General features: G+C 28.5%; 44 protein-coding genes, 2 tRNA genes, 1 rRNA gene and 1 pseudogene (1 of these 48 running past the window's edge). 31 read left to right on the top strand and 17 right to left on the bottom strand.

The features are described 5' to 3' along the window. From FJM08_RS07065 to rsmD, 9 genes are all read right to left on the bottom strand, one after another. Window positions 1–948 carry the 5' portion of a S41 family peptidase gene (locus FJM08_RS07065; RefSeq protein ID WP_140031216.1) on the bottom strand. It extends 729 nt beyond the left edge of the window, so the window shows 948 of its 1,677 coding nt (coding positions 1–948); its start codon is at window positions 946–948; its stop codon lies off the left edge, out of view. A 79-nt stretch (window positions 949–1,027) separates the two neighbouring features. Then, window positions 1,028–2,818, bottom strand: coding sequence for a molecular chaperone DnaK (gene dnaK / locus FJM08_RS00235; RefSeq protein WP_140031215.1), 1,791 nt, complete (start codon window positions 2,816–2,818; stop codon window positions 1,028–1,030). A 238-nt stretch (window positions 2,819–3,056) separates the two neighbouring features. After that, window positions 3,057–3,497, bottom strand: coding sequence for a hypothetical protein (locus FJM08_RS00230; protein ID WP_140031214.1), 441 nt, complete (start codon window positions 3,495–3,497; stop codon window positions 3,057–3,059). 506 nt (window positions 3,498–4,003) lie between these two features. After that, complete coding sequence (locus FJM08_RS00225) at window positions 4,004–4,657, bottom strand: ribulose-phosphate 3-epimerase (RefSeq protein WP_140031213.1); 654 nt, start codon at window positions 4,655–4,657, stop codon at window positions 4,004–4,006. Window positions 4,658–4,670: 13 nt separating this feature from the next. After that, window positions 4,671–5,519 (bottom strand): ribosome small subunit-dependent GTPase A, encoded by an 849-nt coding sequence (rsgA, locus tag FJM08_RS00220; protein ID WP_140031212.1) that lies wholly within the window; start codon window positions 5,517–5,519, stop codon window positions 4,671–4,673. Then, complete coding sequence (locus tag FJM08_RS00215) at window positions 5,519–6,520, bottom strand: serine/threonine-protein kinase (protein ID WP_241863509.1); 1,002 nt, start codon at window positions 6,518–6,520, stop codon at window positions 5,519–5,521. Before FJM08_RS00215 ends, rsgA begins: the two co-directional genes overlap by 1 nt. Window position 6,521: 1 nt before the next feature. After that, window positions 6,522–7,277, bottom strand: coding sequence for a PP2C family protein-serine/threonine phosphatase (locus FJM08_RS07060; RefSeq protein ID WP_211331328.1), 756 nt, complete (start codon window positions 7,275–7,277; stop codon window positions 6,522–6,524). An 8-nt stretch (window positions 7,278–7,285) separates the two neighbouring features. Beyond that, window positions 7,286–7,909, bottom strand: coding sequence for a guanylate kinase (gene gmk / locus FJM08_RS00205; RefSeq protein ID WP_140031209.1), 624 nt, complete (start codon window positions 7,907–7,909; stop codon window positions 7,286–7,288). Between the two features lie 27 nt (window positions 7,910–7,936). Next, window positions 7,937–8,485 carry a 16S rRNA (guanine(966)-N(2))-methyltransferase RsmD gene (rsmD, locus tag FJM08_RS00200; RefSeq protein ID WP_140031208.1) on the bottom strand — a complete coding sequence of 183 codons (549 nt, stop codon included), beginning with the start codon at window positions 8,483–8,485 and terminating at the stop codon, window positions 7,937–7,939. A 59-nt stretch (window positions 8,486–8,544) separates the two neighbouring features. Between rsmD and FJM08_RS07055 the strand changes: the two genes are divergently transcribed. Next, window positions 8,545–10,542, top strand: a complete 1,998-nt coding sequence (locus tag FJM08_RS07055) for an MYPU_1760 family metalloprotease (RefSeq protein ID WP_140031207.1) — start codon at window positions 8,545–8,547, stop codon at window positions 10,540–10,542. Between the two features lie 74 nt (window positions 10,543–10,616). Here FJM08_RS07055 and FJM08_RS07050 read toward each other — a convergent pair whose 3' ends face one another. The 3 genes from FJM08_RS07050 to FJM08_RS07040 form a co-directional block, all read right to left on the bottom strand. Then, complete coding sequence (locus FJM08_RS07050; protein ID WP_170177174.1) at window positions 10,617–14,852, bottom strand: SGNH/GDSL hydrolase family protein; 4,236 nt, start codon at window positions 14,850–14,852, stop codon at window positions 10,617–10,619. Between the two features lie 155 nt (window positions 14,853–15,007). Continuing rightward, window positions 15,008–16,630, bottom strand: a complete 1,623-nt coding sequence (locus FJM08_RS07045) for an MATE family efflux transporter (protein WP_140031205.1) — start codon at window positions 16,628–16,630, stop codon at window positions 15,008–15,010. Between the two features lie 106 nt (window positions 16,631–16,736). Then, on the bottom strand, window positions 16,737–17,654 hold the full coding sequence (locus FJM08_RS07040) for a hypothetical protein (RefSeq protein ID WP_140031204.1): 918 nt from the start codon (window positions 17,652–17,654) through the stop codon (window positions 16,737–16,739). Between the two features lie 141 nt (window positions 17,655–17,795). Here FJM08_RS07040 and ftsY point away from each other — a divergent pair, with 141 nt between their 5' ends. The 15 genes and pseudogenes from ftsY to FJM08_RS00105 all read left to right on the top strand — a co-directional run bounded on the left by ftsY (window position 17,796) and on the right by FJM08_RS00105 (window position 36,669). Further along, window positions 17,796–18,851: a signal recognition particle-docking protein FtsY gene (ftsY, locus tag FJM08_RS00175; protein WP_140031203.1), complete on the top strand. Its 1,056-nt coding sequence runs from the start codon at window positions 17,796–17,798 to the stop codon at window positions 18,849–18,851. Further along, window positions 18,851–19,072, top strand: coding sequence for a sigma factor-like helix-turn-helix DNA-binding protein (locus FJM08_RS00170; RefSeq protein ID WP_140031202.1), 222 nt, complete (start codon window positions 18,851–18,853; stop codon window positions 19,070–19,072). Before ftsY ends, FJM08_RS00170 begins: the two co-directional genes overlap by 1 nt. A gap of 230 nt (window positions 19,073–19,302) precedes the next feature. Then, a complete protein-coding gene (pyrH, locus tag FJM08_RS00165; protein WP_140031201.1) occupies window positions 19,303–20,028 on the top strand; it encodes a UMP kinase in 726 nt (241 codons plus the stop codon). Window positions 20,029–20,039: 11 nt separating this feature from the next. Continuing rightward, a complete protein-coding gene (locus tag FJM08_RS00160; protein ID WP_140031200.1) occupies window positions 20,040–20,591 on the top strand; it encodes a ribosome-recycling factor in 552 nt (183 codons plus the stop codon). 128 nt (window positions 20,592–20,719) lie between these two features. Then, complete coding sequence (locus FJM08_RS00155) at window positions 20,720–21,685, top strand: phosphatidate cytidylyltransferase (protein WP_140031199.1); 966 nt, start codon at window positions 20,720–20,722, stop codon at window positions 21,683–21,685. Window positions 21,686–21,703: 18 nt separating this feature from the next. Next, window positions 21,704–26,017 carry a PolC-type DNA polymerase III gene (locus tag FJM08_RS07035; RefSeq protein ID WP_140031198.1) on the top strand — a complete coding sequence of 1,438 codons (4,314 nt, stop codon included), beginning with the start codon at window positions 21,704–21,706 and terminating at the stop codon, window positions 26,015–26,017. Between the two features lie 97 nt (window positions 26,018–26,114). Continuing rightward, window positions 26,115–26,633 carry a hypothetical protein gene (locus tag FJM08_RS07030; RefSeq protein WP_211331327.1) on the top strand — a complete coding sequence of 173 codons (519 nt, stop codon included), beginning with the start codon at window positions 26,115–26,117 and terminating at the stop codon, window positions 26,631–26,633. Between the two features lie 54 nt (window positions 26,634–26,687). Then, window positions 26,688–27,944, top strand: a complete 1,257-nt coding sequence (gene glyA / locus FJM08_RS00140) for a serine hydroxymethyltransferase (RefSeq protein ID WP_140031197.1) — start codon at window positions 26,688–26,690, stop codon at window positions 27,942–27,944. Between the two features lie 14 nt (window positions 27,945–27,958). Then, window positions 27,959–28,255: a hypothetical protein gene (locus tag FJM08_RS00135; protein WP_140031196.1), complete on the top strand. Its 297-nt coding sequence runs from the start codon at window positions 27,959–27,961 to the stop codon at window positions 28,253–28,255. Window position 28,256: 1 nt separating this feature from the next. Then, the gene (locus tag FJM08_RS00130) at window positions 28,257–29,879 is read left to right on the top strand and encodes a DAK2 domain-containing protein (RefSeq protein WP_140031195.1); all 1,623 of its coding nucleotides are present in this window, start codon (window positions 28,257–28,259) and stop codon (window positions 29,877–29,879) included. Between the two features lie 8 nt (window positions 29,880–29,887). Next, window positions 29,888–30,901 carry a phosphate acyltransferase PlsX gene (gene plsX / locus FJM08_RS00125; protein ID WP_140031194.1) on the top strand — a complete coding sequence of 338 codons (1,014 nt, stop codon included), beginning with the start codon at window positions 29,888–29,890 and terminating at the stop codon, window positions 30,899–30,901. Then, complete coding sequence (rnc, locus tag FJM08_RS00120) at window positions 30,894–31,586, top strand: ribonuclease III (protein ID WP_140031193.1); 693 nt, start codon at window positions 30,894–30,896, stop codon at window positions 31,584–31,586. The genes plsX and rnc overlap by 8 nt, the downstream gene beginning before the upstream one ends. Window positions 31,587–31,595: 9 nt before the next feature. Next, window positions 31,596–32,957: an AEC family transporter gene (locus FJM08_RS07025; RefSeq protein WP_140031192.1), complete on the top strand. Its 1,362-nt coding sequence runs from the start codon at window positions 31,596–31,598 to the stop codon at window positions 32,955–32,957. Between the two features lie 485 nt (window positions 32,958–33,442). After that, window positions 33,443–36,364: pseudogene (locus tag FJM08_RS08425) on the top strand (SMC hinge domain-related protein). Between the two features lie 23 nt (window positions 36,365–36,387). Beyond that, on the top strand, window positions 36,388–36,669 hold the full coding sequence (locus FJM08_RS00105; protein ID WP_140031191.1) for a hypothetical protein: 282 nt from the start codon (window positions 36,388–36,390) through the stop codon (window positions 36,667–36,669). 61 nt (window positions 36,670–36,730) lie between these two features. Here FJM08_RS00105 and FJM08_RS00100 read toward each other — a convergent pair. Further along, window positions 36,731–36,820, bottom strand: a tRNA-Ser gene (locus FJM08_RS00100). A gap of 1,084 nt (window positions 36,821–37,904) precedes the next feature. On the opposite strand from FJM08_RS00100, the gene FJM08_RS07020 reads away from it, so the two are divergent. Continuing rightward, window positions 37,905–38,219 (top strand): virulence protein, encoded by a 315-nt coding sequence (locus FJM08_RS07020; protein WP_140031190.1) that lies wholly within the window; start codon window positions 37,905–37,907, stop codon window positions 38,217–38,219. Between the two features lie 38 nt (window positions 38,220–38,257). Here the strand turns inward: FJM08_RS07020 and FJM08_RS00090 are convergent, their stop codons facing one another. Next, window positions 38,258–39,166 carry a leucine-rich repeat domain-containing protein gene (locus tag FJM08_RS00090; RefSeq protein WP_140031189.1) on the bottom strand — a complete coding sequence of 303 codons (909 nt, stop codon included), beginning with the start codon at window positions 39,164–39,166 and terminating at the stop codon, window positions 38,258–38,260. Between the two features lie 100 nt (window positions 39,167–39,266). Here FJM08_RS00090 and uvrB point away from each other — a divergent pair, with 100 nt between their 5' ends. The 9 genes from uvrB (at window position 39,267) to FJM08_RS00045 (ending at window position 51,451) form a co-directional block, all read left to right on the top strand. Next, window positions 39,267–41,228, top strand: coding sequence for an excinuclease ABC subunit UvrB (gene uvrB / locus FJM08_RS07015; protein ID WP_140031188.1), 1,962 nt, complete (start codon window positions 39,267–39,269; stop codon window positions 41,226–41,228). A gap of 40 nt (window positions 41,229–41,268) precedes the next feature. Next, complete coding sequence (locus tag FJM08_RS07010; RefSeq protein WP_140031187.1) at window positions 41,269–42,735, top strand: endonuclease/exonuclease/phosphatase family protein; 1,467 nt, start codon at window positions 41,269–41,271, stop codon at window positions 42,733–42,735. A gap of 308 nt (window positions 42,736–43,043) precedes the next feature. Next, entirely contained in the window at window positions 43,044–44,231 is a 1,188-nt protein-coding gene (locus FJM08_RS00075) for an acetate/propionate family kinase (protein WP_140031186.1), read from the top strand. A gap of 51 nt (window positions 44,232–44,282) precedes the next feature. Continuing rightward, window positions 44,283–46,085, top strand: a complete 1,803-nt coding sequence (locus tag FJM08_RS07005) for an ABC transporter ATP-binding protein (protein WP_140031185.1) — start codon at window positions 44,283–44,285, stop codon at window positions 46,083–46,085. Continuing rightward, window positions 46,078–47,943 carry an ABC transporter ATP-binding protein gene (locus FJM08_RS07000; RefSeq protein WP_140031184.1) on the top strand — a complete coding sequence of 622 codons (1,866 nt, stop codon included), beginning with the start codon at window positions 46,078–46,080 and terminating at the stop codon, window positions 47,941–47,943. Before FJM08_RS07005 ends, FJM08_RS07000 begins: the two co-directional genes overlap by 8 nt. A 143-nt stretch (window positions 47,944–48,086) precedes the next feature. Then, window positions 48,087–49,886 carry a translation elongation factor 4 gene (gene lepA / locus FJM08_RS00060; RefSeq protein ID WP_140031183.1) on the top strand — a complete coding sequence of 600 codons (1,800 nt, stop codon included), beginning with the start codon at window positions 48,087–48,089 and terminating at the stop codon, window positions 49,884–49,886. 23 nt (window positions 49,887–49,909) lie between these two features. Continuing rightward, complete coding sequence (locus tag FJM08_RS06995) at window positions 49,910–50,806, top strand: MSC_0882 family membrane protein (protein WP_140031182.1); 897 nt, start codon at window positions 49,910–49,912, stop codon at window positions 50,804–50,806. A gap of 1 nt (window position 50,807) precedes the next feature. Continuing rightward, on the top strand, window positions 50,808–51,032 hold the full coding sequence (locus FJM08_RS00050; protein WP_140031181.1) for a YneF family protein: 225 nt from the start codon (window positions 50,808–50,810) through the stop codon (window positions 51,030–51,032). A 221-nt stretch (window positions 51,033–51,253) separates the two neighbouring features. Then, window positions 51,254–51,451: a hypothetical protein gene (locus tag FJM08_RS00045; RefSeq protein ID WP_140031180.1), complete on the top strand. Its 198-nt coding sequence runs from the start codon at window positions 51,254–51,256 to the stop codon at window positions 51,449–51,451. A 9-nt stretch (window positions 51,452–51,460) separates the two neighbouring features. On the opposite strand, the gene FJM08_RS00040 is transcribed toward FJM08_RS00045, so the two are convergent. Continuing rightward, window positions 51,461–51,534: transfer RNA gene (locus FJM08_RS00040), tRNA-Arg, on the bottom strand. Between the two features lie 238 nt (window positions 51,535–51,772). Here FJM08_RS00040 and lysS point away from each other — a divergent pair. Continuing rightward, a complete protein-coding gene (gene lysS / locus FJM08_RS00035; protein ID WP_140031179.1) occupies window positions 51,773–53,266 on the top strand; it encodes a lysine--tRNA ligase in 1,494 nt (497 codons plus the stop codon). A gap of 58 nt (window positions 53,267–53,324) precedes the next feature. Here lysS and thiI read toward each other — a convergent pair whose 3' ends face one another. Together thiI and FJM08_RS06990 are read right to left on the bottom strand one after the other, a co-directional pair. Then, the gene (thiI, locus tag FJM08_RS00030) at window positions 53,325–54,470 is read right to left on the bottom strand and encodes a tRNA uracil 4-sulfurtransferase ThiI (protein WP_140031178.1); all 1,146 of its coding nucleotides are present in this window, start codon (window positions 54,468–54,470) and stop codon (window positions 53,325–53,327) included. 11 nt (window positions 54,471–54,481) lie between these two features. After that, entirely contained in the window at window positions 54,482–56,122 is a 1,641-nt protein-coding gene (locus FJM08_RS06990) for a hypothetical protein (protein WP_140031177.1), read from the bottom strand. Between the two features lie 108 nt (window positions 56,123–56,230). On the opposite strand from FJM08_RS06990, the gene rpmG reads away from it, so the two are divergent. The 4 genes from rpmG to FJM08_RS00005 all read left to right on the top strand — a co-directional run. Next, window positions 56,231–56,377, top strand: coding sequence for a 50S ribosomal protein L33 (gene rpmG, locus FJM08_RS00020; protein WP_140031176.1), 147 nt, complete (start codon window positions 56,231–56,233; stop codon window positions 56,375–56,377). Further along, a complete protein-coding gene (secE, locus tag FJM08_RS06985) occupies window positions 56,377–56,649 on the top strand; it encodes a preprotein translocase subunit SecE (protein ID WP_140031175.1) in 273 nt (90 codons plus the stop codon). Before rpmG ends, secE begins: the two co-directional genes overlap by 1 nt. Window positions 56,650–56,660: 11 nt before the next feature. Then, on the top strand, window positions 56,661–57,248 hold the full coding sequence (gene nusG / locus FJM08_RS06980) for a transcription termination/antitermination protein NusG (protein WP_140031174.1): 588 nt from the start codon (window positions 56,661–56,663) through the stop codon (window positions 57,246–57,248). A gap of 330 nt (window positions 57,249–57,578) precedes the next feature. Further along, a 16S ribosomal RNA gene (locus FJM08_RS00005) occupies window positions 57,579–57,671 on the top strand; the annotation flags it as partial.

Genomic DNA, 57,671 nt, shown 5'->3' with positions numbered 1-57,671 from the left:
TACAATTGTATCATTAGCTTTATTAAAAAATGAAGGCATTGAAACTCTAGTGTGCAATTCATCTAAATTGCGATGAAAAAACTCAGCATAATTACGATTAAAGAAATATTGATTATCACTTAGTAAATCTTTTTTTCTTGAATCATTTATTCACTTTGAAAAGTTTCGATATTTATTTTTTACTCTTAAACCATAAAAATTATCCATTATAAAATTAATATGTTTGTATGTCATTTCACGAATATCTTTAGGCGCCTTAGTATCATTTCATTTTGATTTTCTTATAGTTTCTAAATTATTCATTCCATCAATTAAAGCGTAATCTGTGGCTATCAAGGCTTCGCCATTATAGTATAAATTGAAATAATTTTGGCTAAAGAATAAAGTATTAAATACTACTAGCGGCATCAAAATTTTTCCGTCTTTTTTGTAAATATCGATACCGTATTCATTAAAATTAATTGTCGTTTTTTTTAAGCTTCTATTTTCCAAACTTGACGAAACAACCTTTAAGTGGCGCGAATAATTTGTGATGTTATTTGGTTTAACAAAATTATAAAAGTAATAATCACGAAAAGATAGCGTATTCTTATTTGTATCAATATAAAACGGTGTTGAATAAAAATTATCCGAAAGCGGTAAAAATTTTATTTCTGAAGAAAACAAGTTTTTTGAGATTGAAAAATTTGAAGTATCAAAAAAGCCACCGAATTTATAAAAAGTATCAACAACACTAACATAAGGCACATTTCCATTGTTTATAAAATATAAGTCAACAAAATTTTCATCAATATTGTAAACATTAGATAAATTAAAAAGCAAAGTTTTTTTCCTGTCTACTTTTATATTCTTATCTTCCTTTATTTTTAAATCACATGATGTTACAACAGCGGGCAAAATAGTTGCTGCAACACCACCTAAAATTCATAATTTCCTGTTTAAATGCATATTTTCCTTTTATTAATTATATTAAATAAAAAAGCGTCTTACATAAGAAGGCGCCATTTATCGTTATTGAGATATATAGTTAATTAGTTTGTGAAGAGTCATCTTTTTTATTAAGATCTTCAGGATTTACTCCTTGTTTTTTAAGTATTTCCATAGCTTGCGCCATTTTTTGTTCGAATTCATTTATTTTGGTTTCTAAAGTATCAAAATCTTTCTTTTCTAAAAGTGATTTTAATTCATCAACTTGTTTTTTAAGTTCTTCTTTTTGCACATCTTGCATTTTTTCGGCTTCTTTTGATTCTAACGCTTTATTTAAATCATTAATTAATTGTTCAGCTCTAACAGTTACTTCAATTTCGTGACGTTTCTTTTTGTCGGCTTCACGATTGGTTTCAGCTTCTTTTACCATTTTTTCAACTTCATCTTTTGATAGTGATGATGTATTTTGAATTGTAATGGTTTGTTCTTTGTTTGTTTTTTTATCCTTTGCAGTAACTTTTGTAATTCCATTAACGTCAATAGAAAAACTTACTTCTATTTGCGGAACACCACGAGGAGCAGGATCTATACCCTCTAAATTAAATTGACCAAGAATTTTATTATCTCTTGCAAATTCACGTTCACCTTGAGTAACAGCAATTGTTACTGCTTCTTGATTATCTGTTGCAGTTGAGAATACTTGACTTTTTGTTACAGGAATGGTTGTATTTCTAGGTATTAATGGAGCAACTAAATCACCTTCAACTACAATCCCTAATGTTAATGGTGTAACATCTAAAAGTAAAACATCTTGAATTTCTCCTGCTAAGATAGCTCCTTGAATTGCAGCACCAACACTTACTACTTCATCAGGGTTAATTGAACTATTCAATTTTTTGCCTGTAATATCACTTACTAATTTTTGAACAGCTGGCATTCTAGTTGAACCACCAACCATTAAAACTTCATTAATTTCTGATCAAGATAACTTAGCTTCTGCTAGTGCGTCCATTAACGGTTTTTTGGTTCTTTCTAATAGTTCGGATGTCATAGATTCAAATTCTGATCTTTTTAGTTCAAGTTCAACGTTAACTGGTCCATTTGCGTTCATTGCTAAAAATGGTAGTGAAATGTTAGCAACTAATGATTGAGAAAGCGTAATTTTTGCTCTTTCAGCTTCCTCTTTTAATCTAGCCATTGCCATTTTGTCATTTTTAGGATTAAAATCATATTTTTTAGTAATTTCTTGTGACATTCATTCAACAATTTTATTGTCTCAGTCATCACCACCAAGCACATTATCTCCTGATGTAGAAAGCACTTCAAATGTACCGTTTTCCATTTCTAATATTGAAACGTCAAATGTACCTCCACCTAAGTCAAATACTAAAATTTTATTGTTTTTTTCCTTGTCTTTATCAAGACCAAATGCTAATGCAGCAGCAGTAGGTTCATTAATGATTCTAACAACATCAAGACCAGCAACTGAACCTGCGTTTTTTGTTGCTTCACGTTGTGCATTATCAAAATATGCTGGCACAGTAATAACAGCTTTTTTAATTGGTTGCCCAATTTTCTTTTCAGCATATTCTTTCATATATGAAAGAATTAATGCACTAATTTCTTCTGGTTTGTAATTTTTATTGTTTGCATGAACAGTTTTTGAAGTTCCCATTAATCTTTTTATTGATGCAATTGCATCCGGGTTAGTTTCAAGTTGTCTTTTAGCGGCCTCGCCTACTATTGTTTCACCATTTTTAAATGCTACAACAGACGCAGTGGTTCTTTTACCATTAGGATTTTCTAAAACCTTAGAATTTCCGTTTTCAATAATTGAAACTACAGAGTTTGTTGTTCCAAGGTCAATGCCTAAAATTATTTCTTTTGCCATAATAATCTCCTTAAAAATAAATATATTTTGTTAAATATTTTTTTATAAATCTATTTCTGAATATCTACAAGTTATATTTTAGCACTCTTTTTATTAAAGTGCTAAAAAAATATGATTTATTTCGCCGGAAGAAAACCTTTTACTATTGTATATTAAAATAACATTATTTTGTTGGGAAGCTTATTTCGCGTATTTTGACTTAAAAAATATTAAAAAAAGTAGCATAAAGCTACCTTGATTAAATTTCCGCAGTTGGTTTTGAATCGTTATTGTCTAAATTAGAATTAGTATTATTGTTTTGTGAAACTACTATATTTTTCTTATCTTCTCTTAATCACAATATCGATGCAACTAAAGATATTATGGTACTAATAAACATGCCCAATAAAAATAGGACAAATAAATTGGTTTTTCCTTCTTTAAAAGTTTTAATAGCTGCTATTATGTTGCATACGAATGCACCAATTGATGTAACTAATAATGCTAGTCCAAAAAATATAATTGGCGCAATAAGTCCTGTATATTGTTTTACGATATACAATAATCTATCATGAAAATTGCCACTAATTAATAAATGCACAGTTGCTGCATATACCCCAATAAATGCTATAACGTATATTACTCTAAAAATTAAAAGTGATAAATTAAATCTAAACGTTGTTTTTTTAATATTTTGCATTTTTCTCCTTGCTAAATTGATTAATATAACTAATAAAATTATAACTTTTAAGAATTTAAATTTTGAAAAGTTTTTAGCCCATTAAAAAATTAATTAAATTTTGGGTTCAAAATCATAATAATCCTTATTATTGGTTTACTATATTTATCATAATTGTCATTTTCTGTTTTTGAATTTGCTTTTTTCAATGCTAAACAACATCCAATAAACGACAATATAAATATAAATGCACCAAGCGAAAATATAGGATTTAAAACTTTGATCGTTTAGTCGATATGCAAAGTTTGCACATTACGCTGAAAATGCAACTTTTGCAATAAAAATAGCAATTCAAACATAGGGAATTCATAACACATTTTGTAGGGTTTCAACGAAATTCTTTGATTTACTTAATACAATTCCAATAGCACTAAAAATAAATATCCCATACCCTCAAATAAAAGCAATAAAAATAATTAGAAAAACCTTGTTTAATTATTGGTTTTTGCTTTGATATTTTCATTTTTTTACCTCTCAGTTAATTTATTAATAGTTTTTTCTGAGAAATTTTTAACTAAATAAGAACCAACAACAGCCATATCCACACCAAATTTAAAACAATTTTTTATATTGTCACCATTAATCCCGCCATCAATTTGAATCAAAATATTTTTCAAATTATTTTTAGTTAAATATTGTTTTAATTCACTAACTTTATTTAAACTATTTTCAATGAATTTTTGCCCGCCGAAACCTGGTTCAACACTCATTATTAAAACTAATGAGAAATTTTTTATTAATGGAATAATTTCTCTTACTTTAGTTTTAGGTTTAATTGAGATCCCTAATTTTACATTATCTTTTTTAGCTATTTCTATTAATTGTAAAATTTCGCCTTCAGTTAATGCTTCATAGTGAAAAGTTATAATGTCGCCAACATTTTTATACATTTCATAATAACCAAAAACATCTTTAACCATTAAGTGAATATCCATTATGTGTTTCGGGCAATTTTCCTTAATGCTTTTTACTTCAGCATATTGTAATGCAACATTTGGCACGAAAATATTATCCATTATGTCATAATGAACGTTATTAACACCTCACTTAGTCAATTGTGTTACATAATTAATTAAATTATCTTTTGGAACATCTAATATTGATGGGCTAATTTTTTTCATTGTAACTCCTTTATTAAAATTTAGGATCGATTAAACGTTTTAAGAAACTAATGTAGTTATCATAACGTTCTTGTTTTATTGTGCCTTGTTCTACTAATTGTTTAACTTTGCAATCACTAACATTTTCAAGGTAATGTTTGCAAGTTCGATATTTACAAAAAACCGATGCTTCTCTAAACGCTTTAAAAGCCGTTGGTAATTCATTAATTGTTAAGTCAAATTCGATTGAAGAAAATCCTGGCGTGTCAATTATTTCACCACCATTGAAGTCAATTAAACTAACTTCGCGAGTCGTATGCTTGCCACGATTTAGAGCTTTTGAAATGGCTTGCGTTTCGAAAGTAGTGTTTGCTAAGTGGTTTATCAACGTTGTTTTACCAACTCCCGTTTGGCCAACAAAAAAACTAGTCTTGTGTCTAAAAATTTCCCTTAAACCTTCAAAGCCTTCATTTGTTGCGTAATTAATTTCAAAAACTTGATACCCCTGTTCTTTATAAAAATTTATTTTTGAAGCACTTGTTAAATCTTTTTTTGTTAAAACAATAATTGGCTTTACATTTTTGTTTTCGATAATAATCAAAAATTTATCAACAAGTAAAGAACTAAATTCTGGTTCAACTAATGACATAACTACAATTGCTTGGTCTACGTTTGCTATCTTTGGTCTTATAAAGAAATTTTGGCGTCCCAAAATGCGATGAATTAGTTCGCCTTTTTCGAATTCAACATTGTCTCCGACAATAGGTTTCATATCAAGTAAGCGTAATTTGCCACTACCGCGAACACGATAAATTTTATGATCAGTAAAACTTTTAACATCATAAAACCCAGCGACAGATTTAACTATTTTTCCTTGTTCCATTAAAATATACCCCCAGCATGAAGCCCAATTAATAAAATAGCAACTAAGATTAAAATTCCACCAAGAGTGAAATATAAAATTGCAAAAGTTTTACTCTTAAAAAATTTTTTGGCTTTAGCAACTTTCTTATTCACATTAAGTTCAAGTCTTGGCTCTGATGCTCGATCTGGTTTTAAACAACTTAATAAGTCCAAATATAATTGACTACAATTTTCATAGCGTTGTTCTGGATTTTTTGCTGTACATCTAATGATTATATTTTCCAAAGGTTGAGGAATAATGATATTAACACCTTCAATTTTAGGGAGAGGCTCATTAATTTGCATCAACATTATTTGCTGTGGATCTTGCGAAGTGAATGGTACTTTTCCTACTAACATCTCATATAAAATTATACCTAGTGCATAAATGTCACTTTTTAAAGTCGCATCCGACGAACGCGTTAATATTTCCGGAGCAATATATTGAATTGATCCAACGGTTTTATTAGTTGAAGTTACTCGTTTAGAAGTTTCATCAAGTGAAATGCCAAAGTCAATTAGTTTAATTGTGTTAGACTTACTATCAATCAAAATGTTGCTTGGTTTTAAATCGCGATGTACTACGCCCATTTTATGAATTTCAATAAGACCTTGACAAATTTCTTTAGCATATGAAACAGCAGTTTCTGGTAAAAGTTTTTTATTTTTTAGAATAATATTTTTTAGTCCGTTTCCGTTGATTAATTCCATAGCATAATAAGCCTCATTATCGGAAACAAAATGGCCAAAAAAACCAACAACATATGGGCTTTTGATTTTAGCTAAAAGCTTACATTCATTTTCAAAACGTAATTTGGCGGTTTCCGGCCTATCAGGGCTATTTAGTAAAACTTTAATAGCATAACGTTTTCCGGATTTTTTATAAGTTCCTGAATAAACCTCCCCAAATCCACCACGCCCAATTAAAACAAAATCTTCAAAATTTTTATTTAAATTTGGGTATCCTATTAATTCTTTCATACTACTCATTTTCCAACTCCACAATTTCGATTGATATGTTATCTTGAGATGAATTTCGAATCGCAAATTCGACTAGTTTTTGTGCTTTCGCTTCTAAATTCAATTTTTTATTTTGTAATATTTGTTCAATTGCGGGTTTTTCTACATAATCATGTAATCCATCTGATGTTAGAATAACATATTTGACATTTGCATCACTATTTATTAAAAAACCATCACATTTCATTATCATTCTTGGTCCAATGCAACTAACTAACTTATTAGCATCAGGGTGTTTTTTGGCTTCTTCAAATGATAAAATATCGTTAGAAACTAATTGATTTAAAAAGTTTTGATCTTGTGTGGTTTGATATAAAAGTCCGTTATATACATAAGTTCGAGAATCACCAACATTAAAAATATATATTGTCCCATTTGAATTAAAAATAAGGGCAGCAGTTAATGTTGTCCCCATACTTTCAAAATGAAAATTTTCCTCGATAAATTTATCTAAGGTTTTTTTAATTTGGCTTAATGCATTATTAAATCATTTATTAATATTACGTTTATCATTGAATTTTAAATTATCGGGAAATGTTTGCAAAAAATAGTTTTTTAATGTTTCGATAGTTAATTCAGCACATTTAGCACCACCAAAATGCCCGCCCATTCCATCACATAACATTGCTAGAGTTCAATTACTTAAAAACGCAATATCTGCGCGGTCTTGATTTTCTTTTCTTACTCTACCTATATCTGATTTAATGCAATATTTCATGATAATAATTAAGCCTTTCTCCCTTCTTCAATAATTTTTGTTCCGGCGATTACTTCTTTAAAATTATCATTAATTATTTTTGAAATTCTTTTCGCTGTTGTTTCGACACTATCATTAATTACAACATGTTGAAAAATTTCTGAAATTTTAATTTCTTCTTCTGCTTTTTTTAATCTTTGAGCAATAACTTCAGGAGTTTCAGTGTTTCTACCTTCAATACGTTTTTCTAGTTCATTAAACGAAGGCGGCATTAAGAAAATTGAACAAATTTCATTTTCTTTATTATTTTTCTTATAAAAATCAATTATTTGTTTAGCGCCATTAGTTTCAATTTCTAAAAACGGAATTTTGCCTTGTTCACAAATTCTATCGATTTCAGAATATAAAGTTCCATAATAATTATCAAAGTGTAGCGAATATTCAATTAGTTTATGTTCTTTTAAACATGCAGTAAATGTTTCTTTTGATACAAAATAGTAGTGAACACCATCAACTTCACCTTCGCGTGGAGAACGCGTTGTCATAGAAACAGATAATTTTAATTTTAATTTAGGATTGTCAAACAAAACTTTTTCGACAGTCCCTTTGCCAACGCCACTTGGGCCAGTAAAAATGATTAATTTTTTAGGCATTATTCTCCTCTCTTTAAATTTTTTAATTTAAAAATGTTTTTGTATGTAGTAGATATAAATTTTACCATATTTTTTGTTCCTGTTTATGCGATAGTTATTATGCTCGTATTCAAAATTGTTTCAATCTGTTTCAATAATTGCCATTCCATTCTCATTTAGCATTTCGTTTTCGCAAATAAAATCTAAACAATTTATTAATAATTCTTTTTTTGCAAATGGCGGATCTAAATAAATATAATCAAATTTTGAAGTTAAATTTTTCTTTAAAAAATCTAAAGCGTCAGTATTTATGACTGATAAATTTGTTTCATTTAATGTCTTTTTATTTTCTAAAATTATTTTATAGGCGTTAATATCTCGCTCAATGCAAATGGCATTTTTTGCTCCTCGCGAAAGAGCTTCTAAGCAAAACGCACCGCTACCAGAAAATAGATCTAAAAATTGTTTATCTTTAAGTGCGAATTGAATAGATGAAAAAATAGCCTCTCTAGCTCTATCGATTGTAGGACGCGTTGTTTGGGCGCTTGGTTGTTTTAGTAATCTTGAACGATATTTTCCAGCAATAATTCTTAACATAATATAAAATTATATAATTAATTTATAATTGTTAAATCGCTAATGAAAGAAGATGAAAAATGAAAGATAATTTAAATTCAAACCAATCACAGATACCTTCAAATAAATCTGCCAAAAAACCAAAAGGTCATGGCGGTCTTTCATTTTTTCTTACTTTACTTTCGCTTGGATGTGCTGCTGGTATTGGCTATGGCGTTTATCGTTATGTAAAAAATACAATAAATAATTTTAGCAATAACCAAATCAAACCAATCAATCCAAATGACTTTAAAATAAACGGCAAAAATGGCTATTTAAATTCGTCAATAAAATCATTTAATTCTAAATTAGAAAAAGACCTTAAAATAAACGATAGATTTGAATATGGTCATCTTTCAATCATCGAATACCCTATTGGCATCGACAAAAACGAAGAGCCTGTTTATTTCTTAGGAGAGGAAGGCAGAAAAAAATTAGATGAACTATTTCAAAACCGTGCTGTTTTTGGGCCAGAAATAAACGCTTTGCGCAATGTTTACATTAACAGAAAATATTCTGGAGAACTAAATAAGGAAGTTAATGGTTTTTATTTACCTGGTGTATTTGACATCTATCTTTTTTCAAATTCGATTTTTGAAGGCGACACAATAAATTATCAAATTTTAAATTGGGATGCTGAAAAACGAGCCGAAATGATTTTAAGTGTTTTGGTTCATGAATACACACACCATATTGATAATATTTATAACCGTAGTATTAAAAATAATGATTCATTAGCCAATAATGAATTAGAATATAAATTATCAAATAAGCAAATTGTTAAAGAAAATAATGCAAATAACAAAAAATTCTTACATGAATTTAGGGAAAATTTATCATATTATTTGCCTTTGGGTCAATCTAACGCTTATTTTCTAAAAAACCCAACAGCGTTTAAATATAAATTAATTAATCAAAATCCTGTATTTCAAAATCTTTCTAGTTATGATTTATTTAAATTTGCTAACCTTAATTTAACAGCAACTGAAATAATGAAATTTAAAAACCAATTTAGTAAAAATTTATATTTTAATAATTCAAATCTAAATGGCATCAATTTTATTAATGCTACTACAGAAGACCAAGTGAAATATTTATATTCATTTGAGGAACTTGTTCCAAGAGAATTGCTCAAAATGTCATTCACTTCTAATTCTAAGTTTTATAATCCACAAGAAAAAATTTATCGTGGCTATTTATATTTTGATAAACCAGATAAAAAAAGCACATATCTTTCAGCAATTGGCGACGATATTTTAAAAATGTATGTTCATGATAATAAAGAAATATTCTCCACAAATTGAGTTTTTGATAATGAATTAAAGGGATTTCGAAACGCAGAAGATGAATTAATTTTTAAAAATATTGCAAAAGATTTACGTTTGAAAGGACTATTTAAAGCTTACATTGATTTAATGGGTTATGGTCAAGCAATTAGTTATATAGGTGCCGATAATTGAAAATGGCAGTTCGATGATAAAAATAGTACCATTCAAAGAGATCACGCAAATCTTAATTTTGGTGGCTATTTAAAACTGGATAAAAATTATGTTAATAAAAAGATGGCGCTTTTGTTAACTAATCAAAATAAAGCAAGTGATTACCAAAAAATTGCAATTCATAAATCTAATTTCAATTTTGTTGCTAAAAAGGCATGAAATAGCGACATATCTGCTACTTACAATGTTGATTGAATATATCCCTTTTCTAGCCAAGAAAAAGATAAATATACTTATTTTTCATATTTTAGCGATTCAATTGATATCGAAACATTAAATAAATATTCATTGGGTAAAAAACTGGATATAAAACTTTGAATTGACGAAAATAGCGATAATAAAATGAGCGATAACGAAATTAAAGATTTTCTAAATGATGCTAATAACAACTATTTTGATGTTCAAGAACGAAGCAAACGGCGTGTTACTTCTTTTAGAAAATATATGGACCATTCATTAGGTTTATGAACGCAAGAATATTCTTATCAATTGAATATTAAAAAAGGTGCAAAAACCTATTTTGAATGAGATAAATACTAAATTATAAATAATGATTTGTATTTAATTTATCTATGATTTTGACAAAAAAACATGGCAAAATCGCCATGTTAATTTTATTTTTTAATTTCGTGAGGTAAGTAACCATTTACTAAAGCATCTTTTAGCACTTCAACGCCATATTTTTTATGATGTTTGTCATCGTTTTTATCAGGATTTTGGACGTAAGCTAAAATAGTATCCACTCCGTAATTGCTAAAGTTTTTTAGGTCATTTTCAGTAAATGTTTGATCTTTTGTATAGCCGCTAAATAATATATGTGAAACTAAAGTTGTGTCTTTTTCTTCGCTAATGCTTACATAAGGTGCATTTGTTCCATATTTCTGTTTTAATTCTTCTAAAATTTTTTGATTCTTTTCAAAATATAAATTCGCAACTCTTCCAATAGATCCAGACATTAAAGAAAATGCTATGGGTAAAAATACGGATAGACTATCAGGAATGTTAGAGAATGTTTGCATTAATAATGTAACATATATTCTATATATAGCTTTGTAACTATCAAGTTGTTTAACTTTAAGTATATCGGTTTCATTGTATTTTGATTTATTTATATCTAAAATGAATTGCTTAATTAAAGGTGCAAATATTGCTTGTACCATACCAACTCCACTAATAAGTTTTGTTGGATCGCTAGGCATTTCAATTTCAAATTTTAACTGTGAGGAATTAGGATTATCTTTTGGTTTTTCTGCAACTTTTTCTAGTGAAACAGAATCTTTTATATGTTTGGTAGCGGGTTCCACATATTTTCCACCAAATAAAGTGGTGTAAAGGCCAGAATTCAATGAGAAATTAGAAACTTCAAATATTAAATTAATAACTTTAACAAAATATTCCGAATTCATATTATCGAAAATTTTGTAAATTTTACCGCCTTTGTTTTTGTTTTCAGTTGAGCTCTCGGATTCAATTGCAAGAATTTTTTCAATCGAAATTTTTCCAGGCGCAGAACCTTGTACAAATTTCAACGCACCTAAAATAATTGTGTTTCTTAATTTTACAGCGTGATCAATTTTTTCATCTTTTTCCAATTTAACATTTTTTAAAGCATCAAATATGTTATTAATAATTTCTGAAAAAATAGTTTCTTCCTTGTTTATGGCCGAGTTTAATAAATCAGCAACGAAATTTGCTATTGTTCCTCTATTTTTTTCTATAACTTCCAGTTTATATAATTTGTTATTTGATTTTCATGATGAATATAGCAAATTTTCAACTTGTTTTCCAAAAATATGACCATGCTTTTCAAACACAAATTTTATGACATTTTTTAATGAGGTTTTTAATTTATCAATGTTTGGTAACGCAAATATTTTTGCAATAACTTCTATTCAATTTTGAGCATCTTCAAACACATTTTTGCTTTCTGCTACTATTTCAAATATGTGATTTAATGTATCTTCTAGGTATTTATTTGAGGCTAAATCTGAAATTAAATTAGCAAAATCAGTCGTATTTTCATCGCCGCCTAATAGTTTACTTAAGCCTAAGGTTTCTAGCAATTTAGCAAGCGTATCTTTGTTTCCTAAATTATTTTTTAGGATATCTTGAACAATTTTTACAAATAATAATTTATTTTCTTTAAAGAATTTATTGTTTAGCAATCCGCCAACGAATTTGACACTTGTAAATTTGTCATAGACAGCTCCGCCAGGTTTTAGCAATTTAGAAATTCCTTGGTTTGTGAAATCTTGTGATTTGAAGAAAGCAATTATTTCCTCAAAAATAAATTCATGCATTTTATGATCTTCTAAAAGCGAACTTATTAATTTTGTGAAATTTTCTTTAGTTACATATTGGGAAATGTAATTTTCAAGTTTGTTTCAAATTAATGTTGCAGCATCTTGTTCTTTAAATACTTTTAAAATATTTGCAAAGAATTTTTTAACTAGTTCTGAATGTTCTTTCAATTGTTCGTTTTTTGAAAATTTCTCAACGATTAACAATAATTTTTTGCCATCTTCAGCAAGTAAAGAATTGCTCATTGATTTAACAACTGAAAAAATTGTTTGTTCCAATTTTAAGTCTTTTCCGTGTTCTTTAATTTCATTAATTAATGAATCTAAAAATAGTTTAGAAATTTTTAATTCATTTTCAATTTGTGAAAAGACACTAACAAAATTTTCTAAAATTATCCTTTGATCTTTTTCAACCATACCACTAAATAGAGTTGGATATTCATTTGATATAAATGTTAATGAACTAGAAATTAATAACTCTTGAATATCTTTATCATTTACTAATTCACTAAACATTTTTTGAATAGAATCAATTACGTTAGAACTTTTTTCTTGGGTTAAAAGCAATTTAATTAAATCGTTAAAATTATTAACTTTGTCTAATTCTGATTTTTGTCCAATTTCAAAAATTGCTAAAATAGAATTTTTAGTAATTTCAGGAATATGACTTGAATTTAGAATTTTGCTTATGAATTTTTCATAATTTTCAAGTGTAAATAATTTTTGTACACTTGGATATGTTTTTTTAGCTAAAAATGAAATAACAGATTTTACTTTTTCGTTTTTTAAACTTGATTTTAAAAAATTAGATAATGCATTAGCGAATTTATCTTTGAAATCTTTAGAAAAATCGCTTTTTGTAAATTCCTTAATTAATTCAACTAAATTTTCTTCTTTTAGAAATGTTTTTGAAAATATTTCAATTATGTATTCCTTATTAAGGAAATCAACACCAGGATTGCCGTCTTTATCTCAATCTGTTTCATGCGCAAGCTTTTGTGCTTCATTAAATTGCTTAATAAATCAATTTGAAGACTTGAATCATTTTATTAAAGCTTTAATGGCTGCGTAATCATTGTCTGCAAAGAATTTCTTAAGATTTTCATCGGGGTCTAATTGTTTCATATAATCAGAAGTGAAAACTTTAGTTACAAGTGCAATAGCAATTTCTTGCATAGTTGCTTCTGGGAAACCTAGAATCTTCTTAGCAAAATTATCTGAATTTAGCAAAGGTTTGATTTCTTTATATAATTCATCTTCCTCAAGTAATTTATTAAATGCTTCTTGTGGATTTGCACCAAAAAGTTCTTTATATAAATTTTCAACTTTTGGCGAGTTTAATTCTACTGTGTGATAATGTGTGCTTTCAGAGTTAAGAATAAAATTATTACTTCAGCCCAAACTTTGTAGTGTTTTGCCTTCAATTTTCGCATTTGTTAACTTAACAAATGCATCAAATGCCATCTTTTTATATCCTAAAGGTGATGGGTGGATATCAAATACTATTGAAGCTAAATGACGTTGATTCTTAGTTCAATATTCGGCATCATATACATCTAAATAACCAATATTTTCATAAGATTTAGTTGTATCACGAATCGCATCGTTTAATGGGCTTACCAACATGCTATTTAGATTAGCGTCCTTAAGTTGTTTTTTAGCGTTTTCTGGCAAGAATTCTATTAGTGATGAAACAAATCTTAACACTGGTGATGGATAAGAAATTATTTCGATGTTAGCGTTAGGATTAATTTCGGTTAATTTTTTAAATAACTCGTTCAAACGATCTGAAATTTCATCTTGCGCAATTTTTGCAAAGTTTTTAAAATATTCTAAAAAGCTATTTAAATCAAAATTTTTACCTTCAATTATTGAAGTAATAATTTTGTCAATGCCAGAAGCTTTTAAAATTGATGAAAATGAACGTAAAAAGTCATTTGCACCTAGTGATAAAGTGATTAAGTTAGCATTTTTAATTTCATTAACTAAATCACTTTTTAATTTATCAATATCGTTAAAACGATAGAATGTATTTTTGTATAGACTATCATTTATATCGAAAATATTAGGTTTTTTAGTTTGATATTTAACACCCAATAAATCAAGTCATTCAACTATTGTGGCATTTGATGTTGCAAAGTTTTTAAAACTTTCAAGTCGATTTGGAGTTTTCCGGTTTAAAAGATAGGCTAAATACGCAGCAAATGACATTCCTGTTACTTTGCCATCTTTTAATTCACCATGATGGTCTTCTTCTAATCAGCCAGTAAATCCTGCTGATATTGAATCTCCTATAGAAAGATATTTAATTTTCTGATCTTTTAAAATTAGATTCTTAGAAACTTTGGTTTCAATGCTTTTTTTAATTTCGGGAACAGGTTTATCTGGTTTTGGTTTATCAGGAGTAGGTGTATCTGGTTTTGGCAGATCTTCATTTTTTTTCATTTTTCTTGTATCTTTACATGATGCCGCAATTGCTGCTGTTGAAATTGGAGCTGCAACCACTGCGCCTAAAATAACAAATAATTTTTTTCGATTTAATGTTTTCATTTTTCCTCTCATCGTTATCTAAACTTTTTTAGATTAAGAAAATATATAAATTTAAAAAATATTTTAGTTGGAAATAGATTAATAAGCAACAAAAAAACACAAAAAATTTCTCTTTTCGTGTTTCGTTTTGCATATTTTAACATTTGTATGTGTAATTATAATTTTTTAGCATATTTAATTCAAGTTTTGCTATTTCAACGTAAACCAAATAAAATTGTTCGGAAAATTGCGTCAAGCAAAGTAGCTGCAGACAGTAGCAACATAAAGTTAGTGTGCGACATTGCGTAAATAGAACTGCTAGTTTGGTGAATAACTGCAACTAAGTAAACTGCGCTTAATTGAACACCAATCATCGTTACTATCGCTACTAAATTTGGTATTCAGACATCATTAGCGCCCCATAAAGCTCGTAGTGTTGTTAAATTTCCGATATCAAAAATAGCTCTTAGCATTAAAATTGCAGTTATAGAATATCCGAAATCTCTAATTAATTTTGGATCAGTTGAATAAATGGCTAGCATTGGATAAGTTAAGATCACACCAATTAGCGACATAATAACTTGTGCATAGAAACCTAATTTTAAAGAATTTCTACCTAGCAAGTGCGCTCTTTCAAAGTCTTGTTTACCAATTTCAATTGCAACAATAACACTAGTTACATAACTTAGTGCTAGAACAAATGATGAAAAAATGTCATAAGTATTATTTAACGCACGCCATATTCCAATAAATTGATCGGGAGCACCGCTATAAGGAATGGCGGCAGCAATAAAATATTGAGAAATATATCAAATTCCGCTTTCGATTGCAATTGGCAGCCCTAGACGAACAATTTCTTTTATATATTTATTATTTCATGAACCTGAAAATTTAAATTTATATTTTTTAAATATAAAACGTTGCACAAAAATATAAGCAATAAATAATTGAATAATTCCGCCCAAAATTGTTTCCAGAGAAATTAATATTGTAATTTCACTTTCGTTTTTTGCAAATAATGTTGGTACGAAAAATATTGCATATGTTCAGCAAGTACGTAGAAATATGGATAAAATTACACCAATAATAGCAAATTTATTTTTCTTAATAGCTTGCAAAACGGAAGTTAGTATTGCTGCTATGGAAGCAAAGAAAATATCGATAGTTGTTATTCTTAAAAATTTTTTTGTAAAGGATAATTCGTTATTTATATACTGAATTGCATTAGTGTTTGCAAAATTAATTGATTTAAATATTCCACCATTTACTAATGTATCTAGCGGTACATTAACCAAATTATTATTTTTTACTATATTTAAATTATTTTTATAAATTTCATAATCTAATTTGTTTTTTCATGCGTAAATAGGAGCATCTTTAGCGCCCGATTTAGCTAAAATTATTCCTGAAAAACCAAACATAATTAAATAGCAGCAAACATTAATAATAATTGATATGTAAATTGATGAACTAATAACTTTTGGAATGTCTTTTTCTCTTTTTTGTCCAAAAAGATTAGAAACAACAACTAAAACACCTAATTGATAAATTATAGGCACAAAAGTAAGAATTTTATAAACACTCAATATTTTTGCAATTGTATAAAAGTAATAGCCATTGAATGAACCATCAATGTGATAAACACGTAAATATAATGTAGATGCAAGCGAACCTAAAATTGAAACTATAGCAAAAAACAACGTTTGCACAAAAATTGGCAACGTTAATTTAAAAATATATTTAAAATCTCTTATTTTAAGTAGATTTATTATTCTAGTTTTAATAGAATCATTTTGCATACAAACAATTTTACTAAAATATTGAAAACAAAATTTTGTTATTTTGAAAAATTTCAATGATGTTGAAAGTAATAAAAAAAGAAACGCGATTGCGTCTCTAGGTAAATTAAGCTACTAATGATAAAAATAATTCGGCTACTAAATCCAATCTTATTTCTAAAGAAAGATCAATTATTTTATCGAATGCACCTTTTAATGGGACAGCAATTTTTGCAAATACAACCTTAGCAAAGTCTCTATAAAATTTATAGTTAGCCACTTCTTTTTCGTTTTTCTTTTCAGGAAAACAAGCATCAATTATACTATCTTTTGAATCATAAAATTTCCCTACTAGTTTTTTATAATATATAAAAGCGTCTTTCATTCTTTTTTCATCTGATTCATTTTCGTCATGTTTAAATTCTTTTTCAAGTTCAATTTGCATATTTTCTAGAACTTTTGAAAATGATTGATAATCGAAACCGGCAGCAATTTCGTTTCTGAATTTATCGAAACTCTCAAATTTGTAGTCATGTTTTTTAATAACTTCTTGTATCTCTTTGTCTTGTTTAATAAAATTTTCCAAAACCACGGTAGTTTTCAATGCAAATTGTTGTGATTTTTCCATTAATTTTTTAAGATCCAAAAAATCTTCGGGTGATTTTTCAAAGGCTTCTTTTCAAATTTTTTCAATTTCTTTTGTAATATTTAATTCTTTATCAATTTTGAAAACAGCGCCTGCTAGAATATCTATAGATTTATTAATAATATCAATTAATTTTTCTACGTTTAAATCTTTATATTTATCCTTATCTGTTTCGTTTTTAATTTCGTTATTAATTTTATCGGCAAGAAATTTTTTAATAGGCGATAAATCAAAACTTTTCTCAGAATCAGGCGACTTTTTATTATTATCTTTTTGGTTTTCTTTACTTTGATCTTTATTTTTTTGATCTTTAGCCTTAGGGTCGCCACAGCTAATAGCCAATGTAGCGATTGGCAAAACGGTAGTAAACGGAATAGCTAATTTTAAAAATTTTTTCATTTTTTTCTCCTTGTTGTTTGTTTTCTTGGATAGTAGTCTATTATATATCAACGGTTACAAAATAAAATTGAAAATATCTAGTTATTAGTTTAAAATTTATTAAAAATAATAATTTTTAAAATATTGCAAAAGGCGGTTAACATGGGATTTTGAAATAATCTGAAGGAAAAACTTTTTGGAACAAAAGAAGAACGAATTGCAAAAAAACAAGCTAAATTAGAAGCGAAACAACAAAAATTACTTGGAAAAGAATTAAATAAATCAAAAAAAATTGATAACTATATTGCGGGCTTGTCTAAATCCAATTCGTCATTCACGGAAAACGTTAGACAATTGCAAAATAGACACAATAAAATCGATGAAGAATTTTTTGAAGATCTTGAAGAAATTCTAATAATGTCTGACATTTCGATTAAGTTAGTTCAAATTATAATTTATGAATGTAAAAAAGAAGTTAAAAATGAAAACATTACTGATCCAAAATTAATTAGTGAAATTATTGCTGATAAATTATTTACTATTTATACATCAAATTCAATTATTGATACAGCATTAAATATTCAAAAAGGACGTTTAAATGTAATTTTAGTTGTTGGAGTAAATGGTTCTGGTAAAACCACTTCTATTTCTAAAATAGCTAAAAAATTGATTGATGATGGTAATAAAGTCTTAATTGCGGCAGCAGATACATTTAGAGCCGCAGCAGTGGAACAACTAGAAATTTGAGCAAATCGTGTAGGAGCAAGCATTGTCAGACCAAACCAAAATGAAAAGGATCCTGCGGCAGTTGTTTATAGAGCGATTGATCTTGCAAAAAATGAAAATTTTGATGTACTCATTATAGATACAGCTGGTCGTTTACAAAATAAAGTTAATTTGATGTCTGAATTGGCAAAATTGAATAAAGTGCTTTCAACTAAAATTGAAGGCGCTCCCCATGAAAGTTTATTAGTTTTAGATGCCACAACTGGGCAAAATGGAATTTTGCAAGCAAAAGTTTTTGGTGAGGCAACTAATTTAACTGGTATAGTGCTAACGAAAATGGATGGAACTTCGCGTGGCGGAATTGTTTTAACTATCAAAGACGAAATAGGTCTTTCAGTTAAATATGTAGGCTTTGGCGAAAAAGTAGAAGATTTAAATGAATTTGATTTAGATTCTTATATTTATGGACTAATGAAAGGGCTAGTTGAATAATGGAAACCATAAATGAAAGAACAAAAATAATTGAATTATTTGAAAAATATAAAGATCTATTAGCTCAATCGCAAAGACAAGCAATGTATTTGCATTATTTTGAAGATCTGTCATTTTCAGAGATAGCTAACGAATTAGCTATGACTCGTAGCGGCGCATTTGATGCAGTTAAAAAAGCGAAAGCAAAACTAATTGAAATAAATAATAAAATCAACCATTAATTATGAATTAATTAAGGAATGACATTTTAAATTCGCTAGGTCTAGAATCGAATGCGAAGAATATTATTGTGCTTCAGTTACAAAGTAGCGGCGATTTTTATATCGGGCTCAATATTTTGTAATTATTATTTCAATTATCATCTTTATAAATAAGTAAAAAATTCCGTTTTTAAAATAACTAAATTACTATATAATTATAAAAATTAATACAAAACTATCTTTAAGGAGAGTTGATGTCATATAAACGTGTTTTAATTAAATTATCTGGTGAAGGATTGGCTAATAAAGATAAGCGATTAGCAATTGATTATGAATTAGTGGAAAAATTCGCAAAACAACTAAAAGTTATAATTAAAAGAAATATCGAAGTTGCAATCGTTGTTGGTGGCGGAAACTTTTGGCGCGGTACTAGTGCTGCAAAAAACGGTATTCAAAGAGTAAGAGCTGATTATATAGGTATGCTTGCAACAACAATGAATGCGTTAGCTTTGCAATCAGGATTTGAAAATAACAATTTACATTGTAGAGTTTTATCAAGCTTAACAATGGACCCCAAAGTGTGTGAAGTATATATTAACGAAAAGGCAAAAAAATACTTAAAATCAGGCGAAGTTGTCATATTTGCCGGTGGAACAGGAAGACCATTTTTCACAACTGACACAGCATCTACATTATTTGCAAGTGAAATAAATGCCGACGCAATTTTAATGGGAAAGAATAATGTTGATGGCGTTTATGATAGCGACCCTAAATTTAATCCTAACGCAAAAAAATTTGAAAAAATTACTTATGATGAATTGCTAGAAAAAGACTTGCGAATCATTGACACAACAGCTGCATCAATGGCTAAGGAAAATAAAATTGATATTATTATCTTTGACATAAACGAACAAGATTCACTTTTAAGAGCAATAGATAACGAAGTACCAAACACAATCATTACATCTAAAAAATAAAGAGGAATATTATGGAATTAAATTTTTATTTAACACGTTTAAACGAAGAAGCAAAAAAATCAATTAATAATTTCGAAAATCAAATAACAAAAATCGCCGTGGGACGTGCAAATCCTGCGTTAATTAGCAAAATAAAAATCAACTATTATGAATCAATTATTTCTCTCGAAGAAATAGCTGCCATTAGTATTGCTAGTCCGCTACAACTTCTAGTTAAGCCTTATGATATGAGTATTATTAAAACAATCGAAAAAGCAATTATGGATAATAAAATTAATGTATCGATCGCTAACGAAGGCCATCAATTAAGATTGACATATCCACAAATGACAACTGACAAAAGAGTCGAAATGACAAAACAATTAAGCACATTAACTGAACAAGCTAGAGTTTCAATTCGTCAAATTCGTCAGGAAATTAATAAATTAATAAAGAGCGATAGTGATCTTTCAGAAGATTTGCAAAAACAATTTTTAGATAATATTCAAAAAGAAATTGATAGAAATATTGAAAAAATTAATGTTTTATCAAAAGAAAAAGAAAAAGATTTATTAACAATCTAATATCGTCTGTAAACTTAGCCCAAATTTATGGGTTATTTTTTTATTTATGGGGTCAAAAATATAATTTTTGATGTAATAGTTTCATAAAAAGTTTTTAAAACTAATTAACATATTATAATAATTGCACTATGAAAAATATAAAGGTAAGAGCAACCTCTGCAATAGTTTTATTATTAATTTTGATACCATGTTTTTTAATTACCTATTTTGCTAAAGTTCCAGGAAAAGTAATCGGTTTAGCTTTTTTTATGGTTTTTAGTTCTTGAGCGACATACGAAGTAATTTCACATAATAAATTACACCAATCTTTTAACATTATTTTTGCTGTTTTAGTTAGCATAACTTGATTTTTTCCATTCGATTGGTTTAAAACAACTTCAATTAACCCTAATGCATTTTGAGAAACTAAAACAACGGGATTTAATCATGATTTTTTAATTCTCACAATTAAACATCTTTTGTTTTTTGGAAAAGATGAAATTTCCGGACTAAATGCACTATCAATTTCAACTATTTTCATATTTTCAACAATTATATTTTTATTTAATGCTAGAAAATATGAAAGCACTATAGAGTTTTTTAAAGAATATATTATTTGTCTATTTGCCTTATTATTTATTCCGATTTTTTCAAAAGCCTTATATATTTATAACGTTGCCAATTTATACATTTTCTTTGCCATTTTTCTAATTCCGATAATTGCTGATACATCTGCTTACTTTGGTGGAATGCTTTTAGGTCACAAAATAATAAAGCGTGGATTTGCCCCACATATTAGCCCTAAAAAAACTTGAGAGGGAGCGATAATTGGCTATCTATTTGCTGCCCTATTCGTGTTCATTGCAATGTATTTAGGTAAAATGACTAATAATAGCCAATTTATAGTTTTGGCTAACTATAAACAATTAATAGTAGCAATTATTTTACTACCAGCAGTATCTCAAATTGGGGATTTATCATTTTCATTAATAAAGCGTAAAATGAATATAAAAGATTTTTCAAATTTAATTCCGGGACATGGCGGATTAATGGATAGATTTGATTCGGTATCGTTCGTCACATTATCATTATCATTGATATTTTTAATTAAATAAAATTGAAGGGGAAATTATATGAGAAAGGTTGATGAAACTTTTGTTAAATTATGTAAGGAGATAAATTTTGCTCCAAACGCGGAATTTGATGGTACTAGAATAATTAATGTCGAAATTAATCGCAAAGGAATATGAAATTTTCATATTTCTTTTGACAAACACATTAGTCTAAAAAATTACCGCGATTTTAAAGCTGCACTTAACGCCAAATTCCCCAAATCAAATATATCTATATCAATTGAGAATATACTGCGTGATAAAAAAATAGTTTCTGATTATTTAAATTATGTTATTCAAACCAAATTTTCACAGATAAACGATTTACGAATGTTTATAAATGAAGAAGATATTGAATTAACTGAAAATGAAATATATTTTTCGCTACCCTCAAAAACAATATATGATGAATTTACGAATTCGCATGAAACTTTAAAAAATGCCCTTGAAACAATCGGGTTTGGCTTTTATACAATTCATTTTAAATATCATGACAAAAGGCCTAAAAAAATGGATGAGACTAGAATCAAAAAATTAGCAAACAAATTTAATGAACTGAAATCAGTTGAAAAAGAAAATAGTAAAAAATTACCAAATACTAATTGAACAAATTCATATCGTAAAGAAAAAGTTAAGCCGATTGATATGAGCATTGAAATGTTGCATGATACATATGAAGAAATTTTGGTTACGACAAAAGGTGAAATATATTTTCTAGAAGCTAAAACATTAAAAAATAATAAGGTTTTATATACATTAAAAATTTCTGATTATAGCGAGGCTATTCAAGTTAAAAAATTTTATAACGAAGATGATGTGCTGCCAGACTTAAAAATTGGCGATGCAATATATGTTACTGGTAGACTAACCGAAGACGCTTTCACTAAGGCAAAGTGCATAATGGCAATAGGAAGAGATTGATTTATAATCACTGAAGGCTATTTAAAATTAAACGAAGATAAAGAAGAAACAAAAAGAATTGAACTTGCGCTTAGAACTAATATGAGTGCACAAGATGGAATTTCTAAGCCAGTTGATTATCTTAATGCTGCAAAATTTTATGGGCACGAGGCAATCGCAATAACTGATCTTGATGATGTGCAAGGATTTTCATCTTTTTATGTTGATTCTAAACAATTTAAAAATATTAAACCTATATATGGCGCTACAATTTCAACTATTAATTCAGCAAACGAATTTTTTTATGGGTTTAAAGACTTTGAATTAAAAAATGAACGATATGTTGTATTTGACTTGGAAACAACTGGTTTGAGTCCTAGATTTGCTGAAATTATTGAATTTGGAGCAACTATTATTGAGTCTGGAAAAATTACTGAGAATGTTCAATTTTTTATAAAAGCTTCAAAACCACTTTCACATTTTACAAAAGAACTAACAAACATAACTGATGAAATGTTGTCTAATGGTGAAGCACAAGAAGCCGGAATCAAAAGAATTTATGAAATTTTAAAAAATAGCGTATGTGTTGCCCATAACGCAAATTTCGACATTAATTTTTGTAAAGAAAAATTTATCAATTTAGGGCTTGATACAACAAAAATAGTGGGAATTGACACATTAGCGATTTCTCATTTTCTTGATCCACTAGAAAGACGTCATAGTTTGGGATACCTCTCAAAAAGATTCAATGTTCCATATGATAGCGTAGTTGCTCACCGTGGGGATTATGATGCTGAAGTTTTATGTAAAGTGTGATTAAAAATAATTAGTAGACTGGAACGCGAACATAATGTTAAAACTTCAACCGAACTTGCTAAACTTTGAAGTAAAGAAATGCTTGCAAGAAAGCACAGTTATGAAACAAGAGTAATAGCTAAGAATCAAAAAGGTATTAAAAAACTTTTCAAATTAGTATCAACTGTTTTAACTGACCAATACGCCGAGGGCGCACAACTTTATTTTGAACAAATAAAGAAAGATCCTGACTTATTTTTTGGTTCTTCAACGCATGAATCTTACTTATGAGAGCAAGTGTTTAATGGCTCGAGTGAAAATATTTTAAAAGCAATTCAAATGTTTGATTATATTGAATTACCACCAATATCTACATTTGAATATCTAGTAAAGAATGAAGAAATAACGTGAGATAATCTAGTTTTTGCGTATAAAGATTTAATACAAAAAGCCACTTCGTTAGGCAAACTATGTGTAGCAGTTTCTGACGCAAGATATGTTTATGATTTTCAAAAATTGATTCATGATGTATACATTAATGCTCCAACACTTGGTGGCGGGATTCATTGGCTTAAGAAAAAAAGTTTACACCCTAAATTTAAATATTTAAATACTACCGAAATGAAGGCAGAATTTAAATTCTTAAATGATGTTGATTTAATTAAACAAATTGTTGTAGACAATCCTAAAAAAATTTCCGATCAAATTGAAGCAAATATTCAGATTATAAAAGACAATTTACATGTTCCAGAATTTGATAATTCGCCCCAAAAATTACGCGAAATAGTTTATGAAAATCTAGAAAAAATTTATGGCAAAAACCCAGAAAAAACTATAGTAGAACGTATTGAAAAAGAACTTAATCCAATTATAAAATACGGATATTCAGTTATTTATTGAATAAGCCATAAATTAATTAAAAAAAGCAATGAAGATGGATATATTGTAGGTAGCCGTGGAAGCGTTGGAAGTTCAATTGTTGCTTATTTAGCAAATATTTCAGAAGTTAATCCTTTAGATCCTCATTATTTATGCCATAATTGCAAATATTTTGAATGAAATGAAAATAAATCAATTTTTTCAGGTTGAGACTTACCAAGTAAAAATTGTCCTAAATGTAAGACACTTTTGAATACGGATGGCCACAGTATACCGTTTGAAACATTTTTAGGTTTTGAAGCCAATAAGGTGCCAGATATTGATTTGAATTTTAGTGGTGAATACCAACCAATTATTCATAATTATGTAAAAGAATTATTCGGCGAAAGTCATACATTTAGAGCAGGAACAATTTCGACTGTAGCCTCGAAAACAGCATATGGTTTTTGTAAAAAATATGATGAAGAAAAACGTGTTGGTGAAAAACCTTGAAGTAATCAATATTTAGATTTTTTGGCAACGAAAACTATGGATGTTAAACGTACTACAGGTCAACACGCTGGCGGAGTAATTATTATTCCAAAAGAGTTCGATGTCGAAGACTTTACACCAATAAATTATCCAGCCAATGATACTAGCGGAAGTTGAAAAACTACACATCTTGATTATCGCGCAATTCATGACAGTGTATTAAAATTAGACTTATTGGGACATGATGATCCAACTGTGTTTAAAATGATTGAGGAATATACTAATACCGATATACATGACATTCCTAAATTTGATGAAAATGTAATGAAATTATTTTACACTACCGAATCAATGAATATTACTCCCGAAGATTTAAATGGTGAGACAACAGGAGCATTTGGCTTGCCAGAATTCGGCACCAATTTCGTTAGAGGAATGTTAAAAACATCACAACCCCGCACATTTAATGATTTAATTTTACTTTCTGGCTTAAGTCATGGAACAAATGTTTGGGCTGGAAATGCAGAGGAACTAGTAAAACAAGGTCTCAAATTAAAAGATTGTGTTTGCTGTCGCGATGATATTATGCTTGATTTAATTAAACATAATGTTGATTCATTAAAAGCTTTTGAGATTATGGAAAAAGTTAGAAAAGGTAAAGGTTTAACTGAAGAACAAGAAAAACTTTTGATTGATCATAATATTCCAGAATGATATATTAACTCACTTAAAAAAATTAAATATATGTTTCCAAAGGCACACGCAACTGCATATGTTATTTCCGCATGAAGAATTGCTTGATACAAAATGTATTATCCACTTGAATTTTATGCGGCATATTTTTCAACAAAACGTGAATATATCGATATTAAAATAATGAGTAGCGGACATTCAATAGTTAACTCACGTTTACGTGAATTAAAAACTCGTTTGGAAAGTAAGGATTCTAAATTGACCGATAAAGAAATTTCTACTATACCAATTTTAGAAATTGCAAATGAAATGTATGCACGTGGCTATAAAATAAAAAGTGTTGATTTAAAATTGTCAAATTCAAGCAAGTGAATTATTGCCAAAAACGAAAAGGCAATAATTCCTCCATTTAACGTTGTTGAAGGATTGGGTGATACCGTTGCTGAAACAATTATTGAAGCACGGAATGAAAACGAATTTATTTCAATTGAAGATTTAAAAGAACGCACGAAAGTAAATACAAAAATTGAATCTGAATTGCGCGAATTAGGTGTTTTAAATAATTTAGATGAAACTAATCAAACGAATTTGTTCTAATTAAAAGTTGTAAACTTTTTTCACTCGATAAATTACTCACAAATAAATTTATTAATTTGGTAAAATTAAAATGATTTTATCTAGAATGGAGATCACAATGTCTAATAATAAAAAGTGAAAAAATCGTAAAATAAATTTACAGAGTTATATAGTTAGCGAGGAAAAACCAAAAAAAACGCTTTCAAAATCATGAAGAATAGCGTTAACAGGATTATTTTTAATAGCTATTCCTTCATTTCTAATGTTTTTATTAATTGGCAAAGACGGTTGAATTATCTCAAACACCAAATCTTTTGACAGATGAGCGTTTGAATTGCCAATAGCTCTTGCTATAAGCGCTATTCAGTTAATGGGAATATTTCTATTAATTTGAAAATTTAAAGTCTTTGGAGTGGAAGCGCTAACATTTTTAGTTCCTATCACTTTAGCGATGAATTCATTTTTGGTTTCAAGTGGAGCAAAAGAATGATTTCTCAGAGTTTTACCAGCCGTTGCTATCGCATTTCTAGCTATTCCGATTTTAATAATTAACAAAAAAATAGCCAAAAAAATAGAGAACAAAAAACTGGATCAAATGCTGGCTGAAGAAAAGAAAAACAAATCGTTATTAGACTAATAATTTGACTAAACTTTATTAAGTTTAGTTTTTATTGTTTTATGAGGAGAAAGCATGTATAAGAAAATAAGTTTAGATGACAAAGAAATTGCGCAATATATCAATTTAGAAAATGAACGCCAGGAAAATAATATTGAATTAATAGCTTCAGAAAATTATGTGTCTGAAGACGTGCTAAGAGCCGCCGGATCATGTTTAACAAATAAATACGGCGAGGGTTACCCAGGAAAAAGATATTATGGCGGCTGTGAAAATGTTGATGAAATTGAAAAGATTGCCCAAGAAAGAGCAAAAAAATTATTCAACGTTAATTTTGTTAATGTACAACCATATTCAGGTAGTGTTGCTAATGCAGCGGTTTATATGTCATTACTTAATCCAGGTGATAAAGTTTTAGGCTTATCACTTGATTCAGGTGGTCATCTTTCACATGGCTATCGTATCTCATTTAGTGGATTGTTTTATGAATCGTTTAGTTATTCAGTTGACGAAAGCGGTTTACTAAATTATGATGAAATTTTAAAAATTGCTAAAGAAATAAAACCAAAAATGATAATTTGTGGCTATTCGGCATATTCGCAAATTGTTCATTTTGATAAATTTAGAAAAATATGTGATGAAGTAAATGCTTATTTATTTGCAGATATTTCGCATATTTCTGGTCCTATTATTGCTGGATTGCACCCTTCTCCTTCCCCTTATGCCGATGTTATAATGACAACTACTCATAAAACTTTACGTGGCACTCGCGGCGCGATAATAATGACAAATAACGAAGAAATTTACAAGAAAATTAATCGTTCAGTTTTTCCAGGCTACCAAGGTGGACCACTATTTCACCAAATTGCTGCTAAGGCGGTTAGCTTTTATGAAGCGTTACAACCAGAATTTAAACAATACCAAGAACAATTAATCACAAATTGCAAGGTATTTTGCCAAACTTTTATTAATAAGGGCGTAAAGGTTATTTCCGGATTGACTAAAAATCATTTATTTATGTTAGATGTTAAATCTTCATATGGAATTACCGGTAAAGAAGCAACTGAAATACTTTCAAAAATAAACATTACAGTAAACAAAAATAGTATTCCAAATGATACTGAAAACCCGATGATTACTAGCGGAATTAGACTTGGAACAGCCGCAATGACTTCGCGAGGTTTTAAAGAAGACGAATTTATTATCATTGCTAATTTAATTGATAAAGCCTTACGCGAATCAAAAAATGAAGCTTTACTAATAATGATAAAAAAAGAAATTGCCAAACTTGCAAATGCATTTCCAATTAAAAGAACATATATAAATCGTTAGTATAAAGGGGCTATATGAATATTAAAGAAGTTAAGCAAATTGTATCAGATGCAATCATGACCACGGCCGGAATTGTCGGTTTTGAAGAATTGCTTGAGTCAGAAATTAATATCAAAAATAATAACGGTCTAGTTGTTGAATACGATTCAAATAATGAAAATATTATCAATGTGACAATTGGGTTGTTGATTTTGTCAAACATTAGTGCAAAAAACACAGTTGAAGAAATCTATCAAAATATCACTCACTTTCTAAAAAAAGAATCTTTATTTTTAGGAAGTTTATCTGTTTATATTAAAGGAACCAAATAACATGAAAAAAATAACAGCGGAAATTTGAAAAAAGGCAATTATATCTGCCTCTAACAATTTGCAGAATAAGAAAAATACAATTAATGCTTTAAATGTTTTTCCTGTTCCAGATGGTGATACAGGAAGTAACATGGCTTCAACTATTTTGGCAGCTGCAGAATTAAAAACAGATAATATGGATTCACTTGCTAGTGTCGCTAAAAATATCTCACAAAGCATGCTTTTATCAGCTAGAGGCAACTCTGGTGTAATTTTAAGTCAAATTTTTAAAGGTTTTGCTAACGGATTTAAAGATAAAAACGAAGCAACGGTGTTTGATGTTGTTAAGGCATTCACTGAGGCACAAAAATCCGCTTACAAAGCTGTTTTAAAACCAATTGAAGGTACGATCTTAACAGTTATTCGTGAAATAGCCGAAGGACTAAATGAACAAATTACTATTGATGCAGACATTGAGCAAGTTTTTGCTATAGCTAAAAAATTGGCACGTACTAGTTGCGACAATACACCTAAATTATTAAAGGTTTTAAGTGAAGTCGGTGTTACTGATTCGGGTGGTGAAGGTTTATATGCAATTATTGAAGGAATGAATGCTTATTTTAATGATGCGCCAATTGAAATTTTAAATAGTGATGATACAATCGATAAATTTATTTCCGATACTGAGGTTTATAACGGCGAATTTGGATATTGCACGGAATTTATTTTAGAATTAACAAAGGACAATAATTTCAGTAAAGAATCTTTGATAAAAAAACTTGAAAAAATTGGCAATTCAATGGTTGTCGTTCACGATGAAGACCTTGTAAAAGTACATATTCACACTATGAAACCAGGCGATGTTTTAAATACAGTAAACTCATCGGGTCAATTTATAAAAATCAAAATTGAAAATATGACTTTGCAAGCAAATAGTAGCAAAGAAACAGCTGAAAAAAATAAAAAGTCTGAAGCTAATACCTTAACCAAACCTTGCGGTCTTGTTTCATGTAATTCAGGCCAAGGAATAATTGATATAATACGCGAAAACGGTGTCTCATACGTTGTTGAAGGTGGCCAAACTAATAATCCTTCAATACAAGATATTGTAAATGCGATAAATGCTGTAGACGCAAATACTGTTTTCATTTTGCCAAATAATTCAAATATTATTTTGTCAGCCCAACAAGCGGCAACAATTGTGCGTGATAAAAAAACTATAATAATTCCAACAAAAAGCCAAGCACAAACCTTGAGTATTGTCTTAAATTTTAGTCCTGACAATTCAGAAAAAGATAATCAAATGCTAATGAGCGAAGCCTTACGCAATATAAAATATGGCGAAATTGCCCCCTCAATTAAAAATACAAAACTAAATGGTATCAAAGTAAAAAAAGATGAATTTATGGTTATTGTTAAAAATAAATTGAAATCAACAGCGAAAACACCAAATGAGGCGGCGCAAAAATTAATTGATGAGATAGTTGATAGTGAAACACAACTTGTAACGATATTTTATGGCCAAGATGTTTCAGAAACCGAAGCTAAAGAAATTCAAAATTATATTGAAATAAGTTATGGCGCTGATGTTGAAATTATTTCTGGTGCTCAAACAATTTATCCTTATTTAATTTCAGCGGAATAGGAAAAAATATGAAAAAAATTGTTTTTGATTTACTAAATAATGATGGCGGACAAGAAAAAGCTATCATTGCTGCGAAAAACTTTTTGGAGACAAATTTGGATTATTCACTCATTTTAGTTGGTGACGAAAAGAAAATTACTAGCCTAATTCCTGTCAATTTACATAATCGTATTACAATAATTAATTCATTGGAAATTGTTAGCAAACTTGAAAGCCCTCGTGATGCTTTACGAAGCGATAGTTCAATGTTAAAGGCGTTCAATGCACTTTATGAACAAAACGCAGATGGGATCTTAAGTAGCGGAGATAGTGCTTCCTATATAATTTTATCCTCGCTAAAGGTTAAGCGAATAAACGGTATTTCTCGCCCTGCATTTATGCCAATTTTGCCTACAACCACAGCAAAAAATATTGTTGTTTTGGATGTGGGAGCAAACATTGATGTTAAACCCGAATATTTAGTTGAGTGAGCCAATGTTGCAAGCGAATTTTATAAAATATTATTTCCGTGCGTTGAAATCCCACATGTTGGTCAATTAAATATTGGAACCGAAAAATATAAAGGCAGCGAAATTGCTAAGGAAGCTAATAAATTACTATCAAGCCCAACAAATAAATTTATATTTAAAGGTTTTATCGAACCTAATAACGTTATTAACGGCGATGTTGACATTGTCGTTACAGATGGATATGCCGGAAATATATTCTTAAAAACAATGGAAAGTTCTTTTTTGGGCTTTGCAAAACTAATAAAAGGTATTTTTCTTAAAAATGTATTTACCAAATTTAGCGCTTTATTTGTAAAAAATGATTTTAAAAAATTAAAATCTAGATTTGACTATCGAAATATCGGTGGTGCGTTTATTGTTGGCCTTGATAAGATTGTTGTAAAAGCTCATGGTGGCAGTGATGAAATAGCATTTTTCAATGCTTTAAACCAAATAAAGTTAGGTATCGAAAACAATATTATTGAAAAAATATGTGCCAAGAGTTTAGCAATTGAGGGCAATAAAAATGAGTAGTGAATTTGAAAACAATATAAAAAATTTTTTAATAAAATGTAATATAAAACCTAATAAATTATCAAAAGATAATCTTGAAATTTTCTACCAAGCATTTACTCATAAAACTTACTCAAATGAAAATAAGGGTACCAAAAACTATCAATATTTAGAATTTTTGGGCGACGCTGTTTTGCAATTTACCATTAGTGAGATAATTTATCATAAATTTCCAAACTATGATGAGGGAAAAGCCACTGCTTTACGTGCATCAATAGTTGATCAAAATAATTTGGGGAACTTGGCAAACGCAATGGGTTTGCCACAATTAGTTAGAAGTTCAAAAAACGCTTTTATTAATGGACGAAACATAAAATCTGAATCAGATGTTTTAGAAGCATTTATTGGAGCACTGCATTTAGTCTATGGATATGAATTTGTTTTATCATTCATTTATAATTTATTTTTACAAGATTTAGAGAATCATTCAAATATGAATTTAAAAGATCCTAAAACTTTATTACAAGAATATGTTCAATTATCAGGAACTAATACAATCAAATATGAAACATTTGCCACTGACAACTCGCTTTTTAAAAGTGAAGTTTATGTCAATGGAATGAAATATGGTAGTGGCATGGGTAATTCTAAAAAGGAAGCCGAAAAATTAGCAGCTACAGATGCATTAAATAAGTTAAAGAATTAGAAGGGTGATATGGTAAATAATTCTGGAAGACTTTTTCTAGGAATAATGACTAATAGTGGCCTATGAGGAGCCATTATTAGTACACTTGTTATAACTTTTTTAGGTTTTATCTTATATAAAAAGAAAGTTTTGAATGATCATTCCTCAAATTCAATTCAAAAAATTGTTATTAGTATAATTATTCCGTTTTTATCATTTTATTCATTTTTAACAAATGCTGATTCAAAAGATATAAAAACAATCGGCATTGTTTTTGGACTAAGTGCCATATATTACTTTTTATTAACAACAATAGCAATTATTTGAGTTAAATATTTGCCACACGCTATTCCTAAAAGAGTTTTGCAAAAGGCGGAAGCCGAATTTGTTGAATATCAACTTAAATTGGAATTAAATCAAAGACAAATTTTTAGCTTAGGTAATTATTTTGAATCACTTCAAAAGAAACATCTAGTTACTTGACTGATGTGTATTTATGGTTCAAATATATTATTTGCTACTCCTATTGTAATAGGCGTTTTTCCAAATGGTATTGAATTGGGCTCATTAAGTATTTGAAATACTTTATATTATATTGGCGGTTTTGGGCTTTCATTTTCATTGCTTGCTGGAACCAAATTTAGTAAAGAAGAATTTAAACACACATTCAAAAAGGCGTTTTTAAATCCTGCGTTTATTGCCATAATTGTTGCCATTACACTTTGAGCTACCCAATATATTCCTAAAGCTGGTGTTTACATAGAAGATATTACGCCTTTCAGTGCAAAAATTCTTAAGGATGGTAAAGAATCAACAGTATTTTTTAGCCTAAAGGGAACATATGGGCCAAATTTTAGTGAATTATATGGTTTAAAAATTGTTGATCCAATTTCAAATAAAGAAGTTATTCAATGGTTTGTATACGAAAAATTACACGCAATATATGTTCCATATTTAAATAATCCAACAGGTTGATTTGATTGAAAAATAACGATGCCATATATTGCTAAGCCAATAACTATTTTAGTTTCACTAATTAGCCCATTAATTTGAATGGTCATAGGTACTAGTTTAGCGAAAACAAATTTAAAGGAAATGTTTACAAAAAAAGAAAATTGACTATTTTTGATTTATAAATCAATTTTAATTCCAATATTTATTTTGTGTCTTGTTATTCCCTTTGTTAAAAGTAAACTACTTTCAGCAAATGTTGGTTCAGTATTGGTTATGACCGGAGCTGTACCACCAGGAACATCTATAGTATTATATTCGCAGCATTTAAAAGTTCATGAAAAATATACTTCACAAGTAAGTTCTCTTTCAACTATAACAAGTTTTGTATTCATTCCTTTGTGATTAGTTATTGGAATTGTTACTTTAAATATAGTTTAGGGCGTACCCTCCCTAGCATTTCTCCTGCAAACTAAATCAATTTCTCAATGTCCAAATTCTGATCGATTATTGATATGTTTTCGTCTAGACCAAATTGGGCGTACATATTCGGCTTGAACTAGTCTATTAACTACATTTCGCTACTTCGTTTTCTACCCTTAACATAAGATTTTCTCAGAATTTGAGAATGTTTTAAGATTAAATTTCCAGTTTTAATTCAATTAAAAACAGTTTTTAAACAAGGGATAAAATAATTAGAATGCTTCTTCAATCAATAGATTGGCTGTTCATTTTTTTCTTTAACTTTTTTATGTATTTTATGCAATCGGCATTAGCAATCTCAAATTTCATAATAATGATGATATCATCATTTTGTTTAATTCATAATTTTATCATTGATATGTACAAAAAGCAAATTAGCATTTACTAACCAAACAATAATATATAATTTAAGGAATAATAATTCTCTTATTGAAAGGAAAATAATGAAATTAATTCAAGTTGAAGCACACGGATTTAAATCCTTTGCCGATAAAGTAGCGCTTAAATTTGATGGCGGTGTCGTTGCTATTATCGGACCGAATGGTTCTGGAAAATCAAATATTAACGATGCTATTAGGTGAGTATTGGGCGAAACTAGTTCCAAAGTTTTACGTGGAGATAATATGGAGGACGTAATTTTTTCTGGTTCGAAAACAGAAAAAGAAATGAATCGCGCAGAAGTTATCTTGACATTTGATAATCGTGATAGAACGTGTGATATTCCACATGATTATTTTACAATTTCAAGAGTTTTAACGCGTGGAAAAGGTAGTAACGAATATTATATAAATGGAGAAGTTGCCCGCCAAAGAGATATAAAAGAAATTGCAATGCAAAGTGGGATTTCTAAATCAAGTTTGGCTATCATAGGCCAAGGAACAATTTCTGATATTGCTGAAGCAACGTCAGAAAGAAGACGTGAGATTTTTGAAGAAGCAAGTGGAACTTCGATGTATCGTACACGTAAAATTGAAGCACAAAGAAAACTTGAACGTACGCAAGAAGCTCTTGATCAAATAGTTGTATTAGTAGATGAATTGGAAAGACAACTTAAACCCCTTCAAAGACAAGCGGAAAAAGCAAAAATTTACAAACAAAAAACTGAACAATTAAAAGATGTTGAAGTAACGCTTTTAGTTCATGATTTTATGCATTATTCACAACGACTAAACGAATTAGAGCAAGAAGCTCGTGAATATAACATTCAACGTGAGGATCTCGAAAACCGCCTAAAATCATACAAGCAAATTAGTGACCAAAAATCACTAAACAATCAAAGTTTGGAAGCAAGTATTGAAAAATTGCGTAAAAGATTAGACGAAATTAACTCTGAAATTACTAATCTAGAAGTAAGAAGTGCCCGTGATTCAAAACGCCGTGAAATGATGATTAATGGTGAAATTGAAGCAACTCCAAAAGAGCAAGCAGAAGCTTTAAAACTTGAATTAAACACAATTCACACACAAATCGAAGGTTACAAAGATTTTATTGATAAAAAGAAAAACGAAATAGAAATTTTACAAAATTCGACAGTTTCACGTGCAACTGTTATTTCAGGAATTAAGCGAGATATCTATAATGAAACTGAAAAGCTAAATAAAATCAAATCTAAATTAGATGTAATTTTAGAAATGAAATCCAATAAAACAAATTTAGCAAAAGGAACAAAACACATTGTCGAAAACGCACACTTATTTAAAGGATATAAGGCATTAGTTTCGGAAATAATTAGCGTTCCTGACCGTTATGCGCAAGCAATCGAAACAGTTTTGGCGGGCGCAATACAACATATTGTTGTTGATAACTCTGAAACAGCAGTTAAAGCAATTAACTTTTTGAAAGACAATAATGGCGGTAGAGCTACATTTATTCCATTGGCTTCAATTAAGGAAAAATCTGTTTATGAACAACATATTGTTGTTGCACAAACTCAAAAAGGATTTTTAGGCATTGCATCTGAAGTAGTTTCGACCGACTAAGAATTTATAGTTCTAAAAAGATTTCTACTGGGTAATATTTTGGTTTGTGACACGATTGAAAATGCTAATAAATTATCACAATTACTTGAAAAAAGATATATGGTTGTAACACTAGAGGGCGACATCATCAGAGTTGGTGGTGTTATGTCTGGTGGACAATCCAATCAAAATGTGTCAATTTTTGGTGTTGAAGAACAAGTTCAACAACTTGAAAAATTGTTACCCGTTTTTGAAGCAAATATATCTAAATATAACAGCGAATTATTAAAGCATGAACACGAACAAGAAAAAGAAATTGCATTGCTTTCAAACTACTCATTAGAAAAAAGTAATTATCAAAAAGATTATGATTTAGCCACAGAAAAATTTGATGAATTAAGAGTAAAATACGAATCAATTTCAAAAGACATATATGAAAGTGGCACAATTGTTAATATTGCTCGCGAGATTCAGAAACTAAATATTGAACGCAGCGATTTACAGGCACTTCTTACTTCTCAAAATGATTTATTCCTTTCTAGTCGTAAAGAATTTTATTCATTAACTTCAAAAATCAATGAAACAAATGCGGAACTTAATAGTTTAATTTCAAGTAATTCAGAAAAAATCAGCGAAAAAGCGAAAGCTGAAACTATTATTTCGCAAGCAAAACAGAGATTATCAGAACAATATAACATGCTATTTGAAACAGCACAACAATTATATAATCCTGAAATCGATTTTGAGGTTGCGAGAAAACTTGTTAATAATTTAAAACAAGACATTCGCGAATTAGGACATGTTAACCTTGATTCAATCACTCAATTAGAGGAAGTTGAAACGAGATATAATGATGTTAAAAAACAGGAAGAAGAAATTTCATCGGCTAAAGCAACTATTGAAGAAGCAATTATTGAAATGGATAAAATAATTGTTGAAAAAATCACTAATACTGTTAATTTGGTTAATAACGAATTTAAATTTGTATTTTCAAAAATGTTTGGTGGGGGTATGGCTGAAATAAGATACACCGATCCAGATAATATTTTGGAAAGTGGTATTGATGTTATTGCACAGCCACCAGGAAAATCAATTAAAAATTTAAAACTATTTTCTGGTGGGGAAAAAGCACTAATTGCTATATCACTTTTATTCTCAATTTTAAAGGCAAAACCACTTCCTTTATGTATTTTAGATGAAGTTGAAGCGGCATTAGATGAGGCAAATGTTATTAGATTTGCTGAGTTCTTACAAAATCTAAAAGAAGATACACAATTTATAGTTATTACTCATCGTCAAGGAACTATGGAAAGAGTGGATAAGTTATATGGCGCTACAATGCAAAAACGTGGTGTTACTACATTCTTTAGCGTTAGTCTAACAGACGCAAAAAAATTAATTGATTAATATAATATTAAAAAAGGATATTTATGAAAAACGGAATATTAAAAGAACTTACTAAAGCTTTCATTATTGTTGGTATTGTTTTAGGTTTCCCTTTAATTTTACCCATTATATTTGGCATACTAGCATTAAAAAAAATAGATGACCTAAATACCAATAAAAATGACTTGCTTGTTTGGGGCATTTTGACTTTAATTTTTGTAAACTTAGTATCTGGAATTGTCATGATAATTGAAAGCACACAAAATTCAAAAAATGACTTAAGTCAAAAAACTGAAAGCCCTGATGAACAAAAAACCGAAATTTAAAAAACCGCCTGTTCTTAGCTTTTGCAAAGAACTTGCGATTTTTTTATGTCCAATTTGTATATGGCGGATAGTAAGGGATTTGAACCCTTGAATGTCGTTAGACATTATTAGTTTTCGAGACTAACCTTTTCGGCCACTCAAGCAACTATCCATTTGCGATTTTATATTATATCATAATCATGCTTCTCAATAATAAATGCAGACAGTAAGTCCTCAATACGGAAATTCTTTCATGGCAATTATTAATTAATAATTTCTTTTAATCGCACAATTTAGTTTTTATTGAATTTAATTAACGATTTTTCAATCGCTATATTTTGTTATATGTTAAAAATTATTATTTTACTAAACTTTGTTTGCATTTATTATTTTAATAATTCATATTCAAATAATTTTGGAGCTATTTTTTCATCTTAAAATTTTTTCAATTTTTCTCTTAAATTTTCTATTGCTGAGGCCAATAAACCACTATCATTATATGAATAATGAGTAGCGCCAAATTCATCTATTGAAGTTCGATCTTTTACATTAATTTCTTTATTTAATTGATCGAGTCCATAATTATATCTAGGTTTATATAAGATATGTTTTTATATATACTTTCACTTTATAGCATAACAAGTGTAAAACTCAGAAAATGGAAATTGACTTAAATTCTGAAGGGGTATCAATAAGTTCGTTTTCATAAATATAATTTGTGTATTTGCTAGCATCAATTAATCAATATCTTCTTGCATTAAATATTGATATACATATTCATTTAGGTATTTTAATAGTACCCTCATCATTGAATTTTTTAAATATGTAAGTGCCTCACCAAATGCACGTTCTAACGTTTTTTTATTAAATTCCTTTTTAAATTCAAAAATAACACCGCCATCAATTCCGTCGGTGCCGTAAATAATTTTTTCCTCGTAATACGGTTTATCTAAAATATAATTTTCATCATCAATATAAACATCTTTAATTACAAAATTTAAAAAAACTTTTTGACAACCCTTTTCATTATGTCTATTTCAAGAGAACTTTAGTTCTCTCTCTATTCATAATTGTTCCTTTTTTAACTTTTTAATGTCAAAGAAAATTTTCTATGTTACGTACACCTAAATTTTACATTTGTTTAATTTTTATTTAGATTTTAATGGATAATACAAATAGCGTGGATATATCTTTGCAGGTTATTTAAAATTTATAATGTTATAATTAAATTGCAAGGATATATAAAGGAGTCAATAATGTACGGATTAGTTTTTTATCTTAATAAAGATAAATTAAAAGAAGAATATGGCCATAATGAAAACTATAAACAAGCCTATGAAGATGTTCGCGATATTTTAAGACATTATGGATTTCATTGATTGTCAAATAGCTTTTATTTTTCTAGATCAATTGATAATTTAAGACAAATTTTTCGCGCTATTGAACATCTTAAAAAAGTTAAATGATTTGTTAAATCATTAGTTAGCATTCATGTTTTTAAAATGGAAGATTTATCAAACTTTACTGAGGAATTAATGGGCGAAGCTGCTTCTATTGAAGACGAAGAATAAAAAATCAAAAGGCTTTTTATTTACCCTTTGATTTTTTATTATTCAATTATGTATAGTAATTTTGGGTTTTTTGTATTTGATTCTCATTGAGTTTTTTGCTCATTTAAGAATTTTTTAGTTGATTCATTTTCAACTTTTAATTTCACTGTTTTGCTTTCAGGAGTTATGCCTTTAGGTAAATCATATTGTAAAAATAAATACGAAACGTTATTTACATAATCATTTAATTCTAATTTTGTAAATTTGTTATTTGCTAAAGCGTGAGCTCTAATTTCGGTTACATTCCCCAAGTTTATTGTGTCATCTAATTCATTTTCTTCAAAAACGCCTTCCGTTAAAACTCTTAAATTTTCAAGTTCCCCAAAATTAATTTTTTGAATTTTATTTTTATAAAATGCGCGTTCCTCAATTTTTTCAATGGTTTTTGGCAACTTAAGATTTTCAATAGAATTAAATGCAAAAGCATCCTTTCTAATGTATTTTAAATTAGTTGCGGTGAAATCAAGTTCTTTAATAGTGCCTAGACCCACGAAAGCTCCACTATCAATATTTTCCAAACCCGACGGCAAAATAACTTTTTCTATATTTATTTTTGAATTTTCAAAATCATAAAGACCTTCAGCTACTTTTTCCACTTGTTTATTATCTTTTATGTTTCTAAGTAACATTCCATGTAAAGTGGAAAAAGAAAACGATCCGGCAGGAATACTTTTAATTTTAGCCTTAGATAAATCAAGTGTTTTTGTGTCTTTATTGTAATATTCCGCTGCCTTTTCGCCTAAAATAAAATCATGAGCAAATAAATTTGCTTTTTCGCCTTTACATGAAATTGCGACTAAACTTGAAACGGCAGGTGTAATAATACCAAGCGAAACTAAAATAGGAGTTAATTTATTTTTTTTCATGAATGTTATTTTATCATAATTTATATATTTATTTATGTTCATATAGTTTTCTATGTATGACTTTTTATATATGAAAATTAAACTTTAATTTTTAATATAAATAAATCAAAAGATTTTTATTAACTTTATTAAAATTTAATGTATGAATAATATGAAATTGATTTCGAAGTTTTCGCCCGCAGGCGATCAGCGGAAAGCTATAGACGAATTAGTTGAAGGTCTTCTAGAAAACAAAAAACATCAAATTTTGCTTGGAGTAACTGGTTCGGGTAAAACATTTACTATTGCAAATGTAATTAATAAAGTAAATAGACCAGCATTAATAATTAGCCATAATAAAACTTTGGCAAGCCAGTTATATAGTGAATTAAAAGAGTTATTCCCTGAAAATAGAGTAGAATATTTTGTTTCATATTTTGACTACTATAAGCCCGAGGCGTATATCCCTAAAAATGATACATATATTGAAAAAACAAGCAAAAACAACAAAGAATTAGAAGCTATGCGTATGTCTTCCATTAATGCTTTAAGTATTCGCCATGACACTATCGTTGTCGCTTCCGTTGCGGCTATTTATGGCGAATTCAATCCAACTCAATATCGAAAGAATTTTTTGCCGCTTGAAGAAAATATGTTATTTTCTCGCAAGGAAATATTACTTAAATTAATTCAAATGGGTTATGATCGAAGCGAAGCATTAGAAATTGGCCAATTTAGCACAAAAGGCGATTTAATTGAAATTTGCCCTGGATATACGTCAAATTGAAATATTAGAATTGAATTATTTGGTGATCAAATTGATAGAATAACATTGGTCGACCCCTTAACAAAGGAAACTATTGAGCATAAAAAATCAATTACAATTTTCCCAGCAACAACATATACAGCTATAAATAATATTAGCGATATTTGTGATGCTATTGAAATTGAATTAGACGAACAAATAAAATATTTTAAAGATAATGATAAATTGCTAGAAGCACAACGCATCAAAGATAGAACTTTAAATGATATTGATTCAATAAAAGAATTTGGTTATGTAAATGGAATGGAAAATTATGCCCGATATGTTGATGGGCGCGATGCTGGTCAGAGGCCATATACATTATTTGATTATTTGCCGAATGACGCAATAATATTTGTTGATGAAAGCCATATGATGATTCCACAACTTCGCGCAATGTTCGCTGGCGATAGATCAAGAAAAGAAACGTTAGTTAAGTATGGTTTTAGATTACCATCAGCTCTAGATAATCGCCCCTTACAATTTTTAGAATACGAAAAATTCGATTTTCCTCACATATATATGTCCGCAACTCCTGGTGATTATGAGCTTGAAAAAACCGAGGGTGAGGTTGTTACTCAATATATTAGGCCAACAGGTTTGTTAGATCCGCAAATTGAAATAATTTCAAAAGAAAATCAAATTATTAAAATTTATGATTTGATAAAAAATCAAATTTTAAAAAATGAGCGAACACTTATTTTGACAACCACGAAAAAAAATGCTGAAGAATTATCACTTTATTTGCAGGAACAAAAAATCAAGTGTGCCTATATCCACGACAAATTTAAAATTTTTGAACGTAATGAAATTTTAAGGGGATTACGTTTAGGGAAATTTGATGTTGTAGTCGGAATAAATTTGTTGCGTGAAGGAATCGATTTACCGGAAGTGAGTTTAGTTTGCATTTTAAACGCTGATATGACAGGATTAATGCGTGATGCACGTAGTTTGATTCAGATTGTTGGCCGAGCCGCCAGAAACGAACATGGTAAGGTTATATTTTTCGCTGACGAAATTACAGGTGCAATGCAAGAGGCGATTCGTGATAATAAAATAAAACGTGAGATTCAACAAAAATACAATATTGAGCATAATATTATTCCCAAAACAATTGTTAAAGCAATACCGCCCGCTTTATATGAAAATGTTTCATATGCTGACTTACTTTCTGAAAAAGAACGCTCTCAAATTGTGCATAATAAAAAGTTTATAAATGGATTAATTCATAAAATGAAAGATTTGGCCAAAAATAAAAAATTTGAAGAAGCAATTGAGATTCGGGATTATTTAATTGAATTAGGAATTGATTTAGAGTAGTTTTTATTCAAATTGCAATAAATCCATGTATTATTTTATTATGAATAAAAAAAGTAAAAAAATGATTTTAACATTAGGCAGTTGTTTAGCTACATTACCGCTTTTATTTTCGGTATCCGCTTCCGGCTGCGTTTTAACTAACAAACAAAATAACAAAAAAGAAAACGCAATTGAAAATACACGAAAAGAAATACTTGACAAATTAGAAGAAATGAAAAAGTTATTAGAAGACGATTCTAATACAAAGGAAATAAATGAATTTATTGACAAAATGTCATCAGAAGTTAGTGATGTAAATTTAACATTACCTATACTTCAAGCATTAAAGACTGAAATTAATAGAAGATTTGATGAATTTAAAAAATTAATTAGTAAAAGAAAGCCAAAAAAACCTAAAGATCCCAAACCAGAGAAACCTGAAGAACCAAAATTAGAAGAAGAGCATAAACCTATTCCAGAACAAGATAAATTAATAGGTATTTCAGATGGATATGGCAACTATAAATATGATTTAAAATTGGCACATTGAAACTTATGCCAATTTAGTGAAAAATCCTTTAATCAAAATAAACCTAAAGGTCAAGCAATTGCATCAATTATTTTTGCTCAAAAATATGATATTGTTGGGCTAACAGAAGTTGATGGAGATGGAACTTCGCCAAAATCACTTGCAGAATATTTAAACGATTTAGAAAAGAAAAATAATAGTGAAACTAGATGAGAATCAATAGTTTCAAGCAAATATCCTATCACGATTGGTTCTGGCCAAGCCGACTATGGAGCTGCATTTGTTTACAAAACAAACATGGTAAAAATAATTCCATTTAAAGATGGAAGTAATTGAAAATTTTATGACAATTCAATTTACGAAAAAAAATGAGGTGGTATTTGAAATAAATATTCTCGTGCCCCTTTTGGTGTAAGATTTAAATCTTTAATTAAAAATGTTGAAAACTGCGATTTTACATTTACAATTTGCCATTTTGATAGTCCTGGTGTCAAAAACGGCGAAGAAAAAGTAAACAAAAGCAGTAGCGGCGGTTCCGCAGAATATAACGAAGCATGAAATTTACAATATGTGATGAAATGATTTAATGAACAAGCCAACGACGATGATGTTGTATTTCAAGGAGATACGAACATTAAGAAAAATAATCTTGCATTTTCGTGAACAAAAAATGTAGGCGCGAAAATAGCTTTAGGTTCTAACGATAAACAAGATAAAACATCATTAAGTAAATCAATTGGAAAATTATCACAGCCATACGATAAAATAATTCATTATTCGAATTTAAAATTTTCTAATTCTAAAATTTATAATATCTGAAATTTTATAAAGGATAATTTTTTTCAATATTCAAAAATAAAAAATATTAATGAGTGGTTTGAATATTGCAGTACTCACGGAACAACTCCAAGTAGCGATGCCGCATCAATTTATGGAAATGTTTCAGATCACTGCCCTATTTCGTATGATTTAGAATTAAACTCAGGTGATACAAAATAAAATCATTTTTTGAATTTATTTAGTTGGTACACTTAGCATATTTAGCTAAGTGTTTTTGATATTTTAAATAGTAAAATTACCATAAAAAATATCAAATTTTTGAAAATTAAAAAACAATTATATTTTAAACAAAGATTAAGTATTAAAAATAGTAAGAGACAAACCTTAAAATTAAAAAACTAGCAATAATTGCTTTGACTATATTATGTATATAAAATCATTTAGCTTTTAATAAAATTTCTAGAATCTATATCAATTTAATAGTTTCTCATTTATAATAATTTAAATTATTATTAAGGAGAATAGAAATGTCAAAAATATTAATTATTAATGCTGGTTCTAGTTCAATTAAATGAAATCTTTTTTCGGAAAAATTAAATGTTGAAGCAAAAGGTGTTGCACAAAGAATAAAAATGGCGACAGGTATTTTATCATTGGATTTTAAAGGACAAAAAGAAGATATTGAAATGCCTCTTCCAACATTTTTGGATACAGTTAAAAAATTAGTTTCACTTTGAAAAGAAAGAGGAATTATTGCTGATTTTTCAGAAATTAAACAAGTTGCATTTCGTATTGTAAATGGTGGTCCAAATCTACAATCCACAAGTGAAGTTACCGAAAAAACAATTAGTTATTTAAAAGAGTCATTGGATTTAGCGCCTGTTCACAACCCGGGCGCTCTCGAGGCTATTTTAGCATTTAGAGAATATTTACCAAAAGCTAAAATGACAATGCACTTTGATACTTCATTTCATAAAACCTTGCCAGAAATTGCATATACATACCCTATTAACAAAAAGATTGCTAGCGAGTTAAATGTTAGAAAATATGGTTTTCACGGTTTAAATCATCACTATATAGCACTAAAAACCGCCGAAATTTTAAACAAAAAATCAGTAAATGCCGTTAGCTTACACATTGGTAACGGTGCTAGTTTATGTGCTATACAAGACGGGAAATCTATTGATACATCAATGGGCTTCACACCCTTAGCAGGAATAATGATGGGAACAAGATCAGGTGATGTTGACCCTTCCGTTATTCCTTATATAATGAAGCATAAAAATCTAACCATTGATGAAGCTATGAAATTGCTTAATGAAGAATCAGGAATGTTAGGAGTTAGTCAAGTTTCTTCTGATATTAGAGATATTCACAAAGTTAGAGGTGAAAATTCACAAGCTCAATTTGCAATGAATTTATATGTGACAAGAATAGCTGATTATTTAATTACATATCTAAATAAAATTGAAGGTAAAATTGATGCTATTGTTTTCACTGCTGGAATCGGTGAAAATGATGATTATGTCCGCGAACAAGTAATTAATAAAATTCACTTGCTAAATTTGAAAATTGATAAGACAGCAAATGAAAACCGTAATTTTAAGGATTACAAATTAATTTCAACCAAGGAAAGCGAATTACCGATTTTTGTAATTAAAGCCGAAGAAGAAATGTATATAGCAAAAGAAGCAAGCGAGTTTTTTAAAAAATAGAAAAACAAGCTTTCTTTTTTCTTATATAGCAAAATAAAAGGAGGGAGAAATATGTTACGGCTATATAAATATCTTGATAAGCGCTACAAATGACTTTCGTTTGTTACTATTTTCCTGACTAGTTTACAAGTTATTTCATTTTTATTAATTCCAATTTTAGTCGGTCAAATTGTTGGCTTAGTTGCACAAAGCAAACTACCAAATGGGCCACAAAATTTCGAAATTTTAAGAATTCCATTTTCTTATGCAACGCGCGAAATCGCCATTAAAAATATGGCCATATATTTTGTATTTGTTTTGTTATTTGGCGCAGTTAGTAGTATTGGCGCTTCAATTTTGGCGTCATATATTTCTAATTCTGGTTCTAAACAAATTAGGTCTAAATTATGAGCTCACATTGGTGAGTTATCACAAAAAGATATTGAGGCATTTACACACGCCAAAATATTAACAAGATTCACAATTGATATTTCTAGAATTCAATTTGGTTTAGTTTCATTATTACGTATGTTAATTATTGGGCCTTCGTATTTAATTTTCGGTTTAGTTTTTGCGTTTTTAACTAATTTAAATTTGTCAATTATTCTTGCGGTTATGGCACCTGTTTTAGCGATTACTATGATAATCTCTGGTTCGATAATTGGCCCAATATTTAAAAAAGAACAAAAAATGCACGATAAAATTAATAATGAATCACAAGAAAACATATTAGGCATTAGGGTTATTAAATCATATAATTTAGAACAATCTCAATTAGAGAAATTCGACCAGGCAAACGAAAATTGACGAAAAGCAGCTTTTAAATCATGGTTTTCTTTTAATTTAACATTCAATTTTATTAGTATTTTTTCAAATCTAACTTTAGTTTTTATTATCTATATTGCAGGTATAACATCTAGAAACATAACGACGCAAGCTGAATTTACAAAAGTAATAACCAATGTAACAACTTTTACAAACTATGTGATTTTCATTACAATTGGCGTCGTGATGCTTTCGTTTACGATTTTTAACATTTTTCGTGCAAAAGTTTCCGCTAAAAGAGTTTTAGAAATATTAAATAAAGTGCCTGACATCAAATTTGTAGAATCTAATAAGAAAATTACAAATGGATTAATTGAATTTGATCACGTTTCTTTTAGATACTATGATTCATCAGAAAATAATGTGTTGGAAAACATATCGTTTAAAATAAAACCTGGTGAAATATTAGGAATAATAGGCCCTACTGGTTCAGGCAAGAGTACAATTGCCAAATTATTAAACTTGGACTTTAAAATCAAATATGGTAATATAAAAATCGATGGCCATGAAATAACAGAAATTGACACAATATCATTAAGAGAATCAATTTCACACGTGTATCAAGTACCTTCACTTTTAAGCGGAACAATAAAATCTAATTTTCTATTAGCAAATCCAAATGCAAATGACGATGATATGATTTGAGCCGCCAAAAATGCATGTGCATTTGAATATATTAATCGTTTTAATGATAAGTTTGAACATGAAGTCAACAAAAAAGGCACAAACTTATCTGGTGGGCAAAAGCAACGTCTATCAATCGCGCAAGGACTAATAAGAAAGCCAAAAATACTAATTTTAGATGATTCAACTTCAGCTTTAGACGCTAACACAGAGAAAAAGGTTAGAGAAAATATTCGTCGTGAATTTTCTCAAAACAAAATTTCTACATTAATCATTTCGCAAAAAATTTCATCAATTATAGATGCCGATAAAATAATTGTTTTAAATCACGGACAAATCATTGGTAGTGGAAGCCACAGTGAATTAATGAAAACAAACGATATATATAGAGAAATTGCTCTTTCACAAGGAGGTGAAAATGATTAATCTTGATCCTTTAAAAGCCGAAAAAAAACTTTCAGAAATGTCTAAGTTAGAAAAAAGGGCACATTTTGCCAAAGTTAGAAAAATCAAAAATGAAAGTTTTAAAAAATTAATAAAGTATCTAAATTATCGTAAAGGAATTTTTGCCTCAATAGTTATTATTACATTTCTTTCAACATTAACTTCAACATTAGGAGTTTTTGGCTTTGGATATATAACCGATAAATATTTATCATGGGATTTTATTCATTCACAATATAACGGAATGGTTTTTTTAGCCGCAGTTGGTATTCTTGCCTTGCTATATTTTATAAATCAAGCATTTGTTTATTGAACAAATTGACTTTCAGTAAAAGCGGGTATGTATACTGCTAAAATACTACGAAATGAAGCGTATAAATCAGTCATGAAAATGCCAATATCATTTTTTGATAGAGTAAACACTGGCGAATTGATGTCAATATTTTCAAACGATATTGAGAATATTACTAACGGTATTTGTGGTTCGTTGAATGAAATCATAAACACTATATTTTTGATGGCAACATCACTAATTTTTATGGCTTATAAATCAATTTATTTGACGCTAATAGTATTAATATTATTTCCAATTTTTATGTTCATCGCAATTTGACTAATGAAACGAGCGGTTCCGCAATATCAAAAAATTCAAAGTAGAGTCGCTAAACTAAACGGCTTTGTTGAAGAACATCTAGCAGCGCATCATTTGATTAAATCATATAATCAAAACTCAGTGATTAATGATAAATTTGATGTACAAAATAATCGCTTATATAAAGCTTCATTTAAGGCAGGAATATATTCAAATGTAATATATCCATATGTAAATGTTGCATCTAATTTGTTGCAACTAATTCTTGTTGGAATAGCAGCTATCTTTAGTTTAAAAGGCATTGGGACAGGCTCAAATAGTGAATTTACACCCGGACTAATAATTTCGTTTATTATGTACATTAGAAGAATGTCAAATGAAATGGCGCGTGTTTTTGAAAATACAGCAACAATCCAAATTGCTTCAGTTTCTGCCTCACGTGTTATTAATTTGATTAGTTTAAAACCAGAAGTTGATGAAACCAAATTGGATAATTTAGACGAAATAAAGGGTGATGTGTCATTTGAAAATGTTTCATTTTCATATGATAAAAATTCTAAAAAATTACAATTAAGCAACGCGACTTTTAAGGCTAAAAAAGGTCAAACGATTGCTATAGTAGGACCTACCGGCGCTGGTAAAACCACAATTATTAATCTTCTAAGTAAATTCTATTGCCCTAATTTAGGAGAAATTAAAATTGATAACCATAAATCAACCAGTATAAATGAACATAGTTGAAGAAGCCAAATATCAATTGTCTTACAGGATACATTTTTATTTAAAACCACAATCATTGAAAATTTACGTTATGCTAATAAAAACGCTAGTGACGAAGAAATTAAAAATGCTGCAAGAATATCAAAAGCAGATGATTTTATTAAACAACTCAAATTAGGTTATGAAACTATTATTGAGGAAGGTGGCGCAAACTTTTCGCAAGGTGAAAGACAACTACTTGCAATTACACGTGCAATAATTGCTAATAAAAGTATTTTAATATTAGATGAAGCTACTTCTAATATTGATACTAGAACGGAAAAGAAAATTCAAAATGCTATGGCTGAATTGATGAAAGGTAAAACTTCATTTGTTATTGCTCATAGGCTTTCCACAATAGTAAACGCAAACAAAATCTTAGTTATAAATGAGGGTAAAATTATTGAAAGTGGAACTCATAAACAACTATTAGCAAAACACGGTTTTTATGAAAAAATGTATCATTCTTCATTTGATGAGGATGCATAGCCAAAAATTAAAACATTACTTATTTTAACCAAGACACAAGATGCAAAAATGTGTTTTGTGTTTTTAATTTTAGTTAATGCTTTGTAAATTATTTTTTATTATAAAGACAAAATCAAAAATACTTTAAAATATATTTATTAATTATGGAACGAGAAAAGATAAGAAATTTTGCAATAATCGCACATATAGACCACGGTAAAAGCACGTTAGCTGACCGTATTTTGGAATTTACAAACACTATATCAGCACGTGATTCAAAGCCTCAAATTCTTGATTCAATGGATTTGGAACAAGAGAGAGGTATTACTATTAAATTAAATGCCATTCAAATTAAATATAAAGATTATTTGTTTCACTTGATTGACACTCCAGGTCACGTTGATTTCACATATGAAGTAAGTCGTAGCCTTGCAGCATGTGAAGGGGCCTTATTGCTTGTTGATGCCACTCAGGGAATACAGGCACAGACATTAGCTAATGTTTATTTAGCAATTGAAAATAATCTTGAAATAGTCCCAATAATAAATAAAATAGATTTAATTAGTGCCGATTCAGAAAGAGTAAAAAAAGAAATTGAAGACATTATTGGCATTGATGCCTCAAACGCGATTTTGATATCAGCTAAAACTGGTTTAAATATTGATCAAGTTATTGAATCTATAATTGAAAAAATTCCAGCACCTAAAGAAGCAAATACTCAAAAACCATTGGAAGCATTAATTTTTGATAGTTATTTTGATAACTATCGTGGCGTAGTTATTTATACAAGAATATTTAATGGCGAAGTTAAAGTTGGTGATGAAATTTACTTCATGCAAACAAAAAAGAAATATTTAGTTACAGAATTAGGCGTAAAAAATCCTAATGAAATAAAGAAAGATAAATTAAGCGCTGGTGAAGTTGGCTGAATAGCTGCTTCAATTAGAGATGTTAAAGACGTTGCTGTTGGTGATACAGTTACTAAATGCGAAAATCCCGTTTCCTTTCCTTTACCTGGTTATAAAAAATTAAAACCAGTTGTTTACACAGGCTTTTATCCCGTTGATACGCGTGATTATAATGATTTAAAAGATGCACTAGAGAAAATTAGTTTATCCGATTCTTCAATCGTTTGAGAACCTGAGACCTCTAAAGCATTGGGGTTCGGATTTAGAATTGGATTTTTAGGGCTTTTACATATGGACGTTTTACAAGAACGACTTGAACGTGAATTTAATTTAGATATTATTGCAACGGCACCATCTGTTGAGTTTGTTATCACTTTGACAAACGGCGATATTCAATACATTACTAACCCTTCATTATTTCCAGATCGTAGTTTAATAAAAATGATTGAAGAACCTTATATAAGAGCAAATATTATGCTTTCAGAAGAATATCTTGGCCCAATTATGGAACTTTGTCAAAGAAAACGTGGCAAGTATGTCGAAATAGAATACCTTGATTCAACAAGAAGAAAATTAATTTATGAATTGCCACTAAACGAAACTATTTTTGATTTTTTTGACTTAATGAAAAGTTATTCAAAAGGATATGCCTCTTTTGACTATGATTATATTGGCTTACGCGAAAGTGATTTGGTAAAGGTTGATATTATGTTAAATGGCGAAAAAATTGACGCGTTAGCAATGATAGTTCATCGTGATTTTGCGTATATAAAAAGCCGCGAATTAACCGAAAGATTAAAGGAAGTTGTGCCACGTCAAAACTTTGAAATTCCTGTTCAAGCCGCAATTGGTGCTAAAATTATTGCAAGAGAAACAATAAAAGCTTATAGAAAAGATGTAACAGCTAAGTTATATGGTGGTGACGTTACAAGGCGCCAAAAATTGCTTAAAAAACAAAAAGCTGGTAAAAAGCGAATGAAGCAAATCGGAACAGTTGAAGTTCCACAAGAAGCTTTTTTAGCAATACTTAAAACAAACAATCAACAAGGTGAGTAAATTTTAAATAGAAAGGAAGCAATATGAAAATTAGACCAATTTTTTCTGGACAAGAAGAAATTAATAATGTTCAAACTGCGACTATTTCAAGTCATATGCAGGCAGAAACAATTGCGACTTCAACAATAAATAAAAAAGTTAAAACTCTTGATCCAGATGGAATTATTCCTAATGGAATATATAAGGTTTTTAAATATGAAAAAAATATAAAACGTGCAGTTATTATATTTGATGCAATTATCACAGCTATGTCGATAATATGTATTATTTTATTTGCATGCGTTCCGCAATCATTTAATTTTAATAAAGTTGCAAATTTTAAACTTCCTTGAGGTTGATACATTGTTCCGATTTTGCTAGCTACTTTAACATTAGTTAATTTAATTATTGAGACAATTGAGTATTTGGGAATTAAAAAGAGTGTAATTGCATATCGAGAAAGTATAAGATCAGGCACTAGTACAACACCGCCCTTTATTGCTCTTTTATATCGCAAGTTAATTGTTAAACAAGCTAGAAGAACTTGAGCAGTTATTGCAGTTATATTTTATGTAGGTTTATTTGCACTTACATTGTGAGGATTAAAAGATAAGGTTTGAGGTAAATTAAATTTTAAAGCGTGAATCCATAATGCTTTTCCCGGCGAAAACGGCGCAAATATTGTGTTGTATGCGCTTTGTGGTATAATGATTGTTGTATTGGTTTTATTCATTGTAAATACAATATTAAGAAAAAAACGAATGGTTGATATTCAATCTTTTTTTGGAACAGAAGTTATGAATTATAGTGAACTAGCTGAAAAAAGATCCGCTACTCATAGATTTTATGCCAAAATATTTTTCTTAAGTGTTTTAATTATTTTAGTTTTACCAATAATCGTATATTTAATTTTGAAGAAAACAGTATGAAAAGGAAAATAATATGCCAGGTTGAGCAATAGCATTATTAGTTATATTACCAATTATTACCGCAATAGGCGGTGGAATTGTTGCAACAATAATAGTTAAAAAGAAATTTGAAAAACAATTAAAAGAAAATCCTCCTATTACGGAAAAAATGATTCGTGTAATGTTTCAACAAATGGGACGCAAAGCCTCAGAAGCGCAAATAAAGCAGGTTATGCGTTCGATGCGAAATGCAAAATAATGTATAGTCACATTAATCAATAGTTTGTGCTATTGATTTTTTAATTAATTTTTGCTTAAAATAAGTCATAATTAGATTTGAATAAATTAAAATAATATAATTCAATATTATGAAATCAATTATTGAATAATTAAAATATTTAATTGAAGATTGTTTTTAATTTTATCTATTACATTACTAATCCCAGCTTTATTTTTATCAATGAAATATATTATGTAATTATGTTTATTTTATGAAAAATTGGAGTTTGAGAACCAACCTTAAGTGGGATTGCATTAATGTTTTGCATTGGTATGACAATTGATTTAATTTCTACCTTTGGTTGTTATTTACATTTATTAAAAAAAGAAAAAATTGAAGTAAATTTTAAATTTAACGATTTAGAATCTAATTTAAATTTAATTAATATCAAAAAATAAAATAAAAAATGGCGATCGCAGCAGGAGTTGAACCTGCGCACCAAGCTTAGGAGGCTTGTGCTCTTCCACTGAGCTATGCGACCGTTTTATTTTATTAATTATAAAAAAATAAATTATGGTTTTAGAAAAAGAGTTTGTTATTTGCAAAAATTTTAGATTTCAAATATAAATTAATAGATAAAAAACGATAAAATCATAATTAATATTTTTTGCGATTAGCAAATAGTAAAGTGTTTATCTAACTAATCGCAATCTGATAAAAACGCAAAATTAATTTATTTTTTATCTTATAATGTTATTTTATAAATAAGAGGCAAAAAAATGGAAAGAAAATTTAGCGAACAAGAACAAATTAGAAGAAACAAAATTGACACACTAGAGTCAAATCAAATTAGAGCATTTAATGCAACAATTAAACCAACAACTTCATCAAAAAAAATAATTGAAGAATTTAACAATTTGAATCGCGAAAATATTGAAGCGCAAAATAGAATTGAAATTTTAAATGGTCGTGTAATTGCTCAACGTGGGCCATTTATTGTTATACAAGACCGCTATGCAACAATGCAAATTTATATTGATAAAAAAGTTTTGGATGCTCAATCATTGGAAATATTAAAACAACTTGACTTGGGCGATATAGTGAGTGTTAAGGGGATGATCTCGAAAACGCACACTGAAGCATTAATGATTAAATGTGAATCAATAACACTATTAACCAAATCATTAAAACCCTTGCCAGATAAATATCACGGTCTTGTTGACCCAGAAGAAAGACGTCGTCATCGCTATGTTGACACAATTGTTAATGAAGAATCCCGTAAAACATTTATTTTAAGAACACAAATCATTAAAGGTGTTAGAGAATATTTTGATAATTTGGATTATATGGAAGTTGATACTCCTGTTTTACATCCAATTTTGGGTGGAGCAGCCGCAAAACCTTTTATCACTTATTATAATGCTCTAAATCGCGATTTCTATTTGCGTATAGCCACAGAATTACCATTAAAAAAATGTATCGTTGGCGGATTCGAAAGAGTTTACGAAATTGGCCGTATCTTTAGAAATGAAGGTGTTGATACCACACATAATCCTGAATTCACTTCAATAGAATTCTATGAAGCTTATTCAGATATGTGGGGAATGATGGAAAGAACCGAGGGCGTTTTCAAACATTTAACTAAAAAGTTAGGAATTGATAAAGTTAAATTTAACGGTATGGATATTGAATTTAAATATCCATTTGCCAAAATTAATATGGTTGATGCAATTTCTGAAAAAATCGGTATTAATGTTAGAAATCTAAATGATAATGATGCAATAGAGTTGGCTAAAAAACATGGCATTAAATGCGAAAAATATTTTAAATTAGGTCACGTAATTAACGAATTATTTGAAAAATACATTGAAGAAACACTTGTTCAACCAACATTCGTGTATGGACATCCAATTGAAATTTCTCCATTAGCATTTAAGGAACAGGGCGATGGCAGATTTACGCAACGTGCCGAATTATTTATCGGTACTAAAGAATTTGCAAATATGTTCACTGAATTAACCGATCCTATTGATCAGTTGGAACGTTTTGAAGCCCAACTTGATGAACGCGAAAGCGGAAACGAAGAAGCCAATGAAATTGATTGAGATTTTGTTAATGCGCTTGAATATGGTATGCCCCCTACTGGTGGCTGCGGTATAGGAATTGATCGTTTGGTTATGTTATTAACTCAAAATGATTCAATTCGCGATGTACTTTTATTTCCACAATTAAAAGACGCTAAAGAAATTAATAAACCAACTGATAAAAAATAATACAAAAAGCAGCGGAATAATATTTAAAGTCCGTTGCTACTTTTAATTACTGTTTTTATTATTTTTTATAATGTTTTATTTCTGAACTTTCTATCGCTTCATTTTCTAAACTATCTAACATTGCCAATTCTTTTTCTAAAATCAAAACTTCATCGCGTGTAGGTTTTGTAATTGGATTTTTAGGCGCAAATAGTTCACAAGTTTCGCAAGCTTTTTGAATCGAAATTTGTATTGTTTCAATTTTTGTAGCAATTTTAATAGTTTCATTTTTATCAAATGAAAGTAGAGGTCTAAAAATTGGAATATCGCACACTTGCGAGATAGTATAAATTGATTCAAGAGTTTGAGAAGCAACTTGCGCTAAGCTTTCACCATTAGATATCGCCTTTATGTTCAATTTCTTAGCAAGTTTATTAGCAATACGATAAAAGCTTCGACGCATAAGCGTAATTTTATATTTTTGGTTAGACACTAAACCAATATAATTCATTAATTTTGTGTAGTTAATTTGAATTAATTCGGCATCACCTTGATATTTAGATAATATTTGAATTATTTGATCAATTTTATCAGTTGTTTTTTTATCAGTGTGAGGCGGGGTAATAAAGTTTAAAAATGTAACTTTTAATCCTCTTTTTTGTAGTAAATAACCTGCTACGGGTGAATCAATTCCACCGCTGATCAAATGTAAAACTTTTCCTGAAGAACTAACAGGCATTCCACCAATTCCCGAAATATATTCGGTAAATACATATGTTTTTTTATCACGAATTTCAATATATATTTTTAAATCTGGATTTTTTAAAGATACTGAAATATTATCAGTTTTATTTTTTAAAACCACACCGCCAAAATAAGCATTTAATTCGGCTGACGTTAGAGGAAAATTTTTATTATGACGTCTTGAATCAATTGCAAATGTTTTAAAACTATTTTCATCGATTATTTTTTTAATAATTTCTTCAATATCTTTAAGATTATTTTCCATTTCATATACTGGTGAATATGATGAAATTCCAAAAATATATTTTAAGGCTTTTAAATTGTTTTCAGAATACAATGTAAACGCACGGTCATATTCCATTTTTAGTTCTGATTTTGGCACATACTGAAGTATATTTCGTTTTAATTGATTTATAAAGTCTTTTTTATTATCGCCTTTTAGAGTTAACTCTCCATATCTAATTAATATTTTGTTATACATATTATTCCTTATTAATTATAATCATCTAGGTACATTTGAATTTGATTAATTGCCACGTCGTATTCGCTATTTTCGAAATGTTGACTAATTTTTTTATATAAATTTTTTAATTCTTCATTTGAAGAAACCTTGTGACCTAAATTTCATAGTATATTATAAAGGCTAGTTTTTTTAAATATCTTATTTTGGAGCGAAAAATTTAATATTAATTCATATAATTTTAATTTCTCTAATTGGTAATCTTCGATTTCGTCTTTATTTATTAAAATTTCTATTTTTTTAATTGTATCTAAATCCTTTTCTGAAAATCCAATTTCGATTGCTTGTGCTCATACAAACATCTCTTTATAGGTGTTAATTAATGACTTAAAAATGGCTTTATTTTTTAGTTTCAAATTTTGATTTTTTAAATCTTCAATTATTAAATTTTCGCTTTGAATAATATCTTGCAATTTTTTTAATATTATTCGCAAGGATTCAAAAATCTGATTATTTTTGTAATTGAAATTGTCCTGTTTCAAAAAATCTGAAATAACACATTCTAATTTATCAATATTGTCCATATTTTTTTTGACATCTTTTACTTCCAAAAAACGATAACTTTTTAGTATTTCAATATTTATTTTTTTTATTTTTTCAATATATATAATCAAACGAGTTTTTATAGTGTTAAAAATATCTAAAATTTGTTTTTTATATATAAAAATATGTGTATATTTATTGACATCATACTTAAACGCCATTATTTTTGGTTCAATAATATTTTTTCAATCATTGATGTCTGTACTTAACATATATTTTTTGATTGTTTGAATTGTAGTTATTAGATTTTCTCTATCTAGATTTGTATTAATTTCACTAAGTTCATTACTTTCTAATATATTCACATTTTGATTTTTGATCATCTGCGCATATTCTAATATTTCATCTAATAACGAAAAATATTTATTTCCCATTATTATTAGCGTCCCATAATTTTTTAAATAATCATGCAATTTGTTTAAATGCTCCTTGAAATTTGGTTTTGAAAAATTTTGTCCATTTAATTTCATCTTTAACTCTTGAATTTTTGTGTTTAATTTAATAATTTCAGTGTTAAAGCAAATTTTGAAATCACCTGAAACCACAGTATTTAAATAATGATCAATTTCCTTATGTAGATTTGAATAATTATTTAATATTAGCATTGCGTTTGTGATATCACTACTAATCGAACCTGAAAGCGACTCAATATGTTTAAAATTAGCATTAAGTTTTGAAATAATAAAATTACTTTTTTTATTTGCTACTTTTACTTTTTTAATTAATTTAAAAATTGTTCCTTCATTATTTTTAAAGTATCTTGAAATATCGTTTACTACACTTTTATATAAATTATTAAGTTCAATTTTATTATTTTCAAAATTAATAGTAGCTTCGGATATTTTTTTTTCAAGTAGATTAAATTCTTTGTTTTGTGTAGAAAATTCATGAAACTGCAAATTCTCTTCAAAAATTTTAGTTCATTTTTTTTCAATTATATTTAATGATTTTTCTAGTTTTTTTATATATTGTTGTGGATATTTTGAAATCAAATATAAAATAACTGTTATTAAATAAAAAAAAGCCACAAAAGAAATAGCTATGATTAAAATTTTTAATCTAACGTCCATATTATAATTATTATATTATATTTACAATAAGTGTTTTGTTCAAAAAAATTTGACATAGCAAAATTAATAACTTCAAAACCTTGTAAAATTTTAATATAATATTATACTATGAAAAAAACAAAAAAAATAACCCTTGCATGTCAAGAATGTCTGGCAAAAAATTACTCAATAAATAAAAGTAATGATGCCAGATTAGAAATCAAAAAATTTTGTAAACATTGCAATATACAAACACTACATAAAGAGGAAAAATAATGAATGAAGATTTAGAAAATAAAAAAAATATTAAGCGTGAAGAGAGACAAGCAAAAAAGCAACACCGTTTAACTGCGAAAGGCCGCGAACCGAAACCATCGACCTTTAAAAATTTTATTAAAGAAATTAAGCGCATTATTTGACCTAAATCTTCTAAATCCTGAAAATGATTTGGTATTACAATTTCGTTTTTAATCGTTATGGGTGTATTTTGTTTTTTAGTTACTTTAGGATTTACCGGCATGTGAAATGCGCTTGGAATTAAAATATAAGGAGAATCAAAATGGAAGTTAATGAAAAAGATTTTAAATGATACATGGTTTCAACAGTATCTGGTAAAGAAGATATTGTTATAGATTCATTAAAAAATAAAATTGAAGCTCAGGGGCAAACAGAATTTTTCCGCGAAATTAGAATTTTTAAACAACCGCATTTATCAAATAAAGAATTAGAAAAAAAGACTCGTGGGGAAGAATATGTCACACGTTATATAAATATTTATAAAGGTTATATTTTTATTAATATGGTAATGACTGATGATTCTTGATACTTAGTTCGTAATACTCAATATGTAACAGGATTGATCGGATCTAGTGGAAAGGGTGCAAAACCAACACCAATAAGTGATCGAAAATTCAAAACGATGATTCAAGTTGAAGAAAATCTAACAAAGAAATTTGAATCTGGTGATATTGAAACCGCGTTTAAAGAAGGAACTCTTGTTAGAGTAATTAATGGTGTTTTCAGCGGAGAAATTGGTGATATTATCAAAAATAACGACCAAACACAAAAAGCGTTTGTTAATATCGAGCAATTTGGAAGAAAAGTTCCGACTGAATTTTCATACGAAGATTTAGAAATTTGTGGTTAATAAATAATAATATTAATGATACATACAAGCGAAGTTTTGCCAAAAAGCGAGCTTTGCTTTTTGTTACTAAATTTAAGTATTTTATTTCAAATCAAAAAATATTAACAAATAAGTTTTCTTTTTATGCTTTTTAATCAGAACAGCGTGATATTTTTATGCATAAATCAAGCCAAATTATAAATTTTTGAAAAATTACAAACTAAAAAATAAAATATGTATAATACTAAATGTACAATTTAGAAAAAGTACAGATAGTTCTTTGAAAACTGGATACGAATACCATAACGTCAATTTAAAAAAAAACAATAATAAAATAACTAACCAAAATCAAATATTAAGAGTTTGATCCTGGCTCAGGATGAACGCTGGCTGTGTGCCTAATACATGCATGTCGAGCGAGGCTAGCAATAGCCTAGCGGCGAA

Origin of the sequence: Metamycoplasma equirhinis (genome assembly GCF_006385185.1) — a bacterium.
In the GTDB taxonomy this organism is placed as follows: Bacteria; Bacillota_I; Bacilli_A; order Mycoplasmatales; family Metamycoplasmataceae; genus Metamycoplasma; species Metamycoplasma equirhinis.
Note: the sequence above shows the minus strand (reverse complement) of the source record. Positions and strands in the feature narration are given on the sequence as shown.